The sequence below is a fragment of the Streptomyces tyrfis genome (genome assembly GCF_037034285.1).
In the GTDB taxonomy this organism is placed as follows: Bacteria; Actinomycetota; Actinomycetes; order Streptomycetales; family Streptomycetaceae; genus Streptomyces.
Genome location: NZ_JBAGJZ010000048.1, coordinates 1 through 57671, shown reverse-complemented (window position 1 = coordinate 57671; position 57671 = coordinate 1). Strand labels below are relative to the sequence as shown.

General features: G+C 72.0%; 43 protein-coding genes and 1 tRNA gene. 22 read left to right on the top strand and 22 right to left on the bottom strand.

Annotated elements, in window-relative coordinates:
• Nucleotides 1-349 precede the first annotated feature (349 nt).
• A complete protein-coding gene (locus WA762_RS28905) occupies nt 350-1096 on the bottom strand; it encodes a winged helix-turn-helix transcriptional regulator (RefSeq protein WP_335939464.1) in 747 nt (248 codons plus the stop codon).
• 86 nt (nt 1097-1182) lie between these two features.
• On the opposite strand from WA762_RS28905, the gene WA762_RS28900 reads away from it, so the two are divergent.
• Both WA762_RS28900 and WA762_RS28895 read left to right on the top strand, forming a co-directional pair.
• Nucleotides 1183-2394 (top strand): pyridoxal phosphate-dependent aminotransferase, encoded by a 1212-nt coding sequence (locus tag WA762_RS28900; protein ID WP_335939463.1) that lies wholly within the window; start codon nt 1183-1185, stop codon nt 2392-2394.
• Between the two features lie 30 nt (nt 2395-2424).
• Entirely contained in the window at nt 2425-3102 is a 678-nt protein-coding gene (locus WA762_RS28895) for a cysteine peptidase family C39 domain-containing protein (protein ID WP_335939462.1), read from the top strand.
• A gap of 445 nt (nt 3103-3547) precedes the next feature.
• On the opposite strand, the gene WA762_RS28890 is transcribed toward WA762_RS28895, so the two are convergent.
• Nucleotides 3548-4279, bottom strand: a complete 732-nt coding sequence (locus WA762_RS28890; protein ID WP_335939461.1) for a DUF7873 family protein — start codon at nt 4277-4279, stop codon at nt 3548-3550.
• A gap of 246 nt (nt 4280-4525) precedes the next feature.
• Nucleotides 4526-4993: an HXXEE domain-containing protein gene (locus WA762_RS28885; RefSeq protein ID WP_335939460.1), complete on the bottom strand. Its 468-nt coding sequence runs from the start codon at nt 4991-4993 to the stop codon at nt 4526-4528.
• Here WA762_RS28885 and WA762_RS28880 point away from each other — a divergent pair.
• On the top strand, nt 4973-5365 hold the full coding sequence (locus WA762_RS28880; protein ID WP_335939459.1) for a TetR-like C-terminal domain-containing protein: 393 nt from the start codon (nt 4973-4975) through the stop codon (nt 5363-5365). The two genes, WA762_RS28885 and WA762_RS28880, sit on opposite strands and share 21 nt — an antisense overlap.
• Nucleotides 5366-5385: 20 nt before the next feature.
• Here WA762_RS28880 and WA762_RS28875 read toward each other — a convergent pair whose 3' ends face one another.
• From WA762_RS28875 to WA762_RS28865, 3 genes are all read right to left on the bottom strand, one after another.
• Nucleotides 5386-6852 (bottom strand): SWIM zinc finger family protein, encoded by a 1467-nt coding sequence (locus WA762_RS28875; protein ID WP_335939458.1) that lies wholly within the window; start codon nt 6850-6852, stop codon nt 5386-5388.
• Nucleotides 6849-9917, bottom strand: coding sequence for a DEAD/DEAH box helicase (locus tag WA762_RS28870; RefSeq protein ID WP_335939457.1), 3069 nt, complete (start codon nt 9915-9917; stop codon nt 6849-6851). Before WA762_RS28870 ends, WA762_RS28875 begins: the two co-directional genes overlap by 4 nt.
• A 396-nt stretch (nt 9918-10313) precedes the next feature.
• On the bottom strand, nt 10314-11444 hold the full coding sequence (locus WA762_RS28865; protein ID WP_335939456.1) for a slipin family protein: 1131 nt from the start codon (nt 11442-11444) through the stop codon (nt 10314-10316).
• Between the two features lie 415 nt (nt 11445-11859).
• Here WA762_RS28865 and WA762_RS28860 point away from each other — a divergent pair, with 415 nt between their 5' ends.
• Nucleotides 11860-12207: a hypothetical protein gene (locus tag WA762_RS28860; RefSeq protein ID WP_335939455.1), complete on the top strand. Its 348-nt coding sequence runs from the start codon at nt 11860-11862 to the stop codon at nt 12205-12207.
• 196 nt (nt 12208-12403) lie between these two features.
• On the opposite strand, the gene WA762_RS28855 is transcribed toward WA762_RS28860, so the two are convergent.
• Nucleotides 12404-13615, bottom strand: a complete 1212-nt coding sequence (locus WA762_RS28855; RefSeq protein ID WP_335939473.1) for a PucR family transcriptional regulator — start codon at nt 13613-13615, stop codon at nt 12404-12406.
• A gap of 186 nt (nt 13616-13801) precedes the next feature.
• Here WA762_RS28855 and WA762_RS28850 point away from each other — a divergent pair, with 186 nt between their 5' ends.
• The 3 genes from WA762_RS28850 to WA762_RS28840 all read left to right on the top strand — a co-directional run bounded on the left by WA762_RS28850 (nt 13802) and on the right by WA762_RS28840 (nt 17882).
• A complete protein-coding gene (locus WA762_RS28850; protein WP_335939454.1) occupies nt 13802-14701 on the top strand; it encodes an SGNH/GDSL hydrolase family protein in 900 nt (299 codons plus the stop codon).
• 17 nt (nt 14702-14718) lie between these two features.
• On the top strand, nt 14719-16710 hold the full coding sequence (locus WA762_RS28845; protein ID WP_335939471.1) for a hypothetical protein: 1992 nt from the start codon (nt 14719-14721) through the stop codon (nt 16708-16710).
• Nucleotides 16711-16790: 80 nt separating this feature from the next.
• Nucleotides 16791-17882 (top strand): tyrosine-protein phosphatase, encoded by a 1092-nt coding sequence (locus tag WA762_RS28840; protein ID WP_335939453.1) that lies wholly within the window; start codon nt 16791-16793, stop codon nt 17880-17882.
• 97 nt (nt 17883-17979) lie between these two features.
• On the opposite strand, the gene WA762_RS28835 is transcribed toward WA762_RS28840, so the two are convergent.
• Entirely contained in the window at nt 17980-19119 is a 1140-nt protein-coding gene (locus WA762_RS28835) for an ADP-ribosylglycohydrolase family protein (protein ID WP_335939452.1), read from the bottom strand.
• Nucleotides 19120-19222: 103 nt separating this feature from the next.
• Between WA762_RS28835 and WA762_RS28830 the strand changes: the two genes are divergently transcribed.
• Nucleotides 19223-19546, top strand: coding sequence for a DUF6343 family protein (locus WA762_RS28830; protein ID WP_335939451.1), 324 nt, complete (start codon nt 19223-19225; stop codon nt 19544-19546).
• 112 nt (nt 19547-19658) lie between these two features.
• Here WA762_RS28830 and WA762_RS28825 read toward each other — a convergent pair whose 3' ends face one another.
• From WA762_RS28825 to WA762_RS28815, 3 genes are all read right to left on the bottom strand, one after another.
• Nucleotides 19659-20027 (bottom strand): tetratricopeptide repeat protein, encoded by a 369-nt coding sequence (locus WA762_RS28825; RefSeq protein WP_335939450.1) that lies wholly within the window; start codon nt 20025-20027, stop codon nt 19659-19661.
• A 183-nt stretch (nt 20028-20210) separates the two neighbouring features.
• On the bottom strand, nt 20211-20816 hold the full coding sequence (coaE, locus tag WA762_RS28820) for a dephospho-CoA kinase (protein WP_335939449.1): 606 nt from the start codon (nt 20814-20816) through the stop codon (nt 20211-20213).
• 64 nt (nt 20817-20880) lie between these two features.
• Nucleotides 20881-21819 (bottom strand): PAC2 family protein, encoded by a 939-nt coding sequence (locus tag WA762_RS28815; RefSeq protein ID WP_335939448.1) that lies wholly within the window; start codon nt 21817-21819, stop codon nt 20881-20883.
• 473 nt (nt 21820-22292) lie between these two features.
• On the opposite strand from WA762_RS28815, the gene WA762_RS28810 reads away from it, so the two are divergent.
• The gene (locus tag WA762_RS28810; RefSeq protein WP_335939447.1) at nt 22293-23294 is read left to right on the top strand and encodes a right-handed parallel beta-helix repeat-containing protein; all 1002 of its coding nucleotides are present in this window, start codon (nt 22293-22295) and stop codon (nt 23292-23294) included.
• Between the two features lie 162 nt (nt 23295-23456).
• Here WA762_RS28810 and rpsA read toward each other — a convergent pair whose 3' ends face one another.
• Nucleotides 23457-24965, bottom strand: a complete 1509-nt coding sequence (gene rpsA, locus WA762_RS28805) for a 30S ribosomal protein S1 (RefSeq protein ID WP_335939446.1) — start codon at nt 24963-24965, stop codon at nt 23457-23459.
• Between the two features lie 399 nt (nt 24966-25364).
• Here rpsA and WA762_RS28800 point away from each other — a divergent pair, with 399 nt between their 5' ends.
• Both WA762_RS28800 and hrpB read left to right on the top strand, forming a co-directional pair.
• Nucleotides 25365-26177 (top strand): class I SAM-dependent methyltransferase, encoded by an 813-nt coding sequence (locus WA762_RS28800; RefSeq protein WP_335939445.1) that lies wholly within the window; start codon nt 25365-25367, stop codon nt 26175-26177.
• Between the two features lie 57 nt (nt 26178-26234).
• A complete protein-coding gene (gene hrpB, locus WA762_RS28795) occupies nt 26235-28736 on the top strand; it encodes an ATP-dependent helicase HrpB (protein ID WP_335939444.1) in 2502 nt (833 codons plus the stop codon).
• A 25-nt stretch (nt 28737-28761) separates the two neighbouring features.
• Here the strand turns inward: hrpB and pgfA are convergent, their stop codons facing one another.
• The 3 genes from pgfA to WA762_RS28780 form a co-directional block, all read right to left on the bottom strand.
• On the bottom strand, nt 28762-29766 hold the full coding sequence (gene pgfA / locus WA762_RS28790) for a cell envelope lipid trafficking protein PgfA (protein ID WP_335939443.1): 1005 nt from the start codon (nt 29764-29766) through the stop codon (nt 28762-28764).
• Between the two features lie 83 nt (nt 29767-29849).
• Nucleotides 29850-29990: an SPW_0924 family protein gene (locus tag WA762_RS28785; RefSeq protein ID WP_335939442.1), complete on the bottom strand. Its 141-nt coding sequence runs from the start codon at nt 29988-29990 to the stop codon at nt 29850-29852.
• A 422-nt stretch (nt 29991-30412) separates the two neighbouring features.
• A complete protein-coding gene (locus WA762_RS28780) occupies nt 30413-32116 on the bottom strand; it encodes a lytic transglycosylase domain-containing protein (protein WP_335939441.1) in 1704 nt (567 codons plus the stop codon).
• Nucleotides 32117-32301: 185 nt separating this feature from the next.
• Between WA762_RS28780 and WA762_RS28775 the strand changes: the two genes are divergently transcribed.
• Nucleotides 32302-33129, top strand: coding sequence for a DUF4184 family protein (locus WA762_RS28775; RefSeq protein WP_335939440.1), 828 nt, complete (start codon nt 32302-32304; stop codon nt 33127-33129).
• Nucleotides 33130-33192: 63 nt separating this feature from the next.
• Here the strand turns inward: WA762_RS28775 and polA are convergent, their stop codons facing one another.
• On the bottom strand, nt 33193-35904 hold the full coding sequence (polA, locus tag WA762_RS28770; protein WP_335939439.1) for a DNA polymerase I: 2712 nt from the start codon (nt 35902-35904) through the stop codon (nt 33193-33195).
• Nucleotides 35905-36140: 236 nt separating this feature from the next.
• Here polA and WA762_RS28765 point away from each other — a divergent pair, with 236 nt between their 5' ends.
• The 7 genes from WA762_RS28765 to WA762_RS28735 all read left to right on the top strand — a co-directional run bounded on the left by WA762_RS28765 (nt 36141) and on the right by WA762_RS28735 (nt 45492).
• Complete coding sequence (locus tag WA762_RS28765) at nt 36141-38417, top strand: FdhF/YdeP family oxidoreductase (protein WP_335939438.1); 2277 nt, start codon at nt 36141-36143, stop codon at nt 38415-38417.
• A 206-nt stretch (nt 38418-38623) separates the two neighbouring features.
• Nucleotides 38624-39094 carry a PaaI family thioesterase gene (locus tag WA762_RS28760; RefSeq protein ID WP_335939437.1) on the top strand — a complete coding sequence of 157 codons (471 nt, stop codon included), beginning with the start codon at nt 38624-38626 and terminating at the stop codon, nt 39092-39094.
• A gap of 672 nt (nt 39095-39766) precedes the next feature.
• Complete coding sequence (locus WA762_RS28755) at nt 39767-40990, top strand: branched-chain amino acid ABC transporter substrate-binding protein (protein ID WP_335939436.1); 1224 nt, start codon at nt 39767-39769, stop codon at nt 40988-40990.
• A gap of 104 nt (nt 40991-41094) precedes the next feature.
• Complete coding sequence (locus WA762_RS28750; RefSeq protein WP_335939435.1) at nt 41095-42024, top strand: branched-chain amino acid ABC transporter permease; 930 nt, start codon at nt 41095-41097, stop codon at nt 42022-42024.
• A 5-nt stretch (nt 42025-42029) separates the two neighbouring features.
• Nucleotides 42030-43805 carry a branched-chain amino acid ABC transporter permease gene (locus WA762_RS28745; RefSeq protein ID WP_335939434.1) on the top strand — a complete coding sequence of 592 codons (1776 nt, stop codon included), beginning with the start codon at nt 42030-42032 and terminating at the stop codon, nt 43803-43805.
• 5 nt (nt 43806-43810) lie between these two features.
• Nucleotides 43811-44779: an ABC transporter ATP-binding protein gene (locus WA762_RS28740; RefSeq protein WP_335939469.1), complete on the top strand. Its 969-nt coding sequence runs from the start codon at nt 43811-43813 to the stop codon at nt 44777-44779.
• Nucleotides 44776-45492 (top strand): ABC transporter ATP-binding protein, encoded by a 717-nt coding sequence (locus tag WA762_RS28735; protein WP_335939433.1) that lies wholly within the window; start codon nt 44776-44778, stop codon nt 45490-45492. The genes WA762_RS28740 and WA762_RS28735 overlap by 4 nt, the downstream gene beginning before the upstream one ends.
• Before the next feature lie 150 nt (nt 45493-45642).
• Here WA762_RS28735 and WA762_RS28730 read toward each other — a convergent pair whose 3' ends face one another.
• Nucleotides 45643-46311, bottom strand: coding sequence for an ANTAR domain-containing response regulator (locus tag WA762_RS28730; RefSeq protein WP_335939432.1), 669 nt, complete (start codon nt 46309-46311; stop codon nt 45643-45645).
• Nucleotides 46312-46406: 95 nt separating this feature from the next.
• Here WA762_RS28730 and WA762_RS28725 point away from each other — a divergent pair.
• Together WA762_RS28725 and WA762_RS28720 are read left to right on the top strand one after the other, a co-directional pair.
• A tRNA-Leu gene (locus WA762_RS28725) sits at nt 46407-46493 on the top strand.
• 82 nt (nt 46494-46575) lie between these two features.
• Nucleotides 46576-47364 (top strand): helix-turn-helix domain-containing protein, encoded by a 789-nt coding sequence (locus tag WA762_RS28720; protein ID WP_335939431.1) that lies wholly within the window; start codon nt 46576-46578, stop codon nt 47362-47364.
• Nucleotides 47365-47369: 5 nt separating this feature from the next.
• Here the strand turns inward: WA762_RS28720 and pyk are convergent, their stop codons facing one another.
• Nucleotides 47370-48803, bottom strand: coding sequence for a pyruvate kinase (gene pyk, locus WA762_RS28715; RefSeq protein WP_335939430.1), 1434 nt, complete (start codon nt 48801-48803; stop codon nt 47370-47372).
• Between the two features lie 168 nt (nt 48804-48971).
• Nucleotides 48972-49673: an SIMPL domain-containing protein gene (locus WA762_RS28710; protein WP_335939429.1), complete on the bottom strand. Its 702-nt coding sequence runs from the start codon at nt 49671-49673 to the stop codon at nt 48972-48974.
• Between the two features lie 178 nt (nt 49674-49851).
• Here WA762_RS28710 and WA762_RS28705 point away from each other — a divergent pair, with 178 nt between their 5' ends.
• A complete protein-coding gene (locus WA762_RS28705) occupies nt 49852-51666 on the top strand; it encodes a bifunctional metallophosphatase/5'-nucleotidase (RefSeq protein ID WP_335939468.1) in 1815 nt (604 codons plus the stop codon).
• A gap of 112 nt (nt 51667-51778) precedes the next feature.
• Here WA762_RS28705 and WA762_RS28700 read toward each other — a convergent pair whose 3' ends face one another.
• From WA762_RS28700 to pepN, 3 genes are all read right to left on the bottom strand, one after another.
• Entirely contained in the window at nt 51779-53194 is a 1416-nt protein-coding gene (locus WA762_RS28700) for a lysine N(6)-hydroxylase/L-ornithine N(5)-oxygenase family protein (protein ID WP_335939428.1), read from the bottom strand.
• The gene (locus WA762_RS28695) at nt 53191-54591 is read right to left on the bottom strand and encodes a pyridoxal phosphate-dependent decarboxylase family protein (RefSeq protein ID WP_335939427.1); all 1401 of its coding nucleotides are present in this window, start codon (nt 54589-54591) and stop codon (nt 53191-53193) included. Before WA762_RS28695 ends, WA762_RS28700 begins: the two co-directional genes overlap by 4 nt.
• Before the next feature lie 325 nt (nt 54592-54916).
• Complete coding sequence (gene pepN, locus WA762_RS28690; protein WP_335939426.1) at nt 54917-57439, bottom strand: aminopeptidase N; 2523 nt, start codon at nt 57437-57439, stop codon at nt 54917-54919.
• Nucleotides 57440-57671: the final 232 nt, after the last annotated feature.

Sequence of the window (57671 nt, the reverse complement as noted above, 5' to 3'; positions counted from 1 at the left end):
GCCGGTCGTCACGTACGGCTCCTCCGCCTCGGTGTCCGGGAGGCCGACGCACCGGGCGCCTCGGTGCTCCGGGCACCTGGCACGGGGTCGCGGCGGTGCGCCGGGCCCATCGGGGACCCCGGACGCTCCAGCGGTCCGGAGTCGGCTTGATCTTCGCCAACGCCCCTACGCTACCCAGGAGTTGATCAGACCAACCCTTGCCCGCCGACCCCACGGGGCGCACGACCCCCACGGGCTCCGCAACCCCGCGCGCAGTACGCACTGTGCGCCGCGCCCCACCGCACCCCTTCCGCACCCGGGCGCGCCCCACCGCACCCCTCCGCACCCGGCCGGGACCGTACGGCCCCGGTCACTCGCCCCGGAGTTCGGCGGCGAGCGGCCCGTCCCCGGCCACTTCGGCGCGCCCGGCCCGAACTGCCTCGGCCAGCGTCAACTCGCCCCGGCCGAGCGCGAGACACGCCTCGACGTCGAGCGCGATCCGGGCGTCGGCGCGGGCGGCGGGGCCGTCCCCGTACACGGCCGCTTCCGACGGCCGCCGCTCGCCCGGACTGTCCGGACCGTCCGCGCCGGCGGCGGCGTCTTCCGCACCGCACCCCGCACCGGCCGCCGCGCCGCCCCCGGCGCGTACATGGAACTCGCCCTCGTCCAAGTGGACTTCGACGACTCCCGCATGCGTCGTCCGATCCAGCACGCGCAGCAGCGGGAGCGCGAACCAGTGTGCCCGCACGGCGTCGGTGGGCCGCCGCTCGGCCAGCGCGGGCGCGCCCCATTCGGCGAGCGCGGCGAGCACCGGCAGCAGCCCGCGGCCGCGTTCGGTCAGTTCGTACACCGAGGCCGCGGCGGGCGGCGGCAGCCTGCGGCGGGTCGCGAGGCCGTTCTGCTCCATGTCCTTGAGGCGGGAGGCGAGGACGTCCGTGCTGACGCCCGGCAGGTCGGCGTGCAGGTCGGTGTAGCGGCGCGGGCCCGCCAGCAGTTCACGGACGATCAGCAGGGTCCACCGATCGCCCACGGAATCGAGGGAGCGCGCGGTGGCGCAGAACTGGTCGTAACTCCGGCGGCGGGGCGGGCGCGTTGCGGGCTGTTGCTGACGTGGCATGCGACGCAGTCTAGACATGTTGTTGGACTTTCCAAGCCTGAGCTTGGTAAAACCAAGTATCGCAATCAGGTCGGGGAGGCCACCGCATGGAATTCCGGCAGTCCAGCAAGCTCGACGAGGTCTGTTACGAGATCCGGGGCCCGGTCATCGAGCACGCCAACGCCCTGGAGGAGGCGGGCCACAGCGTGCTCCGCCTCAACACCGGCAACCCCGCGCTCTTCGGCTTCGAGGCGCCGGAGGAGATCGTCCAGGACATGATCCGGATGCTTCCGCAGGCGCACGGCTACACCGATTCGCGCGGCGTCCTGTCCGCGCGCCGGGCGGTCGTGCAGCGCTACCAGGCGATGGGGCTGACGGAGGTCGGCGTCGACGACGTCTTCCTCGGCAACGGCGTCTCCGAGCTGATCTCGATGGCCGTCCAGGCGCTGCTGGAGGACGGCGACGAGGTGCTGATCCCCTCCCCCGACTACCCGTTGTGGACGGCCGTGGTGACCCTCGCGGGCGGCAGGGCGGTGCACTACACCTGTGACGAGGCGTCGGACTGGAATCCGGACCTCGCGGACATGGCCTCGAAGATCACCGACCGGACCAGGGCCGTCGTGATCATCAATCCGAACAACCCGACCGGCGCCGTCTATCCGCGCGAGGTCCTCGACGGCATCCTCGATCTGGCGCGCGCCCACGGCCTGATGGTGTTCGCCGACGAGATCTACGACCAGATCCTCTACGACGACGCCGAGCACCACACCGTGGCGTCCCTCGCCCCCGACCTGCTCTGCCTCACGTTCAGCGGCCTGTCGAAGACGTACCGGGTGGCGGGGTTCCGTTCCGGCTGGCTGGTGATCTCCGGTCCGCAGCAGCACGCCCGCGGCTATCTGGAGGGGCTGACCACGCTCGCCTCCATGCGCCTGTGCCCCAACGCGCCCGCGCAGTACGCCATTCAGGCGGCGCTCGGCGGCCGGCAGTCGATCCGGGAGCTGGTGGCGCCCGGCGGCAGGCTGTGCGAGCAGCGCAACCGGGCCTGGGAGAAGCTGAACGAGATCCCGGGCGTGTCATGCGTGAAGCCGAAGGGCGCGCTGTACGCGTTCCCGCGCATCGACCCGAAGGTGCATCCGATCGTCGACGACGAGAAGTTCGTCCTGGACCTGCTGCTGCGGGAGAAGATCCAGGTCGTGCAGGGCACGGGCTTCAACTGGCCGCGTCCTGACCACTTCCGTATCCTCACGCTCCCGTACGCTGACGATCTGGACGCGGCCATCAGTCGCATCGGCCGCTTCCTGACCGGATACCGCCAGTGAACGAACCTCGCCCCTGATCGGATGCCCCTGGTGACCTGCTCCGTATGCTCCGTGCCCGTCCTCACCCAGTTCGCCTCGCCCGACCTGGTCGGCCCGATCGTCGAGGGCGCGGCCGATCCGGCGACCGACCCGGCCTGGGCGGAATCGGGCGCCGCGTCCCGTGCCGAGTACGCGCGCTGGGCGGGTCACCTGTGCGGTGTGACCTGCCTGCGCATGGCGCTGGGCCCCGGCGCCCCGTCCCTGTTCGCGCTGCGTGACGGGGCGGTGAAGTACGGCGCGTACACGGAGGACGCGGAGGGGGTGATCCGGGGACTGATCTACGCGCCGTTCGCGGAGTACGCGCGCGAGGTGCACGGCCTCGACGCCGAGGTCCACCGTCACCTGTCGCCGCAGGAGATCCCCGGTCTGCTGGACGACGGCCGTGCGGTCCTGGCCTCGGTGCATCACGGCATCCGGAAACCGCATCTGCCTCCTCCGGGGCGCGGCGGGCATCTGGTGCTGCTGACCGCCCGCACGGCCGACGGCGGCGTCCACTTCCACAACCCGTCCGGCATCACGGCCGGCACCCGGGCCGCCGACCTGCCGTTGTCCGACTTCGAGCGCTTCTTCGCGGGACGCGGGGTGTCGCTGGGGGTGCGCGACGCGGCGTCAATCGAATGCGGGGGGACGTCGGCGGTGCGGGAGGCGCCGTCGGTGACGCGCGGGTGACGGACGGGGCCGTGAGCGGCCCGGAGACATGGGAGAGCCCGGGGGCGTAGCCGGCCCCCGGGCCCCGAAGGTGCCGCCCATGCGGCACGCCGACACTTTTAAGGTCCCGTGTCAGGTTGATGTCGTCGCGTCCTGCCTTTAGACCATCGGAGACCGTAGCTCTCCGAGCCGGAGTCGAACCGGCATTTCGACGCCCGTGGGCACGGGACCGTGCGATTCGGCGATGGGCGGCGAATGCTGAGCCTGGAGCAAGAGTCTGAGATTGATCACGGTCTGCCTCTGCCCGTTGGGCTATCCCGGCCCGTCCGCGCGCCGGGGCGCGTCGAGTGCCGGGAGGAGGACTCGAACCTCCACTGGAACCGCGTCGTCACGACAAGCCTCAGCTTCAGCTTGCGCTCCTCGCGCACCCCGACCGTAATGGGACGGCCGGGGAGTTCATGGTCGGTCACCCGAAGAGGTAACCGAATATCGCATCACCCACCCGCTGGTCGACGACGTCCACGCCATTGGCCTCCTCGCGGGCGAACTTCACGGCCTGCTGCAGCTTCTCCACCCGGTCCAGCAGTTCGTTGACGCGCCGCGCCGGGAGGGCGCCGGAGAACTTCACGGTCGTCCAGTAGCCGATCGGAATGTCCTCGTAGTACACCTCGACCTGCGCCGGGTGCTTGTCGGTCGCCTCCGCCTTCACATGGTTGCGGGGGACCTTCTTCGTGCGGAGCGTCCGCACCGGCTCGGTCTTCCAGGAGTCCGTCGACGGATCCTGGACCCATCCCTCGGCGGCGTCCAGCACCGGGAGCTTGCGAACGAAGGTTCCGATGTCCGTCAACTGCTTCTCCAGGAAGAGCAGATACGACACGGGCACGTCGCTCACGAGCACCTGCCCGTCGACCTTCACATCGGCGCGGGCGGTGCAGTTCGCCCAGTCCTTCGTGGCGGTCACATCGAAGAGGCGGGTGAGGGTCGCCGCGGTCTGCCGCAGCACGTCCTCGGCCTTGACCTGCACCAGGGTCGACTCGGGCGGGAGCTGCTCGCCCTCCTCGTCCTTCGGCTGGTAGGTCCGGGAGATCCCGGCCAGCAGACCGGCCTTCTGAAGACCGTGATGCGCAGCGGTCAGGTCCTGGTGAGCCTTGGACTTGACGCCCTTCTCCACTGCGATGATCTGATTGAGTTTCGCCACGTCGGCGAAAGTAGCAGCGCCGTCGTGACGGAAGCCATCGGTTTTCGACAACAGGCGGTCGATGTACGGCCATCGCCCGGTCAGTACCGATCCGCACCGATCAGGGGGCTGCGGAGCACCGCGTCGGCGGATGCGGTGCGCGGGAAGGCGCACGCCGAGGCCCGGTCGCCCTTCGGCCGCTCTTCGGCTGCTCCTCGGCCGCCCTTCGGCTGCTCCTCGACCGCTCCTCGGCCCGCGTGCGCCCGCTCAGCCACGCCTCCGCGTGATCCGGCGCGCCAGCGCATGGGCGCCCACGACGATCGCCGGGAGCGCCAGCGCCGCGGCCGGCACGGTGGCGCCGCCGGGCCCGCCGCCGGCCGCCCTCAGCCGCCGTACCGCCCAGAGCGAGTACGGCAGGACGACGACCGGCGCCGTGACGACGCCCGGCGTGTAGCCCCGGTACGCCGTCGACTGGACCATGTGCGCGACACCGTGCAGGCCGAATCCGGCGAGCGCTGTCCGGAAGAACGGGCTCCGGCCCCCGGTCCGCGCGCCGTCCGCCGCCGCGGCGGCCACGACCGCGCCAACCAGCCCGATGGCGGCGCCCACCTCCCGCTGCGAGAGGTCCAGTCGGGCCCAGACCCGTTCGGGCGCCTTCGGGAACCGTTCCCGGAGGCGGGGCCCGGCGGTGCGCGCCCACCCGGGGCGGCGCTGTTGCGGGCGGCGCTGATCCACGCCCGGGTCCTCGACGTCGACATCCCCGACACGGGCGGTCTCCGCGGCGACCTCGTCGCCCTGACCGAGCAGATCGTCGCCCTGCTCACCGGCCCGCGCACCGAGCCGGTAGCCCGCGCCCTGCTCTCCGGCACGGGCCTGCCGGACGACGAACTCGGCTCTCTCACACGGGACTTCTTCGCCGACCGGTTCTCCCGCGAGCAGCCGGTGTTCGCCCGTGCCGCCGCGCGCGGCGAGCTTCCGGAACACATCGATCCGATGCTGCTGCTGGACCTGCTCGCGGGCGCGGTGTGGGTACGGGTGCTGCTGCGCCGTGAAACGCCGCCGCCAGGCTTCGCCCGCGAGATCGTCGACGCGGTGCTGCCCCGCTGAGCGGGCGCCCGGAGCCGGAGTCAGCCCCCGCCGAGTGCCAGGAGCGCGCCGACCGGGTCGGTGTCCGGGTCGGCGCGGGGCCACCAGTCGTCCTCGCCCGGCTCGGACTCGTAGCCGTACCAGCGGCCGTCGTGGCCGAAGCGGAGCTGGAGCGTCCCGTCGGGGTGGGTGAGGCGGTTGCGCCAGGGCTGGAAGCGGGGGAGGTCGGCCGCCGCCAGTGCGGGGCGCGCCCGGTCGAAGGGGCCGGCCGGGGGGTCCCAGGGCGTTTCGAGGACGGCGAGCCCCTCGGCGCCGCCCTGACGCCAGGCGGCGACCGCCCGGGCCAGTTCGGTGGTGGTGCGGCCGGTGGCGTACGCGAGTTCGCGGTAGAGGGCGCGGGTGGTCGCCGTGAGTCCGGCGGTGTGGCGGGATGCGGCGAGGCGTACGGCGTCCTGCCACGGGGTGAGGCCGTGGATCGGGTCGGTCCCGGTGGTCAGGAGGGTGTGCGCACGCGCCGCGGCGTCCGTGGCGAGGTGGTCGAGGGCGAGCGGATCGCGGGCTCCGGGCAGGCCCGGGTACGAGGGCGGCTGCCCCGGATGCGGCAGGACCGGGAGCGGGGCGGGCAGCGGCGGGAGCGACCGGCCGGCGAGTGCTTCGCGGGCGGGCACCGACGGCGTGGCGGGGGCGGCGGGGCGTTCCCGGGCCTCGTGCGCGGCGTTGCGACGGCCGAGTTCTTCGAGGAGTTCGCGTTCGCCCCGGCCGCGCAGCAGCAGGAGGACGAACGGGTCGGTGTCCAGGAGCCGGGCCATCTGGTAGCAGAGAGCGGACACGTGTTTGCAGGGCCGGCCGCGGTCGGGGCAGGTGCAGTCGGGGTCGAGGTCGCCCGCCGCGGGCAGCAGCACGATGCCGGCCTCGGCCGCCGTGTCGACCAGCGAGTGCGGCATCTCCTTGCCGAGCAGCGCGGCGAGGTGGCCGGGTCGGGCGGCGACCGCGTCGAGGAAGGTGTCCCAGTCCGGGTCGGTGAACGTCCGCAGGCGCAGTTCGCTGCGGTAGGGGCGGGGGCGGCTGCCGTGGATGTAGGCGACGACCCGGCCGGGGGTGACGGTGATCGCGGCGACCTTGCCGCTGTCGGCGTACGCGCGGCCGCGGGCGAGCCGTCCCTCGTCCATCGACAGGGACTCCAGGGCGGCCACCCAGGCGCGGCCCCACCAGCTGTCCGCGAAGGGGCCGTCGCCCTGGGAGGTGCGGGGCGGCACGGCCTCGAAGGTGCGGCGCAGGTCGTCCGGGCCGGGGCGGGGGCGCACGGCCGTACGCGGATCGCCGGCGGTCCGGCGGACCTCGGGCCGGGGGTCGGCGGCGGCCGGCCGGCGGGCTTCGGGACGGGGCCCGGGGCCGGGGAGGACAGCGCGGCGGGCCCCGGCGCGGGAGCCGGCGGCGGCCGCTCGGCGGGCCTCGGCGCGGGGGTCGGGCGCGGTGGGCCGGTGGTCGGCCCCGGGCAGGGGGGTCATGCCGGTCTCCTGAGCGAGACGAGGTCGGCCAGGTCGCGGTCGCTGAGCTCGGTCAGCGCGGTCTCCCCGCTGCCGAGGACGGCGTCGGCCAGGTCCCGCTTGGACTTCAGCAGCTCGCCGATCCGGTCCTCGACCGTGCCTTCCGCGATCAGCCGGTGCACCTGCACGGGTTGTGTCTGGCCGATGCGGTAAGCCCGGTCCGTGGCCTGTTCCTCGACGGCGGGGTTCCACCAGCGGTCGTAGTGGATGACGTGGGCGGCGCGGGTGAGGTTCAGCCCGGTGCCGGCCGCCTTGAGGGAGAGCAGGAAGACGGGGACCTCGCCCGACTGGAAGCGGTCCACCAGCCGTTCCCGTTCGGCCACCGGCGTACCGCCGTGCAGGAGTTGGGAGGGGATGGCCCGCGCGGCGAGGTGGGCGGAGAGGAGCCGGGCCATGGTCACGTACTGGGTGAAGACGAGGACGGAGCCGTCCTCGGCGAGGATCGTGTCGAGGAGTTCGTCGAGCAGGGCGAGCTTTCCCGACCGGCCGGTCAGGCGGGACGGCTCCTCCTGCAGATACTGCGCGGGGTGGTTGCAGATCTGCTTGAGCGAGGTCAGCAGCTTCATGACCATCCCGCGTCGGGCTATGCCCTCGGACGCCTCGATGAACGCCATCGTCTCGCGGACGGCGGCCTCGTAGAGCGTCGCCTGTTCCCGGGTGAGGAAGACGGGGTGGTCGGTCTCGGTCTTGGGCGGGAGCTCGGGGGCGATGCCGGGGTCGGCCTTCCGGCGGCGCAGGAGGAAGGGACGGACCAGGCGGGAGAGCCGTTCGACCGCTTCGTCGTCGCCGAGCCCGGCGGCCGTCCCGGTGTTCTCGACGACACGGGCATGGCGGGCCCGGAACGCCTTGAGGGGCCCCAGCAGCCCGGGGGTGGTCCAGTCGAGCAGGGCCCAGAGTTCGGAGAGGTTGTTCTCGACGGGGGTGCCGGTGAGGGCGACCCGGGCGGGGGCCGGGATGGTGCGCAGCGCCTTCGCCGTGGAGGAGTGGGGGTTCTTCACGTGCTGGGCCTCGTCGGCGACGATCATCCCCCAGCTGTGGCCGGCCAGTTGGGGCGCGCTGGAACGCATCGTGCCGTAGGTCGTGAGGACGAAGCCGCCGTCGGGCTCTGCCAGGGTCCGGTCGGTGCCGTGGAAGCGGCGGACGGGGACGTCGGGGGCGAAGCGGTTGATCTCCCGGTGCCAGTTGCCGAGGAGGGAGGCGGGGCAGACGACGAGGGTGGGCGCGGGGTGGGCGCGCCGCAGGTGGAGCGCGATGAGGGTGATCGTCTTGCCCAGCCCCATGTCGTCGGCGAGGCAGCCGCCGAGGCCGAGCGAGGTCATGCGGTCCAGCCAGGCGAGGCCGTGGAGCTGGTAGTCGCGGAGGGTGGCGGCGAGGCCGGGGGGCGGGGCGATGGCGGCGGTGTCGGCGGTGATGCGGTCGCGGAGGGCGGCCAGGGCGCCGACGGGCACCGCCTCGACCTGCTCGCCGTCGACCTCGGCGCTGCCGGTCAGGGCCACGGCGAGGGCGTCGACCGGATCGAGCAGCCCGAGCTCCCGCTTGCGTGCCTTGCGGACGAGCGCGGGGTCGACGACCACCCACCGGTCGCGCAGGCGGACCACGGGGCGGTGAGCCTCCGCGAGGGCGTCCATCTCCTGCTCGGTGAGCCGGTCGTCGCCCAGGGACAGCTGCCAGTCGAAGGCGAAGAGCTGCTCGGCGTCGAAGAACGAGGTGCCGTTGGTGGCCGAGCCGGGCGCGGGGCGCACGACGGCGGTGGCGGTCAGGGAGCGGGCCAGCTCCCTGGGCCAGTGGACGCCGACCCCGGCCGCGGCCAGCCGGGCCCCGGCGTCGCCCAGCAGCTCGTACAGCTCGTCCTCTTCGAGCGCCAGCACATCGGGGACCGGCTGTTCCAGCAGTCGCTCCAGCGGGGCCCAGACGCGGGCCGCCCGGCGCAGCGCGAGAACGGCGTCGATCCTGGCCCGCGGGCCGAACGGCTCGCCCGCTCCGCCGTGCCACAGGGCTGCGGCGTCGACGATGTGCGTCGGGTCGGCCAGGCTGTGCACCTGGGTGATGGCCGCGGCGGCGTGCCGAGCACGGCCGGGACGGACCTGCGGCTCGTCGCCGGGAGCGCCGTCGGAGTGCGGGCGGTCCTGGCCGGGGCGGCCGTCGTCGTGGGCGGCGTCGGTGGCGGCCGTGTCGAAGAGCTCGTATGCGGACAGGTCGAGGCGCAGCGAGACCCGTACGCCCGCGTCGAGGCCGGCGGCGACGTCGACCGCCCAGTCCCGGGCCCCGGGCAGGCGCTGGGCGTCGCGGGCCGCGAAGGGCGCGCCCATCGCGTACGCGGCGGCGGGGGTGCGGGGCAGGGTGTCGGCCACGGCGTCCAGGAACGCCCCCAGCAGCCATTCCGGGTCGGGGAGCTGGAGCGGGGTGCGGTCCGGGAGGGGGACCGCGTACCCCTCCGCGGGCATGGCGGCGGCGATCGCCCGCAGGTGGGCGATGTCCTCGGCATCGCGCGGACCGGCCCGCCAGGCGTCGAGGTCGTCGCCCGTCAGCCCGGGAAGCAGTCTGCCGCGCGCCACCAGGTTGAGCGCCTGGAGCGCGGCGGCCCCCCAGCAGCGGGCGGCGGGGTGCGCCGCCCCGTGATGCCGGGCCCGGACCAGCAGGGGCAGGGCGTCGGCCACGGGCAGCAGGACGGCGGGCACCGTGCTCCGGCGGACGGCGGCCCGCTGTCCGTGTCTGCGGACGACCGTGATCTCACCGGCCCGGGGGCGGGAGGCCGGGTCCCCGGGATCCGCCTGACGCTCGTGGGCGCGCTCCGGCTCCCCGGCGTGATCGTGGGCCCGGGCGTCCGTCGGACCCGTGGCCCGCTCGTGGACGGGCACCGGCTCCTCTGAGTGATCGGGGGCGCGGCCCGGGTCCGGCAGGGGGCCGCCGTCGGGGTCCCAGAAGGCGACGAGTCCGTCCCTGGGCAGGGGCGCGGGCAGGAAGACGGCGGCGCAGCCGAGAAGACGCGAGGAGGAGCCCTCCGGCTGGTGTCGAGCCGTGGCCATCGATCCCCTCCCGTCCCGCTCCGGTCGTCGTGATCACCTTGATCCTCATGACTCCTGCCGAGTCTAGGCGGGGGGTCTGACAACCGGACTCGCGGCAGCGTCATCGCAGGTCGGAGGCAGTACGCACCTGGTACGGGACTACTGGCCGGACCACGGCGGGCCGTCGCCGCGGCCCGGTCCGCCGACGCCCGCGACGATTCCGGTCAGGGTCAGGCCGGCGCCGACGGCAGGGAACCCGGAGACCCATGAACGCCGGGGCCGCCGGGAACGCCACGAACACCAAGGACACCAAGGATGCCGAGGACACCGAGGACGCCGAGGAACATCGGGGAGCACTGGTGAGCAATGGGGGAGACAGGCGGGCGGGGGCCCGCCTGTCTCCCCTCCGTAGGGCGCTCAGTGCGGGGCCAGCGGCTTCAGCGGCTTCGGGCGGGGGGACCGAGGGGGCTGAGGAGGTTGCGCGGAGGGCGCGGCAGGCGTCGGGGACCCCGGCTGTGCCGGGGAGTCGGACGACGATGGAGCGGCGGAACCGGCCGTCCCCGCAGCCCGCTGCGGGGGACGCGGCCTCGGCTGCGCCGTCGCGTCGGCACGCTGCGCCTGAGCCTGGGCGGCGGCGCGCTGGGCCTGAGCGGCCGAGCGCTGCGAGGCCGTCGCCGGGCGTTGCGGCGGTGCGGGGCGCGGCCCCGCCGCAGCCGGCTGCGGCGCCGGGTGGAGTGCCTGCTGCGGCTGCGGGGTCTGCCGGGGCTGCGCGGGCTCCTGCGGTGCGGCCGGCTGCGCCCGTTCCAGGAACCGGAGCAGCTCCACCGGGAACGGCAGCACCAGAGTGGAGTTCTTCTCGGCCGCGACGGCCACCACCGTCTGCAGCAGTCGCAGTTGCAGTGCGGCCGGCTCGGAGGACATCGCGCCCGCGGCCTCGGCGAGCTTCTTCGACGCCTGGAGCTCGGCGTCCGCGTTGATCACACGGGCCCGGCGCTCACGGTCGGCCTCGGCCTGGCGGGCCATGGAACGCTTCATCGTCTCCGGCAGCGAGACGTCCTTGATCTCCACCCGGTCGATCTGCACGCCCCACCCGACCGCCGGGCTGTCGATCATCAGCTCCAGGCCCTGGTTGAGCTTCTCGCGGTTGGACAGCAGGTCGTCCAGATCGCTCTTCCCGATGATGGACCGCAGCGAGGTCTGGGCCATCTGGGAGACGGCGAACCGGTAGTCCTCCACCTGGATCAACGCGCTCGCCGCGTCGACCACCTTGAAGTAGATGACGGCGTCCACGCGCACCGTCACATTGTCGCGGGTGATGCCGTCCTGGGCGGGCACCGGCATCGTCACGATCTGCATGTTGACCTTGCGCAGCCGGTCGATGCCGGGAACCACCATGGTGAATCCGGGCCCTCGGACGTCGTCGCGCAGCCTGCCGAGCCTCAGCACGACGCCCCGCTCGTACTGCTTGACGATCTTGGCTCCCGCGGCCAGATACAACACGGCCGCCGAAGCCGCGGCCACTACCGCGATCACGAGATCCTGGACCATGACGGCCCCCTGAGAACCGGAAACCCTGCAACGCAGGGATCAGCAAGTCGCTAATACCACGGTATGCCCAATATCTACCGATATGAAGGCGACACCGGAGCCGACGGCGCCCGCGTCGGTGGCAGTGGTTCCGACGGCAGTGGGCTGACCGCAGTGGGCGATGAGGCGGCGGTACGGGGAGGCCGGCCCTTCCCCCGCCCGGCCGCGCCCCGGGTGCCCGGGCGCCGGGAAGCGGGCAGGGTGGCCAGCGTCGGCACGTGCTCCGCCCCCGCGCCACGTGCCGCGCCAGGCGTCCGGCGCCGCCGGTGCGCCCGGTGCGGTGCGCGGCCGTCGCGCCCGGTGCGGTGTGCGGGAGATCGCCGACGCATCCGCCCGCGCCGGCGAACGAGCCGGACGAGACAGACGAGGACCCGCCATGCCCGTGATCGATCACCGACGCCGCCGTTCCGGCATCGCAGCCGGGACCGCGCTCCTGGCCCTCACCGTCGCGGGCTGTTCCGGCCTCGGCCGGACCGCGGTCGGACCGGTCACGTACATGACCGAACGGAATGCCACGGTGACGCTGCAGAGCCCGCTCGTACGGGGCTGCCACCGGCTGGACCCGGCGGGGGCCAAGGCGGTGACCAACGGCACCCTGGTCGACCTCGTCCTCTACCGCACGCCCGACTGCACCGGACCGGGCTCGACCTATCTCGCGACCACCTTCAGCGACGTCAACGGGACCAGCGCGCCCCCGTGGCGCAGCTTCCGCACGGTCCACTGACTCCGGGTGCCCCTCCCCCCACCCCACCGCCCGTCCCTCATCGCTCCCCTTCCCCCCTCCCCCACTTCTCCCGCTTCCCCCTCCCCACACACATCGCCCGGCGGTTCGACGCGCGAAGGGCGAGTTCCCACCGATCGACGGACGCCCGGCGAAGGCCGGCCTCCCGCCAGCGACGGGCCCGCGCCGAACGGCGCGTTCACATCGAGCGCCGGGCGACCAGCGCCGCGCTGATGTGCTGGAGGTCGGCCGGCCGTGACGGCGAGAGTCCGGTCAGCCGGCCGATGCGCCGGATGCGGTAGTCGACGGTGTTGGGGTGGATGTGCAGGGCGGCGGCGGTGGTCCGCCGGTCCAGGCCGAGTTCGAGGTAGGTCTCCAGGGTGTGCAGCAGCTCGGGCTTCGCCTCCAGCGGCCCCAGCAGCTGTGCCAGCCCGTGCAGCGCCTCGCTGGGGCGGCTGAGCTGGTACTCCAGCAGGACGTCGGCGAGCCGGTACAGACCGGGCGGCCGGCCCGTGCGTTCGACCAGGTCCACGATCTCGGTGTTGCGGGCCACGGCGGCCGGAACGTCCTCCGGTCCCACGGTCTCGGCGGCGGCGGTGACGGGAACCCCCGCCGCGCGGGCCGCCTCGTCGATCAGTGCGCGCAGCCCGTCCGGGCCGTGCCAGTCCGGCGGTTCGGCGGCGGGCAGCAGCACCGTGCCGCCGGACGCGTCGAGGGCGGTGAGCACCGGCGCGCCGGCGAAGCGGTCGAGGACCGTACGGATCCGGCGGATCTTGCGCCGGGCCGCGAAGCCCGCGCCCGGCCCCGGTGACTGGGCGAGTTCGTCGGGGTGCGGGGCCAGCGCCAGGGTCAGCGCGAGGTAGCGCGTGGCCGGCCGGGGCCCGGTGGGGTGGGTGAAGCGGTCCAGCGGCTCACCGTTCAGCAGCGCGGTCATCAGGGCGTGCCGTCCGCCGTGCTCCTGGCTGTCGAGGATCTGCCGGGCCTCCAGATAGGCGCTGCTGACGGCGGACGTCAACTGCCGCTGGAGCACCATGATCCGGTCCGCGATCTCCAGGACGACGGGCAGGTCGCCGGGCAGCGCCCCTCTCGCGGCCTCCTGCCAGCACATGGCCGTGCCGACCTGGTACGCCGTGAGGATCGCGTCCAGCGGGACGCCCTCCTCGGCGCGCTGTGCGGCGGAGTCGCGCTGCTGGGCCAGGTCGGCCTCGGTCGCGGGGCGCCGGTACTCGACGACGTCGGCGAAGAGCCGCAGATTGTGCTGGACGATGTCCGCGATGTCGCCCGAGATCTCCTCGGGGGGAAGGTCCGCGTAGACCGGCAGGTCGGAGAGGAGCCGGTCGACGACCCGGGCGGTCAGCGAGGGGACGCGGGCGCGCAGCCGGGCGGCCACCGGGCGGCCCGCGATGGACAGCGGCCCGGGCAACGGCCGTGCGGGGCCGCGCGGTTCACCGGGGACGACGAGCCGCTGATTGTCACGCGTCACAAGTTCTCCCGTGGAAGTCTGCGCTACCCACCAGTTAAACGACGGCACTTGAGTCTGCATGATGACCGGCGTCGCACACCATGCCCCCCACTTCCCCCATCGCCGGAGGAATCTGTGAACTCGCAGCAGAGCAAACCGTTCTGTCGTTTCGTCAGGAATTTCCTGGGTGTCGCCGCGCTGGCCGGTCTGGCCGTGGGGACCGGTGCGGCGCCGGCCTCCGCCGCCGACGACGGCCCGCTGTCCTATGTCGCGCTCGGCGACTCGATGGCCTCCGGACCGCTCATCCCGGACATCACGGGCCCGGTGGCCTGCGGGCGGTCGACCCACAACTACCCGCACGAGCTCGCGGCCCGGCTCGGCGCGTCGCTCCGCGACGTCACCTGCAGCGGAGCCGCCTCCAAGCACATGACCGAGAAGCAGTCGCTCTCGCTGCTCGACATCCCGATGGGAGCGGCCGATCCCCAGTTCGACGCGCTACGCCCGGACACCGACCTGGTGACCCTGACCATCGGCGGCAACGACGCCGGACTCGTCGGCATCGCGCAGAAGTGCACCACGCTCGACCCCAACGCCACCCCGTGCAAGGACAAGTACACCGAGGGCGGCGTGGACCAGGTGGCGCAGCGCATCGCGGAGTTCGCGCCGAAGCTGGGGACCGTGCTGGACGGGATCCACCAGCGCTCGCCGCACGCCCGGGTGATCGTCACCGGGTACGGCCTCTACATCAAGCCCGGCGGCTGCTGGCCGCTGCAGCCGGTCCTCCCGGTGGACGCCGACTTCCTGCAGGGCAGCGTGGACCGGATGAACACGGCGATCGCCGAGCAGAGCGCCGCACACGGCGCGGAATACATCGACCTGGCCACGCCCAGCAAGGGTCACGACGCCTGCCAGGCCCCGTCGGACAAGTGGATCGAGGGGTACGTCCCGACCGCGCTCGCCGCCCCGCTGCACCCCAACCGGAACGGCGAGGCCAACTACGCGGCTCTCATCGGCGCCCACGTCCAGGGGAGCTGATCCCGGTGCGCCACCGCCTGCGGCACCGGCTGTCGCGCGGTCTGACGGCGGTGGCGCTCTGCGCCGCCGCCGTGCTCGTGCCGACCGCCCCGACGGCGGGGGCCGCCGCCGCGCCCGCGACGGAGTGCGATCCGCTGGCCCCCGCCGAGTGCCTGCTGCCGTTCCCGAACGACTGGTACACCCGCCCCGATCCCGGCTCCGGCACCGGTCGCCGGGTGGCCTTCGGCTCCGCCGGGCTCCCCCGTCCCGCGTCCGGCGCCCCGATCGACCCGACGGCCTGGAACCGGTCCGACGGCTTCTCCCCCGGCTCCACGCTGATCGCCCACGTGCCCGGCGTCGATCTGGCGGCGACCGGCGCGGCGCCGCTCACCGACCTCGGCCGCTCCCTCGCCCCGGACGCCCCAGTGGTGCTGCTCGACACCACGACCGGCGAGCGCCGGCCGTACTGGGCGGAGCTGGACGCGGGCGCCGCCGACCCGGCGCGCCGGGCCCTGCTGATCCACCCCGCCCGCAACTTCCGCGACGGCCACCACTACGCCGTCGCCCTGCGGCGGCTCAAGGACGGCGCGGGCCGCACGATCCCGGCCGCCGCCCCGTTCGCGGCCGCCGCGGGGAAGCCGCTCCCCCCGAGCCACCCGCTGCACGCCCGGCAGCGGCAACTGCGCCCGGTGCTCGGCGCGTTGCGCGCGGCCGGGGTGCGGACGGAGGACCTGTACCTGGCCTGGGACTTCACCGTCGCCAGTACCCCTTCCCTCACCGGCGACCTCTTCGCCATCCGCGACGACGCGTTCCGCCGGCTCGGCGGCCGCGCCCCCGCCTTCTCCGTCACCGGCGTCACGGACTTCACGGCGGAGCAGGACCCGAGGATCGCCCGGGAGGTGACGGGCGAGATCCGGGTGCCCGGCTATCTGGACCGGCCCGGCGGGCCGCCCGGCTCCGTCCTCCACCGGGGCCCCGACGGAACCCCGCGGCGGCTCCCGTCGAGCGTCCACGTCGCCCCGTTCCGCTGCGAGATACCGCGCGCCGCGTTCCGCACCCCCTCCCGCCCCTCGCTCTACGGGCACGGCCTGCTCGGCCGCCGCGCCGAGGTCGCCGCGCGCGACGTCAAGGCGATGGCGGCGGAACACGACTTCACGTTCTGCGCGACGGACTGGATCGGGATGGCCGAGGAGGACGTGCCCGTGGTGCTCGGCGCGCTCGCGGACCCCGGCCTGTTCCCCGCCGTCCCGGAACGCGGCGCACAGGGCATCCTCAACGCCCTGTTCCTGGCCAGGGCCATGATCCACCCCGCCGGGCTGACCGCGGACGCCGCCTTCCGCGACGCCGGCGGCCGCCCGCTCGTCGACCTCCGGCACGGCATCGCGTACGACGGGAACAGCCAGGGCGGAATCCTCGGCGGCGCCCTCCTCGCCGCCTCGCCGGACATCCGGCGCGGGGTCCTCGGCGTCACCGGCATGAACTACGGGCTGCTCCTCGAACGCAGCGCCGACTTCGCGCCGTTCCAGCGGGTCCTGGACGTCTCCTACCCGGACAGGCTGCGGCAGCAGATCGTCCTCCAGCTGTTCCAGATGGTGTGGGACCGCGCCGAGACCAACGGGTACGCGAACCATCTCACCGACCGCCATCAGGTGCTGATGCACATCGCGTACGGGGACCACCAGGTCGCCAACGCGGCGGCCGACGTGGAGGCGCGCACCCTCGGCGCCCGGCTGCTCGTCCCCGCGCTCGCGGCCGGTCGCAGCCCCGACTCGGTCCCGTACTGGGGCATCCGGACCGTCGCACGGGACCGGCTGCCGTACCGGGGTTCCGCGATGACGGTCTGGGACAGCGGCACGCCCGCCCCGCCGACCGCCAACATCCCGCCGACCGGACCCGAGTACGGCCGGGACCCGCACGCGGATCCCCGCAACTCGTCGGCCGCCCGTCAGCAGAAGGCCACCTTCCTGACCACCGGCCGTGTCATCGATGTCTGCGGCGGCGCCCCGTGCACCGCCGCCCCCGCGTCCTGACAGCCCGCCCCTCCGCTCCCGCCCGGCGCACGCGCGGGCACGGGTGCGGAGAGGGCGCAGACGCACAGACAAGGAGCACCATGCGCACGCACCGCACCATCCACGCGGCCGTCCTGGCAGCCCTGTTCGCCGGCACGGCGCTGGTCCCGCCCGCCGTCGCCGCGGCGCCGGCCGCACCGCCGGCCGCCGCCTCCGCGTCCGTACGGACCGCCGTGCCGTTCACCGAGGCCACCGCCCGGCGCGCCGCCGACGGCGGCTACACGGTCTCCTGGTCGTCCCCCGCCGGATCGGTGACCGTCACCGCCGTCACCTCCCCCGACGCCGCCACCGGCACCCCGGTCGGGACCGGGCCCGGCACCGGTTCGCTGACCGTGCCCGCCGGGACGCTCGCGGAGGCCGGGCGCTGGTACTTCCGGCTGACGCCGGACAGTGGTTCGCCGCTCGTCGTCGCGGACCGGTCCCTCGGCATCGGCTCCGCGCGCAACTTCCGTGACATCGGCGGCTACCGCACCGCCGACGGCCGCTGGGTGCGCTCCGGCCTGGCCTACCGTTCCAACAAGCTCGACGGCCTCACCGACGCCGAGCAGAGCCGCCTGGTCTCCCAGCGCCTCACGCTCGACGTGGACCTGCGTAATGCGGTCGAGCGGTACGAGGACCCGGACCGGCTGCCCGCCGGGGTCACGTACCAGGTCGCGGACGTGGCGTCGCTCAGCCACGGCATCCGCTTCCACGACTCGGCCCTGATGACCCTGGCCCAGGCCATCGCGGCCGGTCTGCTCTCCGGATCGTCCGACCTCGGCCAGTCCATCGGATACCCGTTCATGGTCAACTTCGTGGGCGCCGACTACGCCTTCCACGACCTGGTGACGGCCGTCGCCTCGAACACCTCCGGCGCGACCGTCTTCCACTGCAGCGCGGGCAAGGACCGCACCGGCTGGGGCACGGCCGTCCTGCTCACCCTGCTCGGCGTACCGCGCGAGACCGTCGAGGCGGACTTCCTCGCCAGCAACCAGTACACCGGTGACCCGAAGGCCGTCGAACTGGGCTGGCTGCGCGCGGCGTTCGCGGAGGTGGACCACCTGTACGGCGACTTCGACACCTATGTGCGCAAGGGTCTGAAGATCGACGACGCCACGGTGGCCGCGCTGCGCGCCAAGCTGCTCACCGACTGACGCGGCGTCATTCCGCCACGCGCCGAGGGGCCTTGCGGAGCCGCAGGGCCCACCGGCCGGTGAGCGGGTGGGCCCTGCGGCTCACGCGCGGGGCCCGTCAGCTGATCGGGTAGCGGTCGGCGGGCCAGGCCACCGGGTGCTCGTACTCCAGGCACAGGTCGTCGGCCAGCTCGCCGATGACCGCCCGCCCCTCGACCGCCGCCAGCCAGGACGGCGGAAGGTGTACGTCGCCGTGGCGGGCGCCGAGCAGATTGCCGCAGACCGCACCGGTGGAGTCGCTGTCGCCTGAGTGGTTGACGGAGAGCAGCAGCGCCTGGGCCACCTGGTCGGCGCGGGGCAGCACCAGGGCGCAGTACACGGCGATGGCCAGGGCCTCCTCCGCGACCCAGCCCGCGCCCAGGGTCTCCGCCTTCTCGGGCGTCGGCTCGCCGTCGGCGGCCAGGTCCACGGCCGCCCGCAGCGCCGCCGTGGTCTCCTCGTGCCCCGGGTGCCGGGCCAGCAGCTCCATGGACCGCAGCACCGCGCCCGCCATGGAGTCGCCCTCCAGGAGGTGGGTGACGATCGCCGCGAACGCCCCGGCCGCGTACCCGCCGGTCGGGTGGCCGTGGGTGATCTGCGCGCACCAGTACGCGAGCCGGAAGCCCTCCTCGGCCTCCGCCGCCACCAGGCCGAACGGGGCGGACCGCATCACGGTGCCGCACCCCTTGGAGCCGGTGTTCACCGGGCCGGATCCGCCGAGCCGCCGCGCCGGCTCCGGCACATGGCCCGTCGCCAGACCGGTGAGGCAGGCGTTGCCCGGGGCCCGGCGTGCGTACAGCCAGGGCTCCAGCCTGAGCCGGCCGGTCCGCACCCGGTCGTCGCCGCCGCGGGCGGGCGGGGCGGGATGGTTCTGGGTGTCCAGCCAGCGCAGATAGGCGTTCCGTACAATCCCGGTCTCGGCGCCGCCCGTGGCGCTATCGGCGCCGCCGACGCTCTTCGCCGCCGCCCGTGCGTGGGCCCTGATCAGCCCCTCGGCCGTGAACAGGGTCATCTGGGTGTCGTCCGTGATCCGGCCGACGACGCCTTCCTCGTCAGGGACGAGCCCCTGCACCCCTCGCGCACCGTGCGCGCGGCGGATACCGGCGAGCGAAAGGAACTCCACCGGGTTCCCCAGGGCGTCCCCGATCGCCCCGCCCAGCAGGCAGCCCCGCACCCGCGCCCTGCGCCCGGTGCGCTCCTCCCACGATGCGCCGTTCACGCGCCTCCCCCTCGATTCTCCGCCGCCCCGTCCGGGGCGGGCATGTCCGGCCGACGGCCAAAAGCGGCGTCGCGGGTCCATCCTGGTAGGAGAGGCGATAGCCATGCGTACCGGTAACGAACCGACGACCGCCCGCAGCGCTCTGCGGCTGCGGCTGGCCCTGAGTCTATGGGGGCTGGCGTGGGCCGTGTTCGGCCTCACCGCCTTCACGCTGGTCGGCCGCCCGGGGTGGGCCGCCGCCTGCGGTCTGCTGCTCCTGCTGGTCCTCGTGGACATCGGGGTGATCGTCCACCACATCCACCAGGGCCCGCACTACCAGCCCGGCCGTGACATCCCGCCGTACGAGCCCGACCACGGCGGGCGCGGGCCGTACGGGCACGGACAGTACGGGCGCGGGCACTACGAGCACGGACGGTACGGGCACTGACCCGCCGCTTCCGGCCGGCCGCCGCCCGACCCCGCACCGGGCCGCATGGTCCCGTGCCCGGTCCGACAGGAGCGCTCGGTCCGACGAGCGGTGCCCGGTGCGACGGCCCCGCTCAGTCCGAGGACCGGAAGCGGGCCGCCTCCAGGTACTCCGGCCGGGGATCGAGCGCGGCGGCCAGCCGGAAGTGGCGGGTGGACCGGTCGGAGCGGCCGGACCGCTCGAAGGTGCGGGCGAGCGCGAAGTGCGCGAAGGCGTTGTCCGGTTCGCGCTCCAGGACGAGCTCGAACTCCAGCTCCGCGGCCCGCAGTTGAGCGGCGGCGAAGAAGGCGCGGGCGCGCAGCAGCCGGGCCGCGGTGTTCTCCGGATGGGCCGCGATCACCGAGTCCAGCAGCCTGACCGCGCCCCGGGGATCGCGGGCGGCCAGCAGCTGTTCGGCCGCACGGAAGTCGATCACGTCGGTCTCCGGAGTCCTCTCGGCCACGGTCACGCCTTCCCTTCGTCTCCCACGGCTCCCGGTCCGCCGGTCTCCCGGCCCCGGTCCTCCGCTACGCAACGCCCGGCCGGGGCCCGGTATTCCGGCGCACGGGACGGAGGACGGACGACAGCCGGGAAAGGCGCAGGTCGGCGGGAACGGGCGGGCGGCGAAGGCGGGCCGCCGCCGGTGTCAGCCCCCGGCGGCGGCCCGCCGGGTCAGCTCGGCCCACACCTCGCGGACCCGCGGCTCCAGCGCCGTCAGCGGACCGTCGTTGTCGATGATCAGATCGGCCACGGCGCGCCGCTGCTCACGGGTGGCCTGCGCGGACATTCGGGCGCGGGCCTCGGACTCGGTCATGCCGCGCAGCCGCACGAGCCGGTCGAGCTGGGTCTTTGGAGCCGCGTCCACGACGACGACCACGTCGTAGAGCGGGGCGAGCCCGTTCTCGGTGAGGAGGGGGACGTCGTGGACGACGATCGCGTCGGGGCCCGCCGCCCGTTCCAGCTCGGCGGAGCGCGCGCCGACCAGCGGGTGGACGATCGCGTTGAGGGCGGCGAGCCGCTCGGGGTCGGCGAAGACGATCGAGCCGAGCTTCGGCCGGTCCAGGGAGCCGTCGGCGGTGAGGACGCCGGCGCCGAACGCCTCGACGACCGAGGCCAGGCCCGGCGTCCCCGGCGCCACGACCTCGCGCGCGATCCGGTCCGCGTCGATCAGTACGGCTCCGTAACCGGAGAGCAGTCGCGACACTTCACTCTTGCCGGCGCCGATCCCACCGGTCAGGCCCACTTTCAGCATGCCGGGCAGCCTAGTACGGAGGCGTGGCGGGCCGGTGCGCAGGCGTATCGGGGCGGGGGCCCGCTCAGGCGTCCCCCTCGCGCTCCGCCAGGAATCGCTCGAATTCGAGGCCGATCTCGTCGGCGGACGGCAGGTCGGCCGGTTCGGCGACCAGATTGCCCCGGGTCTCGGCCCCGGCGACCGCGTCGTACTGGTGCTCAAGGCCCTCGACGAGCGAGACCAGCTCCGCGTCGCCCTGGCCGATCTGCCGCTCGATCTCGGTCTGGGTCCGGTGCGCCTCCGTGCGCAGCGCGTGGGCGACGGTCGGCAGGACCAGGCCGGTCGCGGCCGTGATGGCCTCCAGCGCGGTGAGCGCGGCGTCCGGGTAGGCGGAGCGGGCGACGTAGTGCGGCACATGGGCGGCGACGCCGAGCACGTCGTGCCCGGCCTCCATCAGCCGGTACTCCACCAGCGACTCGGCGGAACCGGGCACCTGCGCCTCGTCGAACGGGCTGCGGTGGCCGGGCATCAGGTCCGTGCGGTTCCCGTGCGGGGTGATGCCGACGGGGCGGGTGTGCGGTACGCCCATCGGGATGCCGTGGAAGTTCACCGCGAGGCGTACGCCGAGGCGTTCGACGATCTGCTCGACGGCGGCGGCGAAGCGCTCCCATTCGACGTCCGGTTCGGGCCCGGAGAACAGCAGAAAGGGCGCCCCGGTGGCGTCCTGGACGACCCGGACCTCCAGCGCCGGGGTCTCATAGCCCGTCCAGCGGTCGCGCCGGAAGGTCAGCAGCGGGCGCCGCGCGCGGTAGTCGACGAGCCGGTCGTGGTCGAAGCGGGCGACGACCTGGTGCGGCAGCGATTCGAGCAGGCCGTCGACGATCTGCTCGCCGGTCTCACCCGCGTCGATGTAGCCGTCGAAGTGGTAGAGCATGACCAGTCCGGCCGACTCCTGGGCCAGCGCCATGTCGACGACGGCCAGGCCCTTCGGCTCCCATTCGTACAAACTCTGCGGATCAGGCACGGTTACCGCTCCTCCTCGTGTTCCTGCACAAGAACGCCTCCCGGGACACGGGCATTCCCGGGCACCGGCCCCTCCCTCGCACGGTTCACGGACAGTTCACGCAGAACCTACGCCAGAACCCGGGCACGCCGTGAGGCCGCCGCGGGCGCCGCTCCCCGCCCCGGAGCACCCCTCCCCGGCGCATCAACCCAGCCGCCCCATACGGGAGTCGACTCCGGGAACCCTTCGCCGGCCGAGCGCCGCGGGCGCTGGTCCATACCTTGACACCTCCGCACCGCGTCCCTACGGTCACTGGGCAAAGTCCGGACACTCGCCCCCACGTTCATCCACGAGAAGGCGCACGGACGGCACGGCCCGAGCCCGAGACCGTGATCGACGACGAGATCGGGCACGAGCACGCCGTGTGCGGACGCCCGCGCCCGTACGGCATGACGCGAGCGCCTCCGGACTCCTCCGACGGGAAGGCACCCCACATGCGCACCCGCGTCCTGCTCCCCGCGTTGCTGGCCTCCGTGCTCGCCACCGGCGGCCTCACCCTCGCCTCCGCCGCCACGTCCGCGTCGGCCCCCGCCGCCACACCCGCCTCCGACGGCTCCGGCGCGGCCGCGGTCATCGATGTGAGCACCGCCGCCCAGCTGAAGTCCGCCCTGACCGCCGCCGCTCCCGGCGACACGATCCGCCTCGCGGACGGCACCTACCGGGGCAACTTCAAGGCGACCGTCCCCGGCGCCGCCTCCGCCCGGATCACCCTCACCGGCTCCGCCGGGGCCGTCCTCACCGCCGGCGGCGGCTACGGGCTGCATCTCAACGGCGCCTCCTACTGGACCGTCCGGGGCATCACCGTCACCGGCGGCCAGAAGGGCATCATGGCCGACGCCGCCACCGGCGTGGTGATCGACTCCGTGACCGTGCACGGCCTGGACATGGAAGGCGTCCACTTCCGCAGGTCCAGCGGGAACGGCGTCATCAGGAACTCGCGGATCTACGACACCGGACGCGACGGCAGCGGCATGGGCGAGGGCGTCTACGTCGGCACGGCGGGCGACCTCTCCGACCGGAGCGACGGGGTCCAGATCCTGGACAACACCATCGGGCCGGGCGTCGGCGGCGAGAACGTCGACATCAAGGAGGGCACCACCGGGGCGAGGATCATCGGCAACACCTTCGACGGAAGCGGCCTGACCGGCGCCAATTTCGACGACTCCTGGGTCGATGTGAAGGGCAACGACGTCCTCGTCGAGGGCAACAGGGGCTCCCGTACCACCGACAACGGCTACGAGACCCACACCCAGCAGAACGGCTGGGGCTGCGGCACCGTGTTCCGGGACAACGTCTCGGACCTGTCCGGGGCCACCGGCTCCAAACGCATCGCGATCAACGTCACCAACTACAGCGCCGCCTGCCCGACCACCGTCTACAGCAGCAACACGGTGACCGGCGGCAAGGGGCTCACCAACATCGCCGTCACCCCGTAGGCGCCGGCCGCCGCCGAGGCCCCGCGCCCCGAGCGCCCGCCGGGCGCCCCGGAACGCGGAGAACGCGCGCGGACGCGGATGAGGCCCGCTCCCCGGAGGGAACGGGCCTCATCGTCAGCTGTACCGGTCATTCACCGACCGGACGCGCAGGGGGGCGGAGCGTCAGCTCTGGCCACCCGCCAGCTTCTCGCGCAGGGCGGCCAGGGCCTCGTCCGACGCCAGGGCGCCGGAGTTGTCCGCGGACTCCGAGGAGTACGAGCCACCGCTGCCGCCGGAGGCGGCCTGGGCACCACCGGCCGGGGCGGCAGCGCCCTCGGCGGCGGCGGCCTCGTCGGCCTCGCGGGACTTGATGACCTGGGCCTGGTGCTGCTCGAAGCGCTGCTGCGCCTCGGCGTACTGCGTCTCCCACGCCTCGCGCTGGGCCTCGTAGCCCGGCAGCCAGTCGTTGGTCTCGGGGTCGAAGCCCTCGGGGTAGATGTAGTTGCCCTGGTCGTCGTAGGACGCGGCCATGCCGTACAGGGTCGGGTCGAACTCGACCGAGGCCGGGTCGGCGCCGAAGGACTCGTTGGCCTGCTTCAGCGAGAGGCTGATGCGGCGGCGCTCCAGGTCGATGTCGATGACCTTGACGAAGATCTCGTCGTTGACCTGGACGACCTGCTCCGGGATCTCCACGTGGCGCTCGGCCAGCTCGGAGATGTGGACCAGGCCCTCGATGCCCTCGTCGACGCGGACGAACGCACCGAACGGAACGAGCTTGGTGACCTTACCGGGAACGACCTGCCCGATCTGGTGCGTGCGGGCGAACTGCTGCCACGGGTCCTCCTGCGTCGCCTTGAGCGACAGGGAGACGCGCTCGCGGTCCATGTCGACGTCGAGGACCTCGACCGTGACCTCCTGGCCGACCTCGACGACCTCGGAGGGGTGGTCGATGTGCTTCCAGGACAGCTCGGAGACGTGCACGAGACCGTCGACGCCGCCCAGGTCCACGAACGCACCGAAGTTGACGATCGAGGAGACGACGCCGGAGCGGACCTGACCCTTCTGCAGGGTGGTGAGGAACGTCTGGCGGACCTCGCTCTGGGTCTGCTCCAGCCAGGCACGGCGGGACAGGACCACGTTGTTGCGGTTCTTGTCCAGCTCGATGATCTTGGCCTCGAGCTCCTTGCCCACGTAGGGCTGGAGGTCACGGACACGGCGCATCTCGACGAGGGAGGCCGGCAGGAAGCCACGGAGGCCGATGTCGAGGATGAGACCACCCTTGACGACCTCGATGACGGTACCGGTGACGATGCCGTCCTCTTCCTTGATCTTCTCGATCGTGCCCCAGGCACGCTCGTACTGAGCGCGCTTCTTGGACAGGATGAGGCGGCCTTCCTTGTCCTCCTTCTGGAGAACCAGGGCCTCGATCTCGTCGCCGACCTTGACGACCTCGTTCGGGTCGACGTCGTGCTTGATCGAGAGCTCGCGGGAGGGGATGACGCCTTCGGTCTTGTAACCGATGTCGAGCAGGACCTCGTCCCGGTCGACCTTCACGATGACGCCGTCGACGATGTCGCCGTCGTTGAAGTACTTGATCGTCTCGTCGATCGCGGCGAGGAAGGCTTCCTCGTTACCGATGTCGTTGACCGCTACCTGCGGGGTGGTGGCGGTGGTCTCGGTGCTGCTCGTCATGTGGGAAAGGGCTCCGGTACGGACAGTGAGTCGTAGGTACTGCTACGCCAGAAGCCCGTATCGCCTCTGCAGAAGCCGGACAGCCCGGGAAGCACCGGACCCGCCGAGCGGGAGGCGCCTCGTGAACCGAGGGGACATACAACAGATGCGAGCGCGACCTGCTAGGTCTGAGGCGCGCAGGCTCGCAGCGCAACTTGTAGCATACGGGGGCAGCCGGGCACGGTCAATGCACGAAGGCGCACACCCGGGGAGCATCGTCCCATATCCGGCACATTTCGTGTTCCAGGAGGCCATGTCGGCCGCGGGGTGACGGCCCGCGGACACGGCCCCCCGCTGCCGGACGACCCTGCGTGCATACCGCGTGCGACGGGGTGAAGGCAAACTACAACGGCGGACACGATGAGCCAAGAGACGTACCTCCCCGAGCCCGAGGCGACCCGCCGCGCTGCCTCGGAGACCGAGAGCAGCCGGGCCAGCCGCGGCTGGTGGGACCGGAACGCCGACGAGTACCAGGGCGAGCACGGCGCGTTCCTCGGCGACGACCGCTTCGTCTGGGGCCCCGAGGGGCTGGACGAGGCCGACGCCGGTCTCCTGGGCCCCGCCGGATCGCTGAAGGGGCTGGACGTCCTGGAGATCGGCGCCGGCGCCGCCCAGTGCTCGCGCTGGCTGGCCGCGCGGGGCGCCCGGCCGGTCGCCCTCGACCTCTCGCACCGGCAGCTCCAGCACGCGCTGCGGATCGGCGGCGGGGTCCCGCTGGTGGAGGCGGACGCCGGGGCGCTGCCGTTGCGGGACGGCTCCTTCGACCTGGCGTGCTCGGCCTACGGCGCGGTGCCGTTCGTCGCCGACCCGGTACGGGTGTTCCGCGAGGTGCGCCGGGTGCTGCGGCCGGGCGGGCGCTGGGTCTTCTCGGTGACCCACCCGATCCGCTGGGCGTTCCCGGACGAGCCGGGGCCCGAGGGCCTGTCGGTAGCGGCCTCCTACTTCGACCGCACCCCGTACGTGGAGCAGGACGAGCGCGGCGAGGCCGTGTACGTCGAGCACCACCGCACGCTGGGCGACCGGGTGCGCGACGTGGTGGCCGGCGGGTTCCGGCTGGTCAACCTGGTCGAGCCGGAGTGGCCCGCCTGGAACCACCAGGAGTGGGGCGGCTGGTCCCCCCTGCGCGGCCATCTGATCCCGGGCACCGCGATCTTCGTCTGCGAACGGGACTGACACCCGCACTGCGCACCCCGCGACGGCCACGGGCCGGCCCCGTACGAGACTGGGGGCGTGATCCGCGCCGACGCCCTGGAACAGCTGCCCGTCCGCACCGCCGTGCCCGCCCTGGAGGAGGCGCTCGACGACCGGGGCGTCGCGGTGCTGTGCGCGCCGCCCGGCACCGGCAAGACCACCCTGGTGCCGCTGGCCCTGGCCGGGCTGACCGGTGACGGGCGGCCGGTGCGGCGGGTGGTGGTCGCCGAGCCCCGCCGGATCGCGGCGCGGGCGGCGGCCCGGCGGATGGCCTGGCTGCTCGGGGAACGCGTCGGCGGGCGGGTCGGCTTCACGGTGCGCGGCGAGCGGGCGGCGGGGCCCGGCACCGTGGTGGAGGTGGTGACCACCGGGGTGCTGCTCCAACGGCTCCAGCGCGACCAGGAACTGGCCGAGGTCGACGCGGTGATCGTCGACGAGTGCCACGAGCGGCATCTGGACGCGGACACGGTCGCCGCGTTCCTCCTCGACGTGCGCGAGACCCTGCGGCCCGAGCTGCGGCTGGTCGCCGCGTCCGCGACCACCGACGCGACGGGCTGGTCCCGGCTGCTGGGCGACGCCCCGGTGGTGGAGGCGCGGGGCGTCTCCCATCCGGTGGAGGTGGTGTGGGCGCCGCCCGCCGGCCCGGTGCGACCGCCGCACGGGATGCGCGTCGATCCGGCACTGCTGGCGCACGTCGCCGCGACGGTGCGCCGGGCGCTCGCCGAACGGGACGGCGACGTGCTGTGCTTCCTGCCCGGGGTCGGCGAGATCGGGCGGGTGGCGGGCCGGCTCGCCGGGGTGGACGCCGAGGTGCTCCAGGTACACGGGCGGGCCCCGTCGGCGGTGCAGGACACGGTGCTGGCCGGACCGGCCGGCGACCGGCGCGTGATCCTGGCGACCTCGGTCGCGGAGTCCTCGCTGACCGTGCCGGGCGTGCGGGTCGTGGTCGACTCGGGGCTGGCCAGGGAGCCCCGTACCGATCACGCGCGGGGACTGAGCGCCCTGACCACCGTGCGGGCCTCCCGGGCGACGGGCACGCAGCGGGCGGGCCGGGCCGGCCGGGAGGCGCCGGGCGTGGTCTACCGGTGCTGGGACCGGGCGGAGGACGGGCGGCTCGCCCGCTACCCGTCGCCGGAGATCGCGGTGGCCGATCTGACCGCGTTCGCCCTGCAGGCGGCCTGCTGGGGCGACCCGGACGCGTCCGGGCTGGCGCTGCTCGATCCGCCGCCGGCGGGTGCGATGGGCGCGGCGCGCGAGGTCCTGACGGCGGTCGGCGCGGTGGACGCGCAGGGGCGGGCCACCGACCGGGGCGTGCGGATGTCCCGGCTGGGCCTGCATCCCCGGCTGGCCCGGGCGCTGCTGGACGGCGCCGCCGAGGTCGGCGGGCGGCGGGCGGCCGAGGCGGTGGCGCTGCTGAGCGAGGAACCGCCCCGGGAGTACGGGGACGATCTGGCGGCTGCGCTGCGGTCCGCCCGGCGCGGCGGGGACGGCTACGCCGCGCGGTGGCGGCAGGAGGTCCGGCGGCTGTCCGCGTCGGTCGCGGAGGCCGCGACGGGCCCCCGGACCGACGACGCCGCCGTCGGTCTGGTGGCCGCGCTGGCGTTCCCGGAGCGGGTGGCGCGGGCGCGCGGCGGGGGCGCGTTCCTGATGGTGTCGGGCACCGGGGCGGAGACCCGGGAGGGCTCGGGGCTGCGGAGCGCGCCGTGGCTGGCGGTCGCGGTCGCGGACCGGCCCGTGCACGCGGCGTCCGCGCGGGTGCGGCTGGCCGCCGTGATCGACGAGGACACGGCCCGCGCGGCGGCCGGGCGTCTGCGGGTCTGTGGCGAGGAGGTCCGCTGGGCGGACGGCGACGTGGTGGCCCGCCGGGCGGAACGGCTGGGCGCCGTCGAGCTGGCGGTGCGCCCGCTGCGCGAGCCGGATCCGGCGGCGGTGCGCGCGGCGCTGCTGGAGGGGCTGCGGCGGGAGGGGCTCGGGCTGCTGCGCTGGACGCCGGAGGCCGGGCGGCTGCGGGAGCGGCTCGCGTTCCTGCGCCGGGCGGTGGGCGCGCCCTGGCCGGACGTGTCGGAGGAGGCGTTGTCGGAGCGTGCCGGGGAGTGGCTGGAGCCGGAGCTGTCGCGGGCGCGGCGGCGGTCGGACCTGGCGCGGATCGACGCGGGGCAGGCGCTGCGGCGGCTGCTGCCGTGGGCGACGGGCGAGGCGGCGCGGCTGGACGAGCTGGCGCCGGAGCGGATCGAGGTGCCGAGCGGTTCCCGGATCAGGGTCGAGTACGGCGGGGCGCAGCCCGTGCTCGCGGTGAAGCTCCAGGAGTTGTTCGGCCTGGCCCGGACGCCGAGCGTGGCCGGGGTGCCGGTGCTGGTCCATCTCCTGTCCCCCGCCGGGCGGCCCGCGGCGGTCACCGCGGACCTGGCGTCGTTCTGGCGGGACGGCTACCGGGCGGTGCGCGCGGAGCTGCGGGGCCGTTATCCGAGGCATCCGTGGCCGGAGGACCCGACGACGGCGGTGGCGACCCGGTTCACCAACGCCCGGCTCGGGCGGGAGTAGCGGCCGGGTCCGCCCCGGGCCCGGCTCAGGCGGGGGCGGGCGCCGGCTCCGGCGCGGGCGATCCGCCGGGCCGGGCGCCGTCCGGGCGCCGGGAGCGCGCCTCCAGCCACAGCGCGAGGGCGAACAGCGCGACGCCGAGGCCCAGGAAGCCCCACGGCAGGTACGAGGTGAGCAGCAGGATCAGCAGGCGCTGCGAGGAGACCAGGTCGACGGTCGACTCGATGTAGTCCTCGCGCATCTTCACGTGTCCGGCGAACACGGTGACGGTGTCCTGCGGCAGGCCCATCGCCTTCGCGTTGCGCAGCTCCTCCTTGTGGATCTCCTCGCCGTTGACGGGCGCCCCGGTGACCGGGTCGACCCAGAACATCCGCTTGGTGGTGTACCAGCGGGTCATGCCGGTCTTCGCGATCTGTTCCGGGGAGACGCCCTGGATGGGCATCTTCTTCGGCATCGGGACCTTGGTCCAGGGGACGGTCTGCTCGAAGTAGTAGACGGTCATGCCGCGGAAGACGCGGGTGCCCCGGTAGTGGATGGGCGAGCTGGTGCGGGCCTGGGCGTCGAAGTACTGGTAGTCGCGTTTCTCGGTGAGGAAGGGCCACTTGAACTCGATGCCCTCGCGTCTGACCGGGTCGCCGTCGACCGTCTCACCGGTGGCGTGGACGGGTTCCTGGCTGTGGGCGTCGAAGATGTAGCGTTCGGGGATCTCGGAGACCATCTTGCCGTCGGAGCCGGCGACGTAGCTGAGGGCGTCCCAGACGACGACGTCGCGGCCGGCGTCGCGTTCGATCCGCTCGGACTCCTCCACATTGCCCTTGAGGGTCTGCACGATGGTGACCCGGGGCACCTGCTTGACCTTCATGCCGTCGTTGTAGTCGAGGAGGGTGGCGGGCTTCGCCTCCAGCACCATCTCCTGGTACTGGCTGGGCGGGATCTTCGCCAGCCTCGGGAAGGCGTACCAGCGCAGCAGCGGCGCCATGGCGGTGAAGAAGACGGCGAAGGCCAGGAGTACGAGGCCGGCTCGGCGGCGCATGGTGGTGTCCTCCCTCTGTTCGCACGGCTGCCCTCCGGCGGCTCCGGCGCCTGCTTCCGGCAGCTGTGGCGGTCTCTTTCCGGTCACTGGTTCCTGAGGGGCGGGACGGTGGTCAGCAGCGGCTTCGGAGAGGTCTCTCCGGGCGGGGCGCCGACGGCGGAGACGGCGAGGACGAGCGCGAGGGCCGCGGCAAGTCCGATGGCGGCGGCGACGAGGGCACGCATGCCGGTCCTCCCGGTGAGCACGGATCCGACGGCGCCGGACCTGATGGGTCGTCAGGATTGGGGCACCGTAGCAACACGGGCGCGAGAGGGGAACACGTGGAACGGCCCCTCCGCCGGGTGCGGGGCGAAGGGGCCGCCGGGACGCGGTCCGCGGACCGTGCCCGCCGGACACCGGACACCGGACGCCGGGCGCCGGGCGCCGGGCGCCGGGCACCGGTGTCGCCGGCCGGCGTGGCGGTCGCGGGCATGCGGTCTCGTACGGGTCCGGCGGCGTGCGGGCCCGGCGGGCGCACGGACGTGACGGTCGCGGACGCACGGTCTCGCACGAGCCCGGCGGACGCACGGGCCCGGCGGACGCACGGGCCCACGGAGCCGGCACGGGCGTCGCGGGCCGCCGGGTGCGCGGTCCCGCGTCGCGCGCGTCAGGCCGCCGGGGCCTCGACGACGAGCTCGATGACGAGCGTGGCGCCGCCCTCGGCGGCCAGGCGCAGCTTGTACGCGCCCGCCGCGCCGTCCGCGTAGATCTTCGGGAGCCGGAGCCTGCCGTTCGCGTCCGTCTTCAGGCCGGTGAGGGTGCGGACCGTCTTGTCGTGCGCGTCCTTGAAGTACGGGCCCTTGTCGTTCTCGGCGGGCTCGGCGGGCTTCTCCGCGTCGGTGATCATGGTGGCGGTGACGGCGACGCCGGCGGCGATCGCGCCCCGGTAGACGGCCTCGACCTCGACCGTGTCCGCGAACTCGGTTCCGGGCGCGGCGGTCAGGGCCTTGTCGTCGGTCCTGGTGAGCTCGTCGGCCTGCCGGGCGGTGACGGTGGCGGTGTAGCCGACGCCGGGCAGCCCACGGCCGGTGGCGACCGCCCGCACCCTGAACTCCCCCGTCCGCCCTCCCGCCTTCAGCACCGGTGCGATGGCCGTGCCGTCAGCCCCGGTGACGACGGTGGCCTCCGGCTTCCCGCCGGCGAAGACGGCGTCCGTGTCGCCGGTGACGGTGAAGGTGACCGACACCCCGGCCATCGCGCCGCCGGCGGTGTCCGTGGCCCGCACCTTGATCCGCTCCGCGAACGCGCTGCCCGCGGTGGCCGTCAGGGGACCGGTCCCGGCGTTCTCCACCCGCGCCAGGGGCCGGGACGGCGTGGGCGTGGGGGTCGGCGTCGGGGTGGGGGTCGAGCCGCCGCCCGGCTTCGACGGGCCGGTGCCCGGCTTCGGCTCGGACGGCTTCGGCTTCGGCTCGGGCCGGGACGTGGGGCTTCCCGACGGCGACGGCGACGGGGACGACGGGCTCGTGGCGCCGGGGCGGGCGTGCGTGCCGCCGCCGAGGTCCGGCGGGACGACGCCGGTGCCGTCGGGGATCTCGTGTGCGCCGCGCCGGTAGTAGTCGAACCAGGAGCGGACCGTGCGGAGATAGACGTCCGAGTGGTTGTAGCTCAGGACCGCCCGGTCGAGGTCCGCGGCGACCGACAGATCGCGCGAGCCCGCGCAGAGATAGCGCCCGGCGGCGAGGGCGGCGTCGTAGATGTTGTTGGGGTCCTTGCGGCCGTCGCCGTTGCCGTCCTGGCCCCAGGTCGCCCACGTCGACGGGATGAACTGCATCGGGCCCACGGCCCGGTCGTGCGTCGCGTCCCCGTCGTACAGCCCGTTGTCGGTGTCCTTGATCAGGGCGAAGCCCCGCCCGTCCAGGACCGGGCCGAGGATCGGGGAGAACGTGGTGCCGTTCGCGTCGACCCGGCCGCCGCGGGCGTGGCCGGACTCCACCTTGCCGATCGCGGCGAGCAGTTGCCACGGCAGCCGGCAGGCGGGGTCGCTGCCCGCGATGGTCTCCTCGGCCTTCTTGTACGCGGCCAGGACCGAGGCCGGTATGCCGGACTCGGAGCCCCCGCTCAGGGGCGACTCGACCGTGCTGCTCGGCTTGTTGGGCGAGTTCAGCGGCGGCAGTTCCGTGTAGTAGGGCGAGTTGCCGGTCGCCGCGCCGTCGTCGGGCTCCGGCGAGGCGCCCATCGCCTGCGCGTCGCCGCTCGGACCGGCCGACGGCGTACCGGGAGCGCCCGAGGCGGAGAGGGCCGCGACGGCGAGGGCGGCCACGGCGGTGGTGGTCGCCCCCTTGCGAAGTCGGCGACCGAACTGCGCTGCCATACCGTGGCCCCTCCCGTCGTCGGCTGTCCGCGCTCCCCGGCGCGCGGGACTCAAGCGACCCTACGGCAACTCATCCGCCTGAGACAGCGTCTCCTGACCGCTTCTTACCTGTTTTTCATGTTCCCGTCCCCAAGTCGTACGCCGGCTGTCCGGCGGGTGACGACGGCTCGCGCATACTTGCCGTCATGCCGTTCACACTCAGTCATGCCGCGGCGGTGCTGCCCGGACTGCGGCGCGGCGGCACGGCACGCGGCCCGTTCCTCGCCCCGGCCCTGGTCGCCGGCTCGTTCGCCCCCGACCTGACGTACTTCGCGGACAGCGTGGTCCCCGGCGCCATGGAGTTCGGGGACGTCACCCACTCGTTGCCCGGCGTGCTCACGGTCGACGTGCTGTTGACCGCCGCGGCGGTGGCGCTCTGGCTGCTGCTGCGGGAACCACTGGTCGCGCTGGCGCCGGCGCCCTGGCGCGAGCGGACGTACGCGTTCGTACGGGGCGGGCGCGGCCCCGCGCGGCCGGTCCGGCCCCCGCGCGACGGCGCGCGGTTCGCACTGTCGGCGGTCATCGGCTCCGCCACCCATGTGGTCTGGGACGCCTTCACCCATCACGGCCGGTGGGGCGTGCGGCTGGTGCCCGGGCTCGACGGCAGCCTCGGCGGACATCCCGTGTTCCAGCTGGCGCAGTACGGGAGTTCGGCGGCGGCGCTGGCCGTGCTGGCCTGGTTCACGGTGTCGGGCCTGCGGCGGGCCGGGGCGCGCCCGCTCCCGCCGTCCGTGCCCGTGCCGGGCCGCCGGGAGCGGTGGGCGGCGGGAGCCCTGATCGGGACCTGCGCGCTGCTGGGCATCGCCCACCGCTGCGCACGCTGGCACGCCTACCACGGCGGAGTCGACAGCCCGCTGGACATCATCCCGACGGCCTGCTTCGGCGCGGGCGCCGGGCTGGCGGCGGGCCTGCTGCTGTACGCGGCCTGGACGCGACTGCGCCCGATGGGCGCGGCCCGGGCGGAGACCCGCTGAACGCGGCCGGGGCCGGGCCCGGCGGGCGTCCGAACCCGGCCCGCGCCCAGCCCCGGGCCGTCGTCAGTGCGCCGCCGACTCCCAGTCCCCGCCGACGCCGACCGACACGTCCAGCGGGGCGCGCAGCCGCACGGCCGTGGACATCTCGTGACGCACGATCTCCTCCACCCGCGCACGCTCGCCCGCCGCGATCTCCAGAACGATCTCGTCATGGACCTGGAGCAGCATCCGCGACTTCAGCTCCGCCCCGGACAGCGCCCGGTCGACCTTGAGCATGGCCACCTTCACGATGTCCGCCGCCGTACCCTGGATCGGCGCGTTCAGCGCCATCCGCTCGGCCATCTCACGGCGCTGGCGGTTGTCGCTGTTGAGATCCGGCAGATAGCGGCGACGGCCGAAGACCGTCTCGGTGTAACCCGTGGCCCTGGCCTCCTCCACCACCCGGTGCAGATAGTCGCGCACCCCGCCGAACCGCTCGAAGTAGGTGTCCATCAGGCCGCGCGCCTCACCCGCCTCGATGTTCAGCTGCTGGGACAGGCCGAAGGCGGACAGCCCGTACGCCAGCCCGTAGCTCATCGCCTTGATCTTGCGCCGCATCTCCGGGTCCACGGCCGACTTGTCCACCCCGAAGACCTGCGAGGCGACCGTCGTGTGCAGGTCCTCGCCGGAGGTGAACGCCTCGATCAGACCCGCGTCCTCCGAGAGATGCGCCATCACCCGAAGCTCGATCTGGCTGTAGTCCGCCGTCATCAGCGACTCGAAGCCCTCACCGACGACGAAGCCCCGGCGGATGGCCCGGCCCTCGTCCGTGCGCACCGGGATGTTCTGCAGATTGGGATCGGTCGACGAGAGCCGGCCCGTCGCCGCCACCGTCTGGTTGAACGTGGTGTGGATCCGGCCGTCCGTCGCGATCGTCTTGATCAGACCCTCGACCGTGACCCGCAGCTTCGCCTGCTCACGATGGCGCAGCATGATCACCGGAAGCTCGTGCTCCGTCTGCGCGGCCAGCCAGGCCAGCGCGTCGGCGTCCGTCGTGTACCCGGTCTTCGTCTTCTTCGTCTTCGGCAGCCCCAGCTCGCCGAAGAGGACCTCCTGGAGCTGCTTGGGCGAACCCAGGTTGAACTCCCGGCCGACCGAGGCGTGCGCCTCCTTCACCGCCTGCTGCACCGCACCGGCGAACTGCTGCTCCATCGCCTCCAGATGGGCCCGGTCCGCGGCGATGCCATGCCGCTCCAGACGGGCCAGCAGCGCCGACGTCGGCAGCTCCATGTCATGCAGCAGCCCGGCCGCCCCGACCTCCGCCAGCCGCGCGGCGAACGCCTCGCCCAGATCCAGGACCGCACGGGCCTGCGCCATCAGCGCGTCGGCCTCGGCCCGGTCGTCCGCCCCGAACGCCAGCTGCCCGTCCGGCGCCGACGCCGGCGCCAGCTCCCGGCCCAGATACTCCACCGCCAGCGCGTCCAGCGCGAAGGAACGACGCCCCGGCTTGACCAGATACGCCGCCAGCGCCGTGTCCATCGTCACACCGTCGACCCGCCAGCCGTGCTCCGGGAAGACCCGCATGGCGCCCTTGGCGTTGTGCATCACCTTCGGCCGCCCGGCGTCCGAGACCCAGGCGGCGAACGCCCGCTCGTCGCCCTCGTCCAGCTCCGCCGGATCGAACCACGCCGCCGCGCCGCCCGCCGCCGCCAGCGCCACCTCCGTGACCCGGCCGGCGCCCAGCGCCCACGTGTCGGCCGTGGCCACGCCCAGCGGCTCCCCGCCGTGCTCCGCGAGCCACGGCGCCAGCTCGCCCGCGCCCAGCACCGCGCCGTCCAGCTCCACACCCGCGGCGGGCTCCGGCAGCCCCTGGTCCGCCGCCCCCGGGTCCACGGCCAGCAGCCGCTCCCGCAGACTCGGATTGCGGATCTCCAGCACGTCCAGCACGCCCGTCACCGCCGTGCGGTCGTACGGAGCACGCTCCAGGTCCCGCGGGGCCTTCGGCAGCGCCACGTCACGAACCATCTCCGTCAGCCTGCGGTTCAGCCGCACCGCCTCCAGATGGTCCCGGAAATTCTGCCCCGCCTTCCCCTTGACCTCCTCCGCGCGCTCCACCAGCTCGTCGAACGAACCGAACTGCTTGATCCACTTCGCCGCGGTCTTCTCCCCGACCCCGGGAATGCCCGGAAGGTTGTCCGACGGGTCGCCGCGCAGCGCCGCGAAGTCCGGGTACTGCCGGGGCGACAGCCCGTACTTCTCCTCGACCTTCTCCGGCGTGAAACGCGTGAGCTCCGACACCCCCTTCGTCGGATACAGCACCGTGACATGGTCCGTGACCAGCTGGAACGAATCCCGGTCACCGGTGACGATCAGCACCTCGAAGCCCTCGGCCTCGGCCTGCGTGGCCAGCGTGGCGATGACGTCGTCCGCCTCGAAGCCGTCGACCGCGAAACGGTCCGCGCGCATCGCGTCGAGCAGCTCGCCGATCAGCTCGACCTGCCCCTTGAACTCGTCCGGCGTCTTCGAACGATTCGCCTTGTACTCCGGGAACTCCTCCGCACGCCACGTCTTGCGGGACACGTCGAACGCCACCGCGAAATGCGTCGGCGCCTCGTCACGCAGAGTGTTCGCCAGCATCGACGCGAAGCCGTACACCGCGTTCGTCGTCTGCCCCGACCCGGTCGTGAAATTCTCCGCGGGCAGCGCAAAGAACGCCCGGTACGCCAGGGAGTGCCCGTCCATCAGGAGCAGGCGCGGTCGGTTGTCTGCCGTCTTCTTCGATGCCGTCTCAGCCACGCCTCCGATCCTGCCACGGACCACCGACAATCCCGACCGGGCACCGCCCCGCGCCGCCCCCGCCCGGCCGGGCGCCCCACCACGCCCCGGCCCGGCCGCACCACCCCGCCGGACCGCCCCCGCCCCGCCCCGTGACAGGACCGGGGCCGCCCGGGAGACAATCGGGACCGAGAAGCCGCCGCACGACGCCCACGGCGCACCGCGCGGCCCCCACCCGGCCCGAAGGGAACCGCACCATGGCCACCAAGCCGCCCACAGGTGACCCGGTCCAGGACGCGCCCCGGGTCGGCCCGGCCCGCCACGCCGCCGCCGGCCTGCCCGCCGTGGCCCACAGCCTGCTCGTCGCCGGACAGCAGATGGGCGTGCGCCGCACCGCGCAGACCCTCCTCAAGGTCAACCAGAAGAACGGCTTCGACTGCCCCGGCTGCGCCTGGCCCGAGGGCGACCGGCGGCACACCGCCGAATTCTGCGAGAACGGCGCCAAGGCCGTCGCCGAAGAGGCCACCCTGCGCCGCGTCACCCCCGAGTTCTTCGCCGCCCACTCAGTCTCCGACCTCGCCGCCCGCAGCGGCTACTGGCTCGGCCAGCAGGGCCGGATCACCCAGCCGATGTACCTGCCCGAAGGCGCCGAACACTACGAGCCGGTCACCTGGGAACGCGCCTTCGCCGTCATCGCCGAGGAACTGCGCGCCCTCGCCTCCCCCGACGAGGCCGTCTTCTACACCTCCGGCCGCACCAGCAACGAGGCCGCGTTCCTCTTCCAGCTCTTCGCCCGCGAATTCGGCACCAACAACCTCCCCGACTGCTCCAACATGTGCCACGAGTCCTCCGGCTCGGCACTCACCGAGACCCTCGGCATCGGCAAGGGCAGCGTCACCCTGGAGGACCTCCACCAGGCCGACCTGATCATCGTCGCCGGACAGAACCCCGGCACCAACCACCCCCGGATGCTCTCCGCCCTGGAGAAGGCCAAGACCGCGGGCGCCCGGATCATCTCGGTCAACCCGCTGCCCGAGGCCGGACTCGAACGCTTCAAGAACCCCCAGACCCCGCGCGGCATGCTCAGGGGCACCCCCCTCACCGACCTCTTCCTGCAGATCCGCATCGGCGGCGACCAGGCCCTCTTCCGCCTCCTCAACAAGCTGATCCTCCGGACCGACGGCGCCGTCGACGAAGCCTTCGTCCGGGAACACACCCACGGCTACGAGGAGTTCGCCGCCGCCGCACGCGACGCCGACTGGGACGAGACCCTCACCGCCACCGGCCTCGACCGCACCGCCGTCGAACAGGCCCTGGCGATGATCCTCGCCTCAAAACGCACCGTCGTCTGCTGGGCCATGGGCCTCACCCAGCACAAGCACTCCGTGCCGACCATCCGCGAGATCGTCAACCTCCTCCTGCTGCGCGGCGCCATCGGCCGCCCCGGCGCCGGCGTCTGCCCCGTGCGCGGCCACTCCAACGTCCAGGGCGACCGCACCATGGGCATCTTCGAAAGGCCCCCGGCCGCCTTCCTCGACGCCCTCGACAAGGAATTCTCGATCACCTCGCCCCGCCACCACGGCTACGACGTCGTCCGCTCCATCCGCGCCCTGCGCGACGGCGACGCCAAGGTCTTCCTCGCCATGGGCGGGAACTTCGTCGCCGCCACCCCCGACACCGACGTCACCGAGGCCGCCATGCGCCGGGCCCGCCTCACCGTCCACGTCTCCACCAAACTCAACCGCTCCCACGCGGTCACCGGAACCCGGGCCCTGATCCTGCCCACGCTGGGCCGCACCGACAAGGACGTCCAGGCGAGCGGCAGGCAGTTCGTCACGGTCGAGGACTCCATGGGCATGGTCCACGCCTCCCGGGGCAACCTCACCCCCGCGAGCCCGCACCTGCTCTCCGAGCCCGCCATCGTCGCCCGCCTCGCCCGCGCCGTCCTCGGCCCCGGATCGGCCACTCCCTGGGAGGAGTTCGAGAAGGACTACGCGACGATCCGCGACCGCGTCTCCCGCGTCGTCCCCGGCTTCGAGGACTTCAACGCCCGCATCGCCCACCCCGGCGGCTTCACCCTCCCCCACCCCCCGCGCGACGAACGCCGCTTCCCCACCGCCACCGGCCGGGCCAACTTCACCGCCGCCCCCGTCGAGTTCCCCGAACTCCCGGAAGGCAGGCTCCTGTTGCAGACCCTGCGCTCGCACGACCAGTACAACACCACGATCTACGGACTCGACGACCGCTACCGGGGAGTCAAGGGCGGCCGCCGCGTCGTCCTGGTCAACCCCGACGACGCCCGCGACCTCGGCCTCGCCGACGGCGCGTACACCGACCTCGTCGGCGAATGGAAGGACGGCGTGGAACGCCGCGCCCCCGGCTTCCGCGTCGTGCACTACCCGACCGCCCGCGGCTGCGCGGCCGCCTACTACCCGGAGACCAATGTGCTGGTCCCCCTCGACGCCACCGCCGACACCAGCAACACCCCCGCCAGCAAGTCCGTCGTCGTGCGCTTCGAGAACACCCGGCGGTGACCCCCGGGGCGCCGGCCGGGCCGCCCGCCTCCCGCCCCGGCCCCCGCCCCCGCCCCGCGCGAGACGGCCCCGGCACGGCTCCCGCCCGTACCGGGGCCGTGCCGTCGCACGGCAAACGACCTAAGCGCCCGCTCAGTCGTCTGATATGAACGACGCAGAGACAACACCGAGGCCACGCGCCCCGCAGACGATCGGAGCCGGACACCATGGGCGAGCACACCACACCCACGTTCCCCCAGGAGATCATCGACGAGTACGCCGAACTCGGCGTCGACCTCCCCGCCCTCTTCTCCGCCGGCCACCTCGGCGAACGCATGGGCGTCACCCTCGTCGAAGCCTGCGCCGACCGCGTCGTCGGCACCATGCCCGTCGAGGGCAACACCCAGCCCTACGGACTGCTCCACGGCGGCGCCTCCGCCGTCCTCGCCGAGACCCTCGGCTCGGTCGGCGCCATGCTCCACGGCGGCACCGCCAAGATCGCCGTCGGCGTCGACCTGAACTGCACCCACCACCGGGGCGTGCGCAGCGGACTCGTCACCGGCGTCGCCACCCCCGTACACCGCGGCCGGTCCACCGCCACCTACGAGATCGTCATCACCGACGAGCACGACAAGCGGATCTGCACCGCCCGCCTCACCTGCCTGCTCCGCGACGCGCCCCGCCCCGACGCCGCCTGACCGAAACACAACCCACCGCACCACCCACCGCACGGCACACCGCCGGCACCACTGCCCGACCGGATCACCATCCGGCCGGGCAGTCCCATTTCTCCCGCAACTCCCGTACTTCACCGCCCAGTTGAGCGACCGAAACGATCAACATCCTTGATCACAAGGCGCATTGAACCACCCGACCGGCGCCCGGATCCCGCCACGAGGCGCCACCCGCACGCGCAACACCGCGTCAACCACACCACCCCCAATGTCACGCAGAGTAACGGCGATGCGGTGGGTGCAGGCCACTGCGCAACACCCCCGGCCACCCCCGCGAACACCCGAAAACCCCACCACACCCCACCCCGGCGCCCCACCCGCCCATCACCCGGCGACAGCACCAAGATCTGCTCAAGCCCCTTAGCAGAGCTGGGAGTTCTCACCATGCGGTCACTTTCACCAGCCGGTAAAAGCCGTACATGTCCGCACAGCCACCTCAAGCCTTGCTCAACGGCATAACAAGAAAGTCACATCCTGCGGCGGACCCACCCCCCACCCCCACACCTACGCCTAGAGTCACGGCCAGTCACCGCGCCGCCGGGCGCGTCACCCAGCACGGCCCTGTACCACCCGTACGGCCCGGCGAACCACACGGCACCTCAAGCAGAGGAGGCCGCGCCAGGGAAAGGACCTTTCGTGCGACACCGATCACTCCTCATACTCACCACAGTGCTCACCACCGGAGCACTGACACTCACCGCCTGCGGGTCGCGCGACGACAGCAACAACAGCGGCGGCGGCGACACCAAGACCGTCGTCATCGGCGTCGACGCGCCCATCACCGGCGACCTCTCCGCCCTCGGCCTCGGCATCAAGAACTCCGCCGAACTCGCCGCCAAGACGGCCAACAAGGAAAAGACCGTCCCCGGCATCACCTTCGAGGTCAAGCCCCTCGACGACCAGGCCCAGCCCTCCGTCGGCCAGCAGAACGCCCAGAAGTTCATCGACGACGACACCGTCGTCGGCGTCGTCGGCCCCCTCAACTCCGGCGTCTCCCAGTCGATGCAGAAGCCCCTCAACGACGCCGGCCTCACCCAGGTCTCCCCCGCCAACACCGGCACCGAACTCACCCAGGGCGAGAACTGGAAGACCGGCGACAAGAAGCGCCCCTACAAGACCTACTTCCGCACCGCCACCACCGACCAGATCCAGGGCGCCTTCGCCGCGAAGTACCTCTACAACAACGCGAAGATCAACCAGGTCTACCTCATCGACGACCAGAAGCCCTACGGCGCCGGCCTCGCCGCCTCCTTCAAGAACACCTTCACCGCCCTCGGCGGCAAGATCGTCGGCACCGACCACGTCAACCCCGACGACCGCGACTTCAACGCCGTCGTCACCAAGGTCAAGAAGTCCGGCGCCAAAGCCGTCTACTACGGCGGCGAATACCCCGCCGGCGCACCCCTGAGCCAGCAGCTCAAGGACAGCGTCCAGATCCCCCTCATGGGCGGCGACGGCATGTACAGCGCCGACTTCATCAAGCTCAACAAGAAGGCCCAGGGCGACATCGCCACCTCCGTCGGCAAGCCCGTCGAAGAACTCGACTCCGCCAAGAAGTTCATCGCCGACTACAAGACCGCCGGATACAAGGACGCCTACGAGGCCTACGGCGGCGGCACCTACGACGCCACCTGGTCGATCATCGAAGCCGTCAAGATCGCCGTCGCCGACAACAACGGCAAGGCCCCCGACGACCTCCGCGCCAAGGTCCTCGACGCCATGGCCAAGGTCAAGTTCGACGGCGTCACCGGCCCCGTCTCCTTCGACGAGTTCGGCGACACCACCAACACCATGATGACCGCCTACCAGGTCGACGGCGGCAAGTGGATCTCCAAGATCAGCGAGGTCTACAAGCCCTGACCACCCCCGCCCTCCCGGGCAACCCCAACTGACCCAGACCGCGCGGGAGCGCCACCAGCGCCCCGCGCGGTGCCATATCCGAACCACTCCACGGAGGCCCTGCGGTGAACGAACTGCCGCAACAGCTGGCCAATGGACTCATCCTCGGCGCGATGTACGGACTCATCGCGATCGGCTACACGATGGTCTACGGAATCATCCAGCTCATCAACTTCGCCCACGGCGAGATCTTCATGATCGGAGGCTTCGGAGCTCTCACCGTGTACCTCTGGATGCCGGCCGGCGTCTCCCTCCTCGCGATCATCCCACTCATGATCATCGGCGGCGTCATATGCTCCGTCGCCGTCGGCACCGCCGCAGAACGCTTCGCCTACCGCCCCCTCAGAGGCGCCCCCCGACTCGCCCCCCTCATCACCGCGATCGGACTCTCCCTCGCCCTCCAGCAAGCCATCTGGAAGTGGTACCCCGACGCCAAGAAGGACCGCTCCTTCCCCCAGTTCAAGGGCGAAGCCTTCGACATCCTCGGCGCCCACGTCCAACGCGGCGACCTCTTCGTCCTCATCACCGCCCCCATCTGCATGATCGCCCTCGGCCTCTTCGTCTCCAGAACCCGCCTCGGCCGCGGCATGCAAGCCACCAGCCAGGACCCCGACACCGCCAAGCTCATGGGCATCAACACCGACCGCATCATCGTCATGGCCTTCGCCATCGGTGCCGCCTTCGCCGCCGTCGCCGCCGTCGCCTACGGACTCAAGAACGGCCAGATCGGCTTCAAAATGGGCTTCATCATGGGCCTCAAAGCCTTCACCGCAGCCGTACTCGGCGGCATCGGAAACATCTACGGCGCCATGCTCGGCGGCGTCGTCCTCGGCATCGCCGAATCCCTCGCCACCGGCTACATGAGCGACGTCCCCGGCATGGAACTCTTCGGCGGCGGCGCCTGGAAGGACGTATGGGCCTTCGTCCTCCTCATCGTCGTCCTCCTCCTCCGGCCCCAAGGCCTGCTCGGCGAACGCGTCGCGGATCGGGCGTGATACCCATGACCACCAACCACACCACCACCCCCCTCCTCCCCATCCCCACCGCGGCGGCCCGCATCGCCACCCTCGCCGGCGCCGCACTCACCCTCGCCGGCACCTTCCTCGCCTGGACCTGGACCAAGGAATTCCCCGGCGACCTCACCGTCGACGGCTACCCCGGCGGCCTCCAGGTCCTCACCCTCACCGGTGCCGCACTCACCCTCCTCTACACCCTCTCCGGATACGACATCCGCGGCCTGGGCTGGCTCACCCCCGGCGGCACCAACAGCCCCGTCCGCCTCCTCGCCCTCGGCACCCTCGGCACCACCGGCTACGCCCTCGGCGCCATCTCCTACAACCTCGGCGGACTCGTCAACCTCGAACCCGGCGCCTGGATCAGCGGCATCGGCGCACTCATCACCGCCCTCGCCGCCCTCGGCCTCCCCGCCGACCAGCCCCACACCCGCACCACCGCCTGGGAACGCTTCCGCGACAGCCTCCGCGCCCCCACCGCACCCCGCCCCAGAACCCTCCCCGACTGGGCCGAAATCCTCATCATCGTCGCCGCGTTCGGCATCGGCCTCCACATCTTCAGCTACGGCATCGACACCGACTACACCGAACTCTTCATCGGCTTCCTCATCACCACCGGCTTCGCCTTCACCGCACTCCACCGCGCCGGACTCGTCTCCCGCCTCACCGCACTCACCGCCAAGCACCGCAACATCACCCTCACCGCCGCCCTCGTCGCCGCCGTCTGCTTCCCCTTCACCCAGCAGAAAGAGGAATACGCGCTCATCGGCGCCAACATCCTCATCTTCGGCACCGTCGCACTCGGCCTCAACGTCGTCGTCGGCCTCGCCGGCCTCCTCGACCTCGGATACGTCGCCTTCCTCGGCGTCGGCGCCTACGCCGCAGCCCTGGTCTCCGGCTCCACCATGTCCGCCATCGGCGTCGAATTCCCCTTCTGGGCCGCCGTACTCACCGGCGCCGCCGCCTCACTCGTCTTCGGCGTACTCATCGGCGCACCCACCCTCCGACTCCGCGGCGACTACCTCGCCATCGTCACCCTCGGATTCGGAGAGATCTTCCGCCTCACCGTCAACAACCTCAACGGCAACAGCGGCCCCGACCTCACCAACGGCTCCCAGGGCATCCCCAGCATCCCCGACCTCAAATTCTTCGGCTTCGACTTCGGCCTCAAACACGACGTCCTCGGCTTCACCCTCGGCAGGTCCGCCAACTACTACCTGCTCATGCTCATCGTCACCGCCGTCGTCGTCCTCGTCTTCCGCCGCTCCGGAGAATCCCGCATCGGCCGCGCCTGGGTCGCCATCCGCGAGGACGAAACCGCCGCCACCGCCATGGGCATCAACGCCTTCCGCCTCAAACTCCTCGCCTTCGCCCTCGGCGCCACCCTCGCCGGACTCGCCGGAACCGTCCAGGCACACGTCAACTACACCGTGACACCCGAGCAATACCAGTTCGCCGGCTCCGTACCCCCCAACTCCGCCTTCCTCCTCGCCGCCGTCATCCTCGGCGGCATGGGAACCCTCAGCGGACCCCTCGTCGGCGCCGCACTCCTCTACCTCATCCCGGCCAAACTCCAGTTCATGCAGGACTACCAGCTCTTCCTCTTCGGCGTCGCACTCATCCTCCTCATGCGCCTGCGCCCCGAGGGCCTCGTCGCCGACCGCAGGAAGCAGCTCGAATTCCACGAGACCGACGAACCCGACGCACCGGAACCACGGCAACCCGCCGAAACCGGCGCCGGCATCGCCAAGGCGGGGGCGTGACCACCATGACCACCACCACGACCCAGCGGGGAACCACCACCGTCCTCGACGCCAACGGGGTCACCATGCGCTTCGGCGGCCTCACCGCCGTACGCGGCGTCGACCTCACCGTCAACCAGGGCGAGATCGTCGGCCTCATCGGCCCCAACGGCGCCGGCAAGACCACCTTCTTCAACTGCCTCACCGGCCTCTACGTCCCCACCGAAGGCACGGTCAGCTACCAGGGCACCGTCCTGCCGCCCAAACCCCACCTCGTCACCCAGGCCGGCATCGCCCGCACCTTCCAGAACATCCGGCTCTTCGCCAACATGACCGTCCTGGAAAACGTCCTCGTCGGACGCCACACCCGCACCGAAGAAGGACTCTGGTCCGCCCTCCTGCGCCTCCCCGGCTTCACCCGGGCCGAGCACGCCAGCCGCGAACGCGCCATGGAACTCCTGGAGTTCACCGGCCTCGCCGACAAGGCCGACCACCTCGCGCGCAACCTCCCCTACGGAGACCAGCGCAAACTGGAGATCGCCCGCGCCCTCGCCAGCGAACCCGGCCTCCTGCTCCTCGACGAGCCCACCGCCGGTATGAACCCCCAGGAAACCCGCGTCACCGAAGAACTCATCTTCGCCATCCGCGACCGGGGCATCGCCGTCCTCGTCATCGAGCACGACATGCGGTTCATCTTCAACCTCTGCGACCGCGTCGCCGTCCTCGTCCAGGGCGAGAAACTCGTCGAAGGCACCGCCGACGTCGTCCAGAGCGACGAACGCGTCGTCGCCGCCTACCTCGGCACCCCCTTCGAAGGCGCCCCCGGCGCCGAAGAAGCCGCCGAGGTCGCAGCCGCCGAAGCCGACGCCCACCGAACGGACCGCACCACCGGCGCCACCGAAACCGCCGGCGCCCCGGACACCACCGCCGACACCACGCCCGGCGCCACCGGCACCACCGGCACCACCGGCACCCAGGAGGAGGACACTCGATGACCGCACTGCTGAAGGTCGAGGACCTCCGCGTCGCCTACGGCAAGATCGAAGCCGTCAAAGGCATCTCCTTCACCGTCGAAGCCGGCCAGATCGTCACCCTCATCGGCACCAACGGCGCCGGCAAGACCACCACCCTGCGCACCCTCTCCGGGCTGCTCAAACCGGCCGGCGGCAGCATCGTCTTCGACGGACAGCCCATCGGCGACGTCCCCGCCCACAAGATCGTCTCCCTGGGCCTCGCCCACTCCCCCGAGGGACGCCACATCTTCCCCCGGCTGACGATCACCGAGAACCTCCAGCTCGGCGCCTACCTCCGCAACGACAAGGACGGCATCGAACAGGACATCCAGCGCGCCTACGACCTCTTCCCCATCCTCGGGGAACGCCGCAGACAGGCCGCCGGCACCCTCTCGGGCGGCGAACAGCAGATGCTCGCCATGGGCAGAGCCCTCATGTGCCGGCCCAAACTCCTCATGCTCGACGAGCCCTCCATGGGCCTCTCCCCCATCATGATGCAGAAGATCATGGAGACCATCGCCGAACTCAAGGCCCAGGGCACCACCATCCTGCTCGTCGAGCAGAACGCCCAGGCCGCGCTCTCCCTCGCGGACCAGGGCCACGTCATGGAGGTCGGCAGAATCGTCCTCTCCGGCACCGGCGCGGACCTCCTCCACGACGAGTCCGTCCGCAAGGCCTACCTCGGCGAGGACTGACCACCGCGCCCGGCCCACGGACCGGTCCGCACGACGGTCCCGTACGACGGCTCCGTACGACGGGCACGCGAAGCACGACGGGCCACGCGAAGAGGCCCGCACCCGCGAGAACACGGGTGCGGGCCTCTCCCGCGCGCACATCCGGACGGACTACTCGCCGTCCTTCTTCTCCTTCTCCGCGGCCTTCTTCTCCGCCGCGTCCTCGATCAACGCCTGCGCCAGCTGCTGCATGGACATCCGCCGGTCCATCGACGTCTTCTGGATCCACCGGAAGGCGGCGGGCTCCGACAGGCCGTAGTCCGTCTGCAGAATGCTCTTCGCCCGGTCCACCAGCTTCCGCGTCTCCAGCCGCTGCGCGAGATCCGCGACCTCGGTCTCCAGCGCCTTCAGCTCCGCGAACCGCGACACCGCCATCTCGATCGCCGGCACCACGTCGCTCTTGCTGAACGGCTTCACCAGATACGCCATCGCCCCGGCGTCCCGGGCCCGCTCGACCAGATCCCGCTGCGAGAACGCGGTCAGCATCAGGACGGGCGCGATCGACTCCTCGGAGATCTTCTCCGCGGCGGAGATGCCGTCCAGGACCGGCATCTTCACGTCCAGGATGACCAGGTCCGGGCGGTGTTCCCGGGCCAGCTCGACCGCCCGCTGCCCGTCCCCGGCCTCCCCGACGACCGTGTAGCCCTCTTCCTCCAGCATCTCTTTGAGGTCGAGACGGATGAGCGCCTCGTCCTCTGCGATGACGACACGGGTCGTCAGCGGCGGAACGTGCGACTTGTCGTCGTCGGCGACGGGCTGGGGCGACTCGGGCGTGGTCACGGGGCTCCTCTTTTTCAAGGCACGTACTGCTGCAAAGCAGCCTACCTACCTGACGTCCGCTTCCAGCACCAGGTACACTGCTGACCGGTCACCCTGCCGGGTTGGCGCAACTGGTTGACGCGGAGGTCTCAAACACCTCTGTCCGAAAGGACGTGTGGGTTCGAATCCCATACCCGGCACCATTTTACAAAGCGGATGTTCCCGTTCTCGTGAACATCCGCTCTTTTCTTCTCACGACCACGTGATAGCGCCCAGAGTGGCAATGTGAAGTTACACGGTACCGAAGTACGCCAAAGAGCACTCGCCCTTCTCAGGTCCGGCGCGAAAGGCGCCGACGTCGCGCGCCAACTCAACGTTCCTCGCGGCACCGTCTCGTACTGGCTCCATATGGATCGCGCCGGACGAGGCGAATGCCCGGGCTCGCACAACCCGACATGCCATCGGTGCGACGGCGTCGACCTCGACGAGCCCGCCTACGCCTATCTGCTGGGCCTCTACCTGGGTGACGGCTACGTGAGCCGGTACGCACAGCACCGGGCACCGAGCCTTGCGATCACCCTTGACGACGCCTGGCCAGGCATTCAGGACGAGGCCGAGGCAGCCTTGCGCAGAGTGTTCCCGGCCAATGCCACGTGCCGGGTCCGCAAGGCCGGGTCCCACGACATCAAGGTCTACTCGAAACACCTGCCCTGCCTGTTTCCTCAGCACGGCTCGGGGAAAAAGCACGAGCGCGTAATCACGCTGGAGGCGTGGCAGCAAGGAATTGTCGCCGCCAATCCCTGGATGCTCATCCGGGGACTCATCCACTCCGATGGCTGCCGCATCACCAACTGGACCACGCGCCTCGTCGCCGGTGAGCGGAAGCGATACGAATACGGCCGGTACATGTTCGCCAACAAATCGGACGACATTCGCGGGCTGCTCGGCGACGCGCTCAGCGCTGTGGGCGTTCAGTGGACGACCCTCGCACGCGGCAGCGACCCGTACAACATCTCCGTCGCCCGACGGGCGTCCGTCGCGCTCATGGACGCCCACGTCGGGCCGAAGTACTGAGGGGCCTACCTCGCGCCGTCGTCCTCCCCGATGCGGTGCACCCGGACCAGGTTCGTCGAGCCCGGGACCCCCGGCGGGGAGCCGGCCGTGATGACGACGACGTCGCCCACCTGGCAGCGGCCGATCTTCAGCAGTTCCTCGTCGACCTGGGCCACCATCGCGTCCGTCGAATCGACCTGCGGGCCCAGGAAGGTCTCGACGCCCCAGGTCAGGTTCAGCTGGGAACGGGTGGCCGGGTCCGGGGTGAAGGCCAGGAGCGGGATGGGCGAACGGTAGCGGGACAGGCGCCTGACGGTGTCGCCGCTCTGGGTGAAGGCGACGAGGAACTTGGCGCCCAGGAAGTCGCCGATCTCGGCCGCCGCCCGGGCCACCGCGCCGCCCTGGGTGCGGGGCTTGTTGCGGTCGGTGAGGGGGGTGAGGCCCTTGGCGAGGATGTCCTCCTCGGCGGCCTCGACGATGCGGGCCATCGTGCGGACCGTCTCGACGGCGTACCGGCCGACGCTGGTCTCGCCGGACAGCATCACAGCGTCCGTGCCGTCGATGACGGCGTTCGCGACGTCGGACGCCTCGGCGCGGGTGGGGCGGGAGTTGTCGATCATCGAGTCGAGCATCTGGGTGGCGACGATGACCGGCTTGGCGTTGCGCTTGGCGAGTTTGACGGCGCGCTTCTGGACGATCGGGACCTGTTCCAGGGGCATTTCGACGCCGAGGTCGCCGCGGGCGACCATGATGCCGTCGAAGGCGGCGACGATGCCGTCGATGTTCTCGACGGCCTGGGGCTTCTCGATCTTGGCGATGACGGGGAGGCGGATGCCTTCCTCGTCCATGACGCGGTGGACGTCCTCGATGTCGCGTCCGCTGCGGACGAAGGAGAGGGCGATGACGTCGGCGCCGGTGCGCAGGGCCCAGCGGAGGTCTTCGATGTCCTTGTCGGAGAGGGCGGGGACGGAGACGGCTACGCCAGGGAGGTTGAGTCCCTTGTGGTCGGAGACCATGCCGCCTTCGACGACGGTGGTGTGGACGCGGGGGCCGTCGACCGCGGTGACTTCGAGGGTGACGCGGCCGTCGTCGACGAGGATGCGTTCGCCGGGGGTGACGTCGGCGGCGAGGCCGTCGTAGGTGGTGCCGCAGGTGTGGCGGTCGCCCTCCATGGGTTCGACGGTGATGGTGAAGGTGTCGCCGCGTTCAAGGAGTACGGGGCCTTCGCGGAAGCGTCCGAGGCGGATCTTCGGGCCTTGAAGGTCGGCGAGGATGCCGATGCTGCGTCCGGTCTCGTCGGCGGCCTTGCGCACGCGGCGGTAGCGCTGTTCGTGGTCGTCGTAGGTGCCGTGGCTGAGGTTGAGGCGGGCGATGTCCATGCCCGCCTCGACGAGGGCCTTGATCTGCTCGTACGAGGTGGTGGCGGGGCCCAGGGTGCAAACGATTTTGGCTCGGCGCATGGTTCGACCCTAGACCTTACCTACGGGTAGCCCATTGGCCGTGCGTGACTACTCAACGTCCTTTGGATGAAGGGTTGTTGACAAGTGTTGAAGTGGGCGCCGGGGTGCTCGGATGAGCGTTCTCCCTGGCGGTCCCCCGGCGGGTTCTCGTTCTTCGCGGGTGTTTTCTCAGAGTTCCGGCGGCGACATGATGAAGCGGGCGTTCACCTGGGCGTAGACGGTCTGGCGTTGTGGTTCGAGGTCGAGGGCGGGGGCGGGTTCGGGTGCGGCGCCGTAGCCGGCGCGGCTTCGGATGCCGCCGGGGCCGGCGGGGAGGTGTGGGGTCGGCGGGGTGTTCTCGGCGCCGAGGTCGGCGAGTTCGACGAGGGCGGTGAGGTGGGAGCCGAGGGCTTCGGCGTATTCGCGGGCGCGCTGGACGGCTTCGTGGACGGCTTGGCGGCGGGCGCGGGCGTGGGCGGGTGAGTCGGGGCGGAGGGACCACCAGGGGCCGATGACGCTGGTCATGTCGAGGTCGGCGATGCGGGTGGTGAGTTCGCCGAGGGCGGTGAAGTCGTTGAGGACGGCGGTGATGTGGGCGCGGCCGTGGTAGGCGCGGATTTTCTCGTCGCGGTTGTGTTTGGTGAGTTCGGGGGTGATGGAGAGGGCGCCGGTTTCGAGTTTCTCCACGGCGGGTCCGTAGGAGCGGGCGAGGTCGAGGACGGTGTTGTTGCGGCGGGTGAGGTCGTCGAGGGCGGCGCGGCGGTCTTTGCCTCGGGCGGTGACGGTGATGCCGATGTGGGCGGTTTCGGGGTCGACTTCGAGGCGGGCTTCGCCTCGGACGGCGACGCGGGGGTGGTCGGGGGTGCCGTAGGGGGCGGGGGTGTCGGTCATGGGTCCACTGTGGCATCCGGGTGCGACAGCGGGTGGTCATCGTTTTGAAACCCGCGGGGGGTGTTGCGGGGTGTGGCCGGTGCGTCATCATCTACGCGCGTTGTGCGCGTCGGCGCGTGTGACGGGTTGTTCGAGGTCTGGGTCCGAGCTGTATGAGAACTGGGATGTGGGAGACGAGATGCCGCTGAATCGTAGGGCGTTCCTGGGTACGTCGGCGGCCGGTGCGGGGGTGGCGGTGGTGGGTGGTTCCGCTGCTCCCGCGGTGGCCGGTGGTCGTGGGGAGGTGGCCGGCGGGGGTCATGGGCGTGGGTCGAAGCGGTATTCGTTCACCGTGATGGGGACGACGGATCTGCATGGGAACGTGTTCAACTGGGATTACTTCACGGATGCGGAGTTCGACGACAAGGACCACAACGATGTGGGTCTGGCGAAGATCTCCACGTTGGTGGAGCGGGTGCGTCGTGAGAGGGGGCGGGGCAATACGCTGTTGATCGACGCGGGTGACACGATCCAGGGCACTCAGTTGTCGTATTACTACGCGAAGGTCGATCCGATCACGGCGCGGCGTGGTCCGGTGCATCCGATGGCTCGGGCGATGAACGCGATCGGTTATGACGCGGCGGCGTTGGGCAACCATGAGTTCAATTACGGTATTCCGGTGCTGCGGAAGTTCGAGGAGCAGTGTGATTTTCCGCTGCTGGGTGCGAACGCGTTGGATGCGAAGTCGTTGCGGCCGGCGTTCGCGCCGTATGTGATCAAGCGGTTGCGTACGCCGCAGGGGCGGGATGTGCGGGTGGCGGTTCTGGGTCTGACGAATCCGGGGGTCGCGATCTGGGACAAGGCGAATGTGGGCGGGAAGATGGTGTTTCCCGGTCTGGAGGAGCAGGCGGCGAAGTTCGTGCCGAGGTTGCGGTCCATGGGTGCGGATGTGGTGATCGTGTCGGCGCATTCGGGGACGAGTGGTACGTCGTCGTACGGGGATCAGGTGCCGTATGTCGAGAATGCGGCGGCGCTGGTGGCGGAGCAGGTGCCGGGGATCGACGCGATTCTGGTGGGGCATGCGCATCTGGAGATTCCCGAGTATTTCGTGGAGAACAGGCGGACAGGCCGGCGGGTGGTGTTGTCGGAGCCGTTGAAGTGGGGGCAGCGGCTGACGTTGTTCGACTTCGACCTGGTGTGGGAGCGGGGTCGTTGGGTCGTGGAGCGGGCGGGTTCGCGGGTGCTGAATTCGAACACGGTGGACGAGGATCCGAAGATCACCGGTTTGTTGGCGGCTGAGCACCGGAAGGTGGTGGCGTATGTCAATCAGGTCATCGGCGGGTCGACGGAGGCGATGTCGACGGCCGAGGCGGCGTGGAAGGACGAGCCGATCATCGATCTGATCAATGTCGTTCAGACGGAGACGGTGCGGGAGGCGTTGGCGGGTGGCGCGTATGCGTCGCTTCCGGTGTTGTCGCAGGCTTCGTGTTTCTCGCGTACGGCGCGGATTCCGGCCGGGGATGTGACGATCAAGGATGCGGCGGGTCTTTATCCTTTCGAGAACACGCTGGAGGCGCGTCTGATGACGGGGGCGCAGATTCGTGAGTATCTGGAGTTCTCGGCGCGTTATTACGTGCAGACGGCGGCGGGGGCTCCGGTGGATACGTCGAGGCTGACGAATGCGGAGGGCATCCCGGATTACAACTATGACGCGGTGTCGGGTCTGACGTATGAGATCGACATCGCGAAGCCGAGTGGTTCGAGGATTGTGAATCTGTCGTTCGAGGGGAAGCCGGTCGATCCTGCGGCGGAGTTCGTGCTGGCGGTGAACAACTACCGGGCGAGTGGTGGGGGCAATTTCCCGCATGTGGCGGGCGCCAAGCAGGTGTGGGCGAATTCGGAGGAGATCCGTAACACGATCATCGCGTGGGTGCGGGCGAAGGGTTCGGTGGACGCGGCGCTGTTCGCGTCGGTGGACTGGCGTCTGACGCGGGATGGTGTGCCGGTGTTCTGAGGATGGGTCGGTCTCCGGTGGGCGCCGGGGTTTTCCGTTGTGTGCGGGTGGCGGCCGTCTTCTCCTTCGGGAGGGGCGGCCGCCTTGTGTGGTGGGGGGTGGGGCGGTGTGGTCAGTTGTTCTGGGTGAGGGGGACGCGGTCGGGGTTCTGGGTGGGGACGGTGGTGGTTCGGGGGGTGAGTCCGAAGGTGGTGAAGGCGGTGCGTTGTGGGAGGGGGTAGGGGTTGGCGCCGGTGAGGTGGTTGAGGATGGTGGCGCTGCGCCAGGCGGCGAGTCCGAGGTCGGGGGCGCCGACGCCGTGGGTGTGGCGTTCGGCGTTCTGTACGTAGATGTTGCCGGTGATGGCGGGGTCGAGTTCGAGGCGGAAGTGGTGGTCGATGAGGGGGCGTTCGGAGGTGTCGCGGTGGAGGTGGGGGGTGAGTGCGGTGAGGATGTGGTCGAGGGGGCGTTCGTGGTAGCCGGTGGCGAGGACGACGGCGTCGGTGGTGAGGGTGGTGCGGGTGTTCTGTTGGGTGTGTTCGAGGTGGAGTCGGATGCGGTGGTCTGGGGTGCGTTGCGCGGTGTGGACGGTGACGCCGGGGGTGAGGGTGGCGTCGGGCCAGCCGCCGTGGAGGGTGCGGCGGTAGAGCTCGTCGTGGATGGTGGCGATGGTGTCGGTGTCGATGCCTTTGTGGAGTTGCCATTGGTGGGGGGCGAGGGTGTCGCGGGTGGTTTCGGGGAGGGCGTGGAAGTAGTGGGTGTAGTCGGGGGTGAAGTGTTCGAGGCCGAGTTTGGAGTATTCCATCGGGGCGAAGGCGGGGGTGCGGGCGAGCCAGTGGAGGTTTTCGTGGCCGGTGGGGCGGGCGCGGATGAGGTCGAGGAAGATTTCGGCGCCGGATTGTCCTGAGCCGATGACGGTGATGTGTCCGGCGTCGAGGAGGGTTTGCCGGTGGTGGAGGTAGTCGGCGGAGTGGATGACGGGGGTGGTGGGGTCTTCGGTGAGGGGTTGGAGGGGTTGGGGGATGTGGGGTTCGGTGCCGATGCCGAGGGCGATGTTGCGGGTGTGGGTGCGGCCGAGGGCTTCGGCTTCTCCGTCGGCGTCGAGTCGGGTGTAGTCGACTTCGAAGCAGTGGTGCCGGTCGTTCCAGCGGATGGCGTCGACCTGGTGGTTGAAGTGGAGTGCGGGGAGTTGGTGGGTGACCCAGCGGCAGTAGGCGTCGTATTCGGCTCGTTGGATGTGGAAGTGCTCGGCGAAGTAGAAGGGGTAGAGGCGGTCGCGGGTGCGGAGGTAGTTGAGGAAGGTCCAGGGGTTGGTGGGGTCGGCGAGGGTGACGAGGTCGGCGAGGAAGGGGACTTGGAGGGTGGCTCCGTCGATGAGGAGGCCGGGGTGCCAGTGGAAGGCGGGGCGTTGTTCGTAGAAGGCGGTGGTGAGGGGGCGGTCGGTGGGGAGGCCGTGGGCGAGTGCGGCGAGGGAGAGGTTGAAGGGGCCGATGCCGATGCCGACGAGGTCGTGGGGCTGGTCGGGTCGGGGGGTGGGTCGGTCGGTCATCGGGGGGTGTCGCCTTTCGTGAGTTCGTGGGTGAGGTGGTGGACGAGGTCGAGGAGGGTGTGGAGGTCGTGGGGGGTGGTGTGGGGGTTGAGGAGGGTGGCTTTGAGCCAGAGGCGGTTGTCGGCGTGGGCGCGGCCGAGGACGGCGTGGCCTCGGGTGAGGAGGGTGCGGCGGATGGTGGCGACGGTGTGGTCGGTGGCGTCGGTGGGGCGGAAGAGGACGGTGCTGATGGTGGGGTGGTCGTAGAGGTCGAGGGTGGGGGTTTTGGTGATGAGGTCGGCGAGGTGGTGGGCGGTGGCGAGGGTGTGGTCGATGAGGTGGGCGAGTCCGTCGCGGCCGAGGGCTTTGAGGGTGACGGCGATTTTGAGGGTGTCGGGGCGGCGGGTGGTGCGCAGGGAGCGGCCGAGGAGGTCGGGGAGGCCGGCTCGGGTGTCGTCGTCGGCGTTGAGGTAGGGGGCGTGGTGGTGGAGGGGGTGGAGGTGGGTGTGGTGGGGGACGGCGAGGATGCCTGCGGGTGCGGGTTGCCAGCCGAGTTTGTGGAGGTCGAGGGTGACGCTGTGGGCGCGGTCGAGTCCGTGGAGTTTGTGTCGGTGGGTGGGGCTGAGGAGGAGGGGTCCGCCGTAGGCGGCGTCGATGTGGAGTTCGGCGCCGTGGGTGGTGCAGAGGTCGGCGATGTGGGTGAGGGGGTCGATTCGGCCGGTGTCGGTGGTGCCTGCGGTGGCGGTGACGAGGAGGGGGCGGTGGTGGTGGCGGGTGAGGGTGTCGTGGAGTGCGGTGGGGTCCATGACGCCGGTGGGGGCGGGGATGACGAGGGGTTCGGGGAGGCCGAGGAGCCAGGCGGCGCGGGGGATGCTGTGGTGGGCGTTGGCGGCGTGGATGGTCTGGACGGGGCCGTTGCGTTCGCGGGCGAGGAGGAGGGCGAGTTGGTTGGATTCGGTGCCGCCGGTGGTGATGAGTGCGTCGGGTGTGGGGTGGTGGGGGTAGATCTCGGCGGCGAGGGCGGTGGTGGTGTCGGTTTCGAGGGTGGAGGCGGCGGGTGCCTGGTCCCAGGAGTCCATGGAGGGGTTGAGGGCGGAGGCGGCGAGGTCGGCGGCGGTGGCGAGGGCGAGGGGCGGGGTGTGGAGGTGGGCGGTGCAGAGGGGGTGTGCGGGGTCTGCGGCACCTTGGGCGAGGGCGGTGACGAGGGTGCGGAGGGCTTCGTGGGGGCCGGTGCCATGGTCGGGGATGAGGGGGTGGGTGGTGGTGCGGGTGTGGTGGGTGACGGTGTCGGGTCCGCCGGTGGGGAGGGGTCCGCCGCGTTGTCGGGCGCCGTCCTGGAGTGCGGTGAGGACGGTGTCGAGGAGGGGGCGGAGGGCGTCGGGGCCGGTGGTGGCGCCGGCGAGGGGCGGGGTGGGCATCGGGGCGGGGCCTTCGGGTGCGGCGTGCGGGCATGGGTGGGCATGCCAGCTTGTCGGGGTTTCCGGTGGCGTGGCCGGGGAGTGCGGTGATCTGAACTCGAAAGGGGGACGTGGGGTGCGTGTGGGGCGGGTGGGGCGGGTTCTGGTGGTAAGAGCGGTGGGCGGTCCTGGGCCGGGCATGGGTGTGCCCGGCGCCTCCCTGGGTGGTGGGTGGTGCCGGGCACGGGTGGGGCGGTGGCGGCCGGGTGGCCACCCGGTGTGGTGGGTCCGGGTGGTCACCCGGTGTGGTGCGGGCCGGGTGGCCCGGGGTGGTGCGGGTGGGTGGTCAGTGGGCGGCGGTGCGCACGGCGAGGGCGCGGCGGAGGTCGTCGATCTGGTCGATGAGTTTGCGGCGCAGGGCGGGGATGAGGTCGGGGTCGTTCAGGGCCTGTTCGCCGAGGTCGAGGTTGTGGGTGTCGACGGCGTAGGCGGGGAAGGCGTGGCGGCCGGCGGCTTCGGCGATGGCGGGGCCGCGGCGGGCGGCGAGGCGGGTGGCGTCGGGGTAGTAGCGGGGGACGTAGTCGCGTACGAGGTCGGTCTGTTCGGGTTGCCAGAAGCCTTGGGCGGTGGCGGTGAACAGGTAGTTGGAGAGGGTGTCGTCGTTGAAGAGGGCGTGCCAGGCGGCGGCTTTGGCCTCGGGGGTGGGGAGGGCGGCGCGGCAGCGGGCGGCGCCTTCGCGGCCGGTGGCGCTGGGGTCCTGTTCGAGTTCGGTGGCGATGTGGGTCTCGTCGATGGCGCCGAGGACGGCGAGGCGGGTGAGGATGCGCCAGCGGAGTTCGGGGTCGAGTTCGGGTCCGCCGGGGACGGTGCCGTTGGTGAGCCAGTCCTGGAGGGTGTCGGGCTGGGTGGCGGCGTCGATGAGGTGGCGTACGGCGATGAGGCGGAGGCCGGGGTGGTGGCCGTCCTCGGTGCGGCGGATGAGGTCGCGGCAGAGGGCGGTGAGGGTGGCGAGGGCGGCGGGGCGGTGTTCGGGGGCGAGGTAGGGGCCGGCGATGTGGGCGCCGGCGAAGGCGAGTACGCCTTGGGCGAGGGCGAGGTCGGTTTCGTGCGGGAGGTGGGTGCGGGCGGTGTCGAGGTAGGTGGTGGGGGCGAGGAGGCCGTCGCGGACCAGGTCGCGTGCGGTGTTCCAGACGACGGCGCGGGTGAGTGCGTCGGGGATGCCGGAGAGGTGCTGGAGGGCGGTGTTCCAGGAGGTGTCGTCGAGGCGGACCTTGGTGTAGCTGAGGTCGTGGTCGTTGAGGACGACGAGGGCGGGGCGGCGGCCGGGCCGGGGGGTGGTCGGGCCGTTGCCGGGGACGTCGGTCTCGAAGCGTTCGCGCAGGACGAGGCGGCCGGGTGTGGTGTGGGCGGTGGTCGCGGAGAGGTCGGGGGCGTGGTCGTAGGCGCCGACGGCGATGCGGTGGGGGCGGGTGCCGTCGTGGGCCACGGTGACGGACCAGGTGTGGTCGGTCTCCTGGACGTGGGAGGTGAGGGTGTCGATTCCGGTGGTGCGCAGCCATGCGTCGGCCCAGGCGTGGACATCGCGGTCGGTGGCCGAGGCGAGGCTGTCGATGAAGTCGGCGAGGGTGGCGTTGGCGAACTTGTGGCGGGCGAAGTGGGTGTTGATGCCGGTCAGGAAGTCCTTTTCGCCGAGCCAGGCGACGAGTTGGCGGAGGGCGGAGGCGCCCTTGGCGTAGGAGATGCCGTCGAAGTTGAGCATCGCGGAGGCGGTGTCGGGGACGGCGGCGGGGTCGGGGGCGACGGGGTGGGTGGAGGGGCGCTGGTCGGCGTCGTATCCCCAGCCCTTGCGGGCGACGCCGAAGTCGACCCAGGTGTCGGTGAAGCGGGTGGCTTCGGCGAGGGTCTGGTAGCCCATGTACTCGGCGAAGGACTCGTTGAGCCAGATGTCGTCCCACCAGGCGAGGGTGACGAGGTCGCCGAACCACATGTGGGCCATTTCGTGGGCGATGACCATGCCGCGGGTCTGGCGTTCGGTGTCGGTGACGGCGGAGCGGTAGACGAATTCGTCGCGGAAGGTGACGAGTCCGGGGTTCTCCATGGCGCCGGCGTTGAATTCGGGGACGAACGCCTGGTCGTAGGAGTCGAAGGGGTAGGGCTCGTCGAACTTCTCGTGGAAGCGGTCGAAGCAGGCGCGGGTGATGCCGAGGATCTCGTCGGCGTCGGCGTCGAGGTGGGGGGCGAGGGAGCGGCGGCAGTGGATGCCGAAGGGGAGGCCGGCGTGTTCGGTGGTCACGGAGTGCCAGGGGCCAGCGGCGACGGCGACGAGGTAGGTGGAGACGAGGGGGGTGGGGGCGAGGGTCCAGTGGCCGTCGCCGCGGTGTTCGGCGATGCCGTTGCCGAGGACGGTCCAGTCCTCGGGTGCGGTGACGGTGAGTTCGAAGACGGATTTGAGGTCCGGCTGGTCGAAGGCGGCGAAGACGCGTTGGACGTCTTCCATGAAGAGCTGGGTGTAGACGTAGGTCTCGCCGTCGGTGGGGTCGGTGAAGCGGTGCATGCCTTCGCCGGTGCGGGAGTAGCGCATGGCGGCGTCGACGCGCAGTTCGTGCCGGCCGGGGGTGAGGGCGGTGAGCGGGAAGCGGTTCTCGACGAGGTCGGCGGGGTCGAGGGGGTGTCCGTCGAGGCTGATCGAGCGCAGGGTGGCCGGCTTGAGTTCGACGAAGGTGTCTCCGGCGGTGGCGGCGGTGAACTGGATGACGGTGCGGGAGTCGAAGGTCTCCTCCCCTGCGGTCAGGTCGAGGTCGATCGTGTACCGGTGTACGTCGAGGAACCGGGCTCGGGTCTGCGCTTCGTCGCGCGTCAGTACGGACATGCCGTCCATGCTGCCGTACGGGGCGGACGCCGCGCAGGCGGGTTCTCGCAGGGCTGAGGGGCGTGCGGGGCGGGGGAACCGGGGCGCGGGAGGGCGCCGGGGGCGGGTCCGGGGGTGCGCGGGGCGCCGGGGCGCGGGGGCGGGTGCCCGGGGTGCGGGGGCCGGGGGTGCGCGGGGCGCCGGGGAGGTGTGCGGGGGCGGCCGGTCCGGCCGCGGGGGGGGGTCGCGGCCG

Bases quoted from the DNA above. Each gene is read 5' to 3' on its own strand.
- rpsA (WP_335939446.1), bottom strand. From the start codon at position 24,965: ATGACGAGCAGCACCGAGACCACCGCCACCACCCCGCAGGTAGCGGTC.
- pyk (WP_335939430.1), bottom strand. From the start codon at position 48,803: ATGCGCCGAGCCAAAATCGTTTGCACCCTGGGCCCCGCCACCACCTCG.
- WA762_RS28740 (WP_335939469.1), top strand. From the start codon at position 43,811: ATGACCACCACCACGACCCAGCGGGGAACCACCACCGTCCTCGACGCC.
- WA762_RS28870 (WP_335939457.1), bottom strand. From the start codon at position 9,917: ATGGCCACGGCTCGACACCAGCCGGAGGGCTCCTCCTCGCGTCTTCTC.
- WA762_RS28765 (WP_335939438.1), top strand. From the start codon at position 36,141: ATGGCCACCAAGCCGCCCACAGGTGACCCGGTCCAGGACGCGCCCCGG.
- WA762_RS28865 (WP_335939456.1), bottom strand. From the start codon at position 11,444: ATGGTCCAGGATCTCGTGATCGCGGTAGTGGCCGCGGCTTCGGCGGCC.
- WA762_RS28810 (WP_335939447.1), top strand. From the start codon at position 22,293: ATGCGCACCCGCGTCCTGCTCCCCGCGTTGCTGGCCTCCGTGCTCGCC.
- WA762_RS28830 (WP_335939451.1), top strand. From the start codon at position 19,223: ATGCGTACCGGTAACGAACCGACGACCGCCCGCAGCGCTCTGCGGCTG.
- coaE (WP_335939449.1), bottom strand. From the start codon at position 20,816: ATGCTGAAAGTGGGCCTGACCGGTGGGATCGGCGCCGGCAAGAGTGAA.
- WA762_RS28700 (WP_335939428.1), bottom strand. From the start codon at position 53,194: ATGACCGACCGACCCACCCCCCGACCCGACCAGCCCCACGACCTCGTC.
- WA762_RS28800 (WP_335939445.1), top strand. From the start codon at position 25,365: ATGAGCCAAGAGACGTACCTCCCCGAGCCCGAGGCGACCCGCCGCGCT.
- pepN (WP_335939426.1), bottom strand. From the start codon at position 57,439: ATGTCCGTACTGACGCGCGACGAAGCGCAGACCCGAGCCCGGTTCCTC.
- WA762_RS28860 (WP_335939455.1), top strand. From the start codon at position 11,860: ATGCCCGTGATCGATCACCGACGCCGCCGTTCCGGCATCGCAGCCGGG.
- WA762_RS28785 (WP_335939442.1), bottom strand. From the start codon at position 29,990: ATGCGTGCCCTCGTCGCCGCCGCCATCGGACTTGCCGCGGCCCTCGCG.
- WA762_RS28705 (WP_335939468.1), top strand. From the start codon at position 49,852: ATGCCGCTGAATCGTAGGGCGTTCCTGGGTACGTCGGCGGCCGGTGCG.
- WA762_RS28775 (WP_335939440.1), top strand. From the start codon at position 32,302: ATGCCGTTCACACTCAGTCATGCCGCGGCGGTGCTGCCCGGACTGCGG.
- WA762_RS28710 (WP_335939429.1), bottom strand. From the start codon at position 49,673: ATGACCGACACCCCCGCCCCCTACGGCACCCCCGACCACCCCCGCGTC.
- WA762_RS28760 (WP_335939437.1), top strand. From the start codon at position 38,624: ATGGGCGAGCACACCACACCCACGTTCCCCCAGGAGATCATCGACGAG.
- WA762_RS28780 (WP_335939441.1), bottom strand. From the start codon at position 32,116: ATGGCAGCGCAGTTCGGTCGCCGACTTCGCAAGGGGGCGACCACCACC.
- pgfA (WP_335939443.1), bottom strand. From the start codon at position 29,766: ATGCGCCGCCGAGCCGGCCTCGTACTCCTGGCCTTCGCCGTCTTCTTC.
- WA762_RS28735 (WP_335939433.1), top strand. From the start codon at position 44,776: ATGACCGCACTGCTGAAGGTCGAGGACCTCCGCGTCGCCTACGGCAAG.
- WA762_RS28840 (WP_335939453.1), top strand. From the start codon at position 16,791: ATGCGCACGCACCGCACCATCCACGCGGCCGTCCTGGCAGCCCTGTTC.
- WA762_RS28745 (WP_335939434.1), top strand. From the start codon at position 42,030: ATGACCACCAACCACACCACCACCCCCCTCCTCCCCATCCCCACCGCG.
- WA762_RS28900 (WP_335939463.1), top strand. From the start codon at position 1,183: ATGGAATTCCGGCAGTCCAGCAAGCTCGACGAGGTCTGTTACGAGATC.
- WA762_RS28905 (WP_335939464.1), bottom strand. From the start codon at position 1,096: ATGCCACGTCAGCAACAGCCCGCAACGCGCCCGCCCCGCCGCCGGAGT.
- WA762_RS28875 (WP_335939458.1), bottom strand. From the start codon at position 6,852: ATGACCCCCCTGCCCGGGGCCGACCACCGGCCCACCGCGCCCGACCCC.
- WA762_RS28695 (WP_335939427.1), bottom strand. From the start codon at position 54,591: ATGCCCACCCCGCCCCTCGCCGGCGCCACCACCGGCCCCGACGCCCTC.